The organism is Pseudomonas sp. S04 (assembly GCF_009834545.1).
Lineage (GTDB): Bacteria > Pseudomonadota > Gammaproteobacteria > Pseudomonadales > Pseudomonadaceae > Aquipseudomonas.
Genome location: NZ_CP019427.1, coordinates 3018938 through 3076608 on the forward strand (window position 1 = coordinate 3018938; position 57671 = coordinate 3076608).

The 57671-nt window shown below is 62.3% G+C and carries 42 protein-coding genes (2 of these 42 running past the window's edge); 14 read left to right on the forward strand and 28 right to left on the reverse strand.

Annotated elements, in window-relative coordinates; all coding sequences use genetic code 11:
• The 8 genes from PspS04_RS13420 to PspS04_RS13455 all read right to left on the reverse strand — a co-directional run.
• Nucleotides 1-223 carry the beginning of a vWA domain-containing protein gene (locus PspS04_RS13420; protein ID WP_159995815.1) on the reverse strand. Its footprint begins 854 nt before the window's first position, so 223 of the gene's 1077 nt are visible here — the first part of the coding sequence; it begins with the start codon at nucleotides 221-223; the stop codon falls past the left edge of the window.
• The gene (locus tag PspS04_RS13425; RefSeq protein WP_095168802.1) at nucleotides 216-710 is read right to left on the reverse strand and encodes a DUF4381 domain-containing protein; all 495 of its coding nucleotides are present in this window, start codon (nucleotides 708-710) and stop codon (nucleotides 216-218) included. The genes PspS04_RS13420 and PspS04_RS13425 overlap by 8 nt, the downstream gene beginning before the upstream one ends.
• Nucleotides 707-1651: a DUF58 domain-containing protein gene (locus PspS04_RS13430; RefSeq protein ID WP_095168801.1), complete on the reverse strand. Its 945-nt coding sequence runs from the start codon at nucleotides 1649-1651 to the stop codon at nucleotides 707-709. The genes PspS04_RS13425 and PspS04_RS13430 overlap by 4 nt, the downstream gene beginning before the upstream one ends.
• A 5-nt stretch (nucleotides 1652-1656) precedes the next feature.
• The gene (locus tag PspS04_RS13435; protein ID WP_020800601.1) at nucleotides 1657-2616 is read right to left on the reverse strand and encodes an AAA family ATPase; all 960 of its coding nucleotides are present in this window, start codon (nucleotides 2614-2616) and stop codon (nucleotides 1657-1659) included.
• Nucleotides 2617-3136: 520 nt separating this feature from the next.
• Nucleotides 3137-4465 (reverse strand): MFS transporter, encoded by a 1329-nt coding sequence (locus PspS04_RS13440; RefSeq protein WP_159995817.1) that lies wholly within the window; start codon nucleotides 4463-4465, stop codon nucleotides 3137-3139.
• 65 nt (nucleotides 4466-4530) lie between these two features.
• Nucleotides 4531-5724 (reverse strand): L-2-hydroxyglutarate oxidase, encoded by a 1194-nt coding sequence (lhgO, locus tag PspS04_RS13445; protein ID WP_095168799.1) that lies wholly within the window; start codon nucleotides 5722-5724, stop codon nucleotides 4531-4533.
• 106 nt (nucleotides 5725-5830) lie between these two features.
• On the reverse strand, nucleotides 5831-6541 hold the full coding sequence (locus PspS04_RS13450) for a FadR/GntR family transcriptional regulator (RefSeq protein WP_095168798.1): 711 nt from the start codon (nucleotides 6539-6541) through the stop codon (nucleotides 5831-5833).
• Between the two features lie 75 nt (nucleotides 6542-6616).
• Complete coding sequence (locus PspS04_RS13455) at nucleotides 6617-6970, reverse strand: hypothetical protein (protein WP_095168797.1); 354 nt, start codon at nucleotides 6968-6970, stop codon at nucleotides 6617-6619.
• 328 nt (nucleotides 6971-7298) lie between these two features.
• Here PspS04_RS13455 and PspS04_RS13460 point away from each other — a divergent pair, with 328 nt between their 5' ends.
• A complete protein-coding gene (locus PspS04_RS13460) occupies nucleotides 7299-8690 on the forward strand; it encodes a hypothetical protein (protein WP_159995819.1) in 1392 nt (463 codons plus the stop codon).
• Between the two features lie 439 nt (nucleotides 8691-9129).
• Nucleotides 9130-14001, forward strand: a complete 4872-nt coding sequence (locus tag PspS04_RS13465; protein WP_159995821.1) for an NAD-glutamate dehydrogenase — start codon at nucleotides 9130-9132, stop codon at nucleotides 13999-14001.
• Between the two features lie 118 nt (nucleotides 14002-14119).
• On the opposite strand, the gene PspS04_RS13470 is transcribed toward PspS04_RS13465, so the two are convergent.
• Complete coding sequence (locus tag PspS04_RS13470; protein WP_159995823.1) at nucleotides 14120-14401, reverse strand: antibiotic biosynthesis monooxygenase family protein; 282 nt, start codon at nucleotides 14399-14401, stop codon at nucleotides 14120-14122.
• A 181-nt stretch (nucleotides 14402-14582) separates the two neighbouring features.
• Here PspS04_RS13470 and PspS04_RS13475 point away from each other — a divergent pair, with 181 nt between their 5' ends.
• Nucleotides 14583-15104 carry a GNAT family N-acetyltransferase gene (locus PspS04_RS13475; protein ID WP_159995825.1) on the forward strand — a complete coding sequence of 174 codons (522 nt, stop codon included), beginning with the start codon at nucleotides 14583-14585 and terminating at the stop codon, nucleotides 15102-15104.
• 1 nt (nucleotide 15105) lies between these two features.
• On the opposite strand, the gene PspS04_RS13480 is transcribed toward PspS04_RS13475, so the two are convergent.
• A complete protein-coding gene (locus PspS04_RS13480) occupies nucleotides 15106-15798 on the reverse strand; it encodes an aspartate/glutamate racemase family protein (RefSeq protein ID WP_159995827.1) in 693 nt (230 codons plus the stop codon).
• Between the two features lie 153 nt (nucleotides 15799-15951).
• Between PspS04_RS13480 and PspS04_RS13485 the strand changes: the two genes are divergently transcribed.
• The gene (locus PspS04_RS13485) at nucleotides 15952-16446 is read left to right on the forward strand and encodes a hypothetical protein (RefSeq protein ID WP_159995829.1); all 495 of its coding nucleotides are present in this window, start codon (nucleotides 15952-15954) and stop codon (nucleotides 16444-16446) included.
• Nucleotides 16447-16558: 112 nt separating this feature from the next.
• On the opposite strand, the gene PspS04_RS13490 is transcribed toward PspS04_RS13485, so the two are convergent.
• Together PspS04_RS13490 and ccoN are read right to left on the reverse strand one after the other, a co-directional pair.
• Nucleotides 16559-16780 carry a cbb3-type cytochrome c oxidase subunit 3 gene (locus PspS04_RS13490; protein WP_159995831.1) on the reverse strand — a complete coding sequence of 74 codons (222 nt, stop codon included), beginning with the start codon at nucleotides 16778-16780 and terminating at the stop codon, nucleotides 16559-16561.
• Nucleotides 16781-16789: 9 nt separating this feature from the next.
• On the reverse strand, nucleotides 16790-18217 hold the full coding sequence (gene ccoN, locus PspS04_RS13495) for a cytochrome-c oxidase, cbb3-type subunit I (RefSeq protein ID WP_095168790.1): 1428 nt from the start codon (nucleotides 18215-18217) through the stop codon (nucleotides 16790-16792).
• A 274-nt stretch (nucleotides 18218-18491) separates the two neighbouring features.
• Between ccoN and PspS04_RS13500 the strand changes: the two genes are divergently transcribed.
• Both PspS04_RS13500 and PspS04_RS13505 read left to right on the forward strand, forming a co-directional pair.
• Entirely contained in the window at nucleotides 18492-20162 is a 1671-nt protein-coding gene (locus PspS04_RS13500) for a nitrite/sulfite reductase (protein WP_159995833.1), read from the forward strand.
• Complete coding sequence (locus PspS04_RS13505) at nucleotides 20159-20668, forward strand: DUF934 domain-containing protein (protein ID WP_159995835.1); 510 nt, start codon at nucleotides 20159-20161, stop codon at nucleotides 20666-20668. The genes PspS04_RS13500 and PspS04_RS13505 overlap by 4 nt, the downstream gene beginning before the upstream one ends.
• A gap of 293 nt (nucleotides 20669-20961) precedes the next feature.
• On the opposite strand, the gene PspS04_RS13510 is transcribed toward PspS04_RS13505, so the two are convergent.
• Entirely contained in the window at nucleotides 20962-23310 is a 2349-nt protein-coding gene (locus PspS04_RS13510) for a tetratricopeptide repeat protein (RefSeq protein WP_159995837.1), read from the reverse strand.
• Nucleotides 23311-23530: 220 nt separating this feature from the next.
• On the opposite strand from PspS04_RS13510, the gene PspS04_RS13515 reads away from it, so the two are divergent.
• Nucleotides 23531-24202 (forward strand): DUF3313 domain-containing protein, encoded by a 672-nt coding sequence (locus PspS04_RS13515; protein ID WP_095168785.1) that lies wholly within the window; start codon nucleotides 23531-23533, stop codon nucleotides 24200-24202.
• 35 nt (nucleotides 24203-24237) lie between these two features.
• Here the strand turns inward: PspS04_RS13515 and PspS04_RS13520 are convergent, their stop codons facing one another.
• The 13 genes from PspS04_RS13520 to PspS04_RS13580 form a co-directional block, all read right to left on the reverse strand.
• Entirely contained in the window at nucleotides 24238-26754 is a 2517-nt protein-coding gene (locus PspS04_RS13520; protein ID WP_159995839.1) for a fused MFS/spermidine synthase, read from the reverse strand.
• A gap of 165 nt (nucleotides 26755-26919) precedes the next feature.
• Nucleotides 26920-28500: an arylsulfatase gene (locus tag PspS04_RS13525; RefSeq protein WP_095168783.1), complete on the reverse strand. Its 1581-nt coding sequence runs from the start codon at nucleotides 28498-28500 to the stop codon at nucleotides 26920-26922.
• Between the two features lie 74 nt (nucleotides 28501-28574).
• The gene (locus PspS04_RS13530; RefSeq protein WP_159995841.1) at nucleotides 28575-29603 is read right to left on the reverse strand and encodes an HAD family hydrolase; all 1029 of its coding nucleotides are present in this window, start codon (nucleotides 29601-29603) and stop codon (nucleotides 28575-28577) included.
• A complete protein-coding gene (locus PspS04_RS13535; protein ID WP_159995843.1) occupies nucleotides 29600-30931 on the reverse strand; it encodes a BatD family protein in 1332 nt (443 codons plus the stop codon). The genes PspS04_RS13530 and PspS04_RS13535 overlap by 4 nt, the downstream gene beginning before the upstream one ends.
• A complete protein-coding gene (locus PspS04_RS13540; protein WP_159995845.1) occupies nucleotides 30928-32505 on the reverse strand; it encodes a VWA domain-containing protein in 1578 nt (525 codons plus the stop codon). Before PspS04_RS13540 ends, PspS04_RS13535 begins: the two co-directional genes overlap by 4 nt.
• A 1-nt stretch (nucleotide 32506) precedes the next feature.
• Nucleotides 32507-33499 carry a vWA domain-containing protein gene (locus tag PspS04_RS13545; RefSeq protein WP_159995847.1) on the reverse strand — a complete coding sequence of 331 codons (993 nt, stop codon included), beginning with the start codon at nucleotides 33497-33499 and terminating at the stop codon, nucleotides 32507-32509.
• Nucleotides 33486-34088, reverse strand: a complete 603-nt coding sequence (locus PspS04_RS13550) for a DUF4381 domain-containing protein (protein ID WP_159995849.1) — start codon at nucleotides 34086-34088, stop codon at nucleotides 33486-33488. Before PspS04_RS13550 ends, PspS04_RS13545 begins: the two co-directional genes overlap by 14 nt.
• Nucleotides 34085-35026 (reverse strand): DUF58 domain-containing protein, encoded by a 942-nt coding sequence (locus tag PspS04_RS13555; RefSeq protein WP_159995851.1) that lies wholly within the window; start codon nucleotides 35024-35026, stop codon nucleotides 34085-34087. Before PspS04_RS13555 ends, PspS04_RS13550 begins: the two co-directional genes overlap by 4 nt.
• A gap of 10 nt (nucleotides 35027-35036) precedes the next feature.
• On the reverse strand, nucleotides 35037-36017 hold the full coding sequence (locus PspS04_RS13560; protein ID WP_159995853.1) for an AAA family ATPase: 981 nt from the start codon (nucleotides 36015-36017) through the stop codon (nucleotides 35037-35039).
• 159 nt (nucleotides 36018-36176) lie between these two features.
• Nucleotides 36177-37082 (reverse strand): transporter, encoded by a 906-nt coding sequence (locus PspS04_RS13565; RefSeq protein WP_159995855.1) that lies wholly within the window; start codon nucleotides 37080-37082, stop codon nucleotides 36177-36179.
• A gap of 43 nt (nucleotides 37083-37125) precedes the next feature.
• On the reverse strand, nucleotides 37126-38529 hold the full coding sequence (locus tag PspS04_RS13570; protein ID WP_159995857.1) for a DUF1254 domain-containing protein: 1404 nt from the start codon (nucleotides 38527-38529) through the stop codon (nucleotides 37126-37128).
• A gap of 24 nt (nucleotides 38530-38553) precedes the next feature.
• The gene (locus tag PspS04_RS13575) at nucleotides 38554-39345 is read right to left on the reverse strand and encodes a hypothetical protein (protein WP_095168773.1); all 792 of its coding nucleotides are present in this window, start codon (nucleotides 39343-39345) and stop codon (nucleotides 38554-38556) included.
• Nucleotides 39346-39809: 464 nt separating this feature from the next.
• A complete protein-coding gene (locus PspS04_RS13580; protein ID WP_159995859.1) occupies nucleotides 39810-40919 on the reverse strand; it encodes an RHS repeat-associated core domain-containing protein in 1110 nt (369 codons plus the stop codon).
• 294 nt (nucleotides 40920-41213) lie between these two features.
• Here PspS04_RS13580 and tpx point away from each other — a divergent pair, with 294 nt between their 5' ends.
• From tpx to PspS04_RS13610, 6 genes are all read left to right on the forward strand, one after another.
• On the forward strand, nucleotides 41214-41714 hold the full coding sequence (tpx, locus tag PspS04_RS13585; RefSeq protein ID WP_159995861.1) for a thiol peroxidase: 501 nt from the start codon (nucleotides 41214-41216) through the stop codon (nucleotides 41712-41714).
• 176 nt (nucleotides 41715-41890) lie between these two features.
• Nucleotides 41891-43207 carry an MdtA/MuxA family multidrug efflux RND transporter periplasmic adaptor subunit gene (locus tag PspS04_RS13590; protein ID WP_159995863.1) on the forward strand — a complete coding sequence of 439 codons (1317 nt, stop codon included), beginning with the start codon at nucleotides 41891-41893 and terminating at the stop codon, nucleotides 43205-43207.
• Nucleotides 43204-46308 carry an MdtB/MuxB family multidrug efflux RND transporter permease subunit gene (locus tag PspS04_RS13595; protein WP_095168770.1) on the forward strand — a complete coding sequence of 1035 codons (3105 nt, stop codon included), beginning with the start codon at nucleotides 43204-43206 and terminating at the stop codon, nucleotides 46306-46308. The genes PspS04_RS13590 and PspS04_RS13595 overlap by 4 nt, the downstream gene beginning before the upstream one ends.
• Nucleotides 46305-49412 carry an efflux RND transporter permease subunit gene (locus PspS04_RS13600; RefSeq protein WP_159995865.1) on the forward strand — a complete coding sequence of 1036 codons (3108 nt, stop codon included), beginning with the start codon at nucleotides 46305-46307 and terminating at the stop codon, nucleotides 49410-49412. Before PspS04_RS13595 ends, PspS04_RS13600 begins: the two co-directional genes overlap by 4 nt.
• The gene (locus tag PspS04_RS13605; protein ID WP_159995867.1) at nucleotides 49409-50902 is read left to right on the forward strand and encodes an efflux transporter outer membrane subunit; all 1494 of its coding nucleotides are present in this window, start codon (nucleotides 49409-49411) and stop codon (nucleotides 50900-50902) included. Before PspS04_RS13600 ends, PspS04_RS13605 begins: the two co-directional genes overlap by 4 nt.
• Before the next feature lie 161 nt (nucleotides 50903-51063).
• Nucleotides 51064-53139 carry a putative bifunctional diguanylate cyclase/phosphodiesterase gene (locus PspS04_RS13610; RefSeq protein WP_159995869.1) on the forward strand — a complete coding sequence of 692 codons (2076 nt, stop codon included), beginning with the start codon at nucleotides 51064-51066 and terminating at the stop codon, nucleotides 53137-53139.
• An 808-nt stretch (nucleotides 53140-53947) separates the two neighbouring features.
• Here the strand turns inward: PspS04_RS13610 and PspS04_RS13615 are convergent.
• Nucleotides 53948-54643 (reverse strand): pirin family protein, encoded by a 696-nt coding sequence (locus PspS04_RS13615; protein ID WP_159995871.1) that lies wholly within the window; start codon nucleotides 54641-54643, stop codon nucleotides 53948-53950.
• Nucleotides 54644-54896: 253 nt separating this feature from the next.
• On the opposite strand from PspS04_RS13615, the gene PspS04_RS13620 reads away from it, so the two are divergent.
• On the forward strand, nucleotides 54897-57413 hold the full coding sequence (locus PspS04_RS13620; RefSeq protein WP_159995873.1) for a UvrD-helicase domain-containing protein: 2517 nt from the start codon (nucleotides 54897-54899) through the stop codon (nucleotides 57411-57413).
• Here PspS04_RS13620 and PspS04_RS13625 read toward each other — a convergent pair.
• Nucleotides 57404-57671, reverse strand: partial view of a DUF1652 domain-containing protein gene (locus PspS04_RS13625; RefSeq protein WP_095170238.1) — the 3' portion only. The gene runs 8 nt beyond the window's last position; the window shows 268 of its 276 coding nt (coding positions 9-276); its start codon lies beyond the right edge, outside the window; it ends in the stop codon at nucleotides 57404-57406. The genes PspS04_RS13620 and PspS04_RS13625 overlap by 10 nt on opposite strands.

Genomic DNA, 57671 nt, shown 5'->3' on the forward strand with positions numbered 1-57671 from the left:
GGGCAGCGGCTACCAGCAGCAGCAACCACAGGAGTATGAACGGTGCCTGCTGGCGCCAGGCCGGCAGGTTGGCTCGGGCGCGACGGCGCGCCAGGCCTTCAAGGTCGCTGAGGAAGCTGACCTTGAGCGCCGGCTCGCCGCTGTCGGCCACCGGCAGCAGCACGCGCATCAGCCACGGCAGCGGCAGCAAGGCGAAAATCCACGGCCAGGCGAACTCAAACATGTTTGCGGATCCAGGTGTCGATGGCCTGGGTCAGGCCGGCGATGGCCTTGTCATCGAGTTTGCATTCCGGCTTGTAGGCGCCTTCGACCAGGATCATCCAGCGGGTGAGGCCGGCAGCGGGGCAACGGTTATCGAGGAACGCCAGCCATTTGCGGCCGTTGAGGGTGTGGCTCTGGCTGTAGGGATAGTCGTTGCGGCACAGGCGCTTGAGCAACCCGTTGAGTTGTTGCAGCCAGGCCCCGGCCGGTGCGCCGTCGTAGGGCTTGGGCATCTGCGCCAGCTCGGCCAGCGCCGCGACCCGCAGTGGGTCCAGAGGTTGGTCGGCGCGCACCAGGTTGCGCTTGACCGGCAGCAACCGGCGCAACTGCCACAGGCCAAAGCCGAGCGCTGGCAACAGCAGGAGCAGCAGCCACCAGCCCGGGGCAGGTGGCCAGAACGGGATCGGCGGCGGAGTCATCAGCGGCTGCAGTTGCTCGAGGCTGCTCATTGGCTTTTCCCCGGGCGTTGCGGGTTGAGGTATTCGCGCAGTTGCTCGACCATTTCGCTCTGGGTGCTCAGGGGCATCAGCAGCACCCGCAGTTTTTGCGCCAGCAACTCCCAGCGGGCGATCCGCGCTTCGGCCTGGGCGCGATAGCTCTGGCGCAGTTCGACGTTCAGGGTGTCGAGCTCCAGTTGCGCGCCGCGCTCGGCAAAGCGCAACAGGCCGGCGGCGGGGAGGGCGTGGTCCAAGGGGTCGGACAGCGGCAGCAGCAACAGGTCGCAGTGGCGTGACAGCAGGCTCAGCTGCTGCTCGGCGCCCTCGGTCAGGGCGCGCTCGTCGCAGATCACGATCACCAGACTGCCGGGGCGCAACACTTCCCGGGCGCGACGCAGGGCCATGCCGAGGTCGTCGCTGGGCGGTTCACCTTCGGTGCTCAGGCTCTGATTGACTCGCACCAGGCGGTTGAGCAATTGCAGCAGGCTCTGTTTGCTGCGTCGTGGCTTGATCTCGTAGTGTTCGTTGTCGCCATAGACCAGTCCGCCCACCCGGTCGTTGTGGCCGAGCGCGGCCCAGCCGATCAGGCTCGCGGCCTGGGCGGCGAGGACTGACTTGAACATCAGCCCGGAACCGAAGAACAAGCGGCGGCTTTGCTCGACCATGATGAAGATCGGGCGTTCGCGTTCTTCGTGAAACAGCTTGGTGTGGGGTTCCTGGGTGCGTGCGGTGACGCGCCAGTCGATGGTGCGCACGTCGTCGCCAGCCTGGTAGACCCGCACCTGGTCGAAGTCGACGCCACGCCCGCGTAGCTTGGAGTGGTGCAGGCCGATCAGCGGGCTGCGCTGGCTTGGCGTGGAAAACAGCTGGACTTCGCGCACGCGATGGCGCATCTCGATCAGCTCCGAGAGGCTGACACGGATGCCCGGCTCGGGCGCTGCGGGGGTGCTCATCGGGGTCAAGCGACGGCTACGACGTCGAGAATCCGCTGGACCACGCGGTCCTGGTCGATACCGGCGGCTTCGGCTTCGAAGGACAGAATGATGCGGTGGCGCAACACGTCGAACAGTACCGCCTGGATGTCCTCGGGGCTGACGAAGTCGCGACCGGCCAGCCAGGCGTGGGCCCGGGCGCAGCGGTCGAGGGCAATTGAGCCCCGCGGGCTGGCGCCGTAGGCAATCCATTCGGCCATTTCCGGGTCGAACTTGCCCGGTGTGCGGGTGGCCATCACCAGTTGGACCAGGTACTCCTCCACGGCGTCGGCCATGTACAAGCCGAGGATTTCCTTGCGCGCGGCAAAAATCGCTTGCTGGCTGACTCGACGTTCGGGTTTGGTTTCGCCATTGAGCGCTTCACCGCGTGCCTGTTGCAGGATCCGTCGCTCGACGGCGGCGTCCGGGAAGCCGATTTTTACGTGCATCAGGAAGCGGTCGAGCTGGGCTTCGGGCAGCGGGTAGGTACCTTCCTGCTCGATCGGGTTCTGCGTGGCCATCACCAGGAACAGCGGTGACAGCTCGTAAGTGCTGCGCCCGACACTGACCTGGCGCTCAGCCATGGCCTCCAACAGCGCCGACTGCACCTTGGCTGGAGCCCGATTGATTTCGTCGGCCAGCACCAGGTTGTGGAAGATCGGCCCTTGCTGGAACACGAAGCTGCCGGTTTCCGGGCGATAGATTTCGGTGCCAGTGATGTCGGCGGGCAACAGGTCGGGGGTGAACTGGATGCGATGGAACTGGGCTTCGATTCCTTCGGCTAGCTCTTTGATGGCCTTGGTCTTGGCCAGGCCCGGTGCGCCCTCGACCAGCATATGGCCGTCGGCGAGCAAGGCGATGAGCAAACGCTCGATGAGTTTTTCCTGGCCGAGAATCTGCGTGGAAAGAAAGGTTCGCAGCGCCAGCAGCGCTTCACGGTGTTCCATCGTCGAGTGTTCCTGGAAGAGGCCCGGGGTACACAGCATCAAGAGCGCCCGGGCGGGGGCTGCTACTTTAATCTATCCGGGCCCCTGGCGACTAACGGCACCGGGGAAAAATCTGCAAATAAGTAGGTGGGCGCAAGTAACCTAGCGTTCTTGCCCCTGACGTTCGGGCTGTGCATCAAGATCAAAAGCACGGCGGCCAGGTTTTTCCAGTGGGCACATCCATTGTAGGAGCGGGCGCCCGCTTGCGGCTTGCTCGCGATGGTCGTCAACGAGAACGCAGGCATCCAGGATGAACCCGGCGCTCTCGAGATCATCGCGAGCAAGCTCGCTCCTACAATGGATGTGCTCACAACACAAAATGCGTGACCGACTCCACCCCCTGTAGGAGCGGGCGCCCGCTCCTACAATGGTGTTGGGGGCTGAGGATGTTGCATACACCCACCAAGCCTATGGGAGCTGGCCTGATCAGCCCTCACCGCAGAAGCGGATATACCCCCATACGCGCGACCCCAACCCGTAATCAGTTCTTGAAGCTGGAATGCTTACGCCCCTGGTCAAACAGCGCAAACACCACCACCAGTACCCCGGAAATCAGCAAAATCACCGCCACGCCATCGGTAGAGTGGGTCGCCGAGTTAGCCACCAACGCCAGCCCACCCAAAGGCGCCAGGCCACCGGCGATCGCGGTACCGATTTCACGGCCGGTGCCAAACCCCGAAGAACGAGTCTGGGTCGGGAACTGCCGGCTGAGGAACGAGCCCTGGGGCGCGAACATCATGGGCGCGAGGATCCCGGTGCCGATAGCAATGGCCAGGTAGATCATCAGCGGCTCGCCAGTGTTGAGCAGGGTCAGGAACGGATAGGCGAACAGCGCCGAGAGCACACCGCCGAGCATCAGCACTTTTTTGCTGCTCCACTTGTCGCAGAGCCAGCCGAAGCACGGCACGGCAACGATCGCCACCAGGCTGGCAATGGTCACCGACAACGAGGTGACGTGGGCTTCGACACCCTTGAACTGGGTCAGGTAAGCCAGGGAGAAAGTCTTGAAGATGTAGCTCAGGGCGTTGTAGCCAATCGCTACGAACAGCACCACCACCAGGCCCTTCATGTCATTTCTGAACAGCAACTTGAGCGGCGAAACCTGTTCCTTGGCAACGGTGGCGTCGAGTTCCTTGAACTGCGGGGTTTCCGGAATGCTGCGACGCACCCACAGGCCTACACCCACCAGGACGATGCTGCAGATGAACGGAATGCGCCAGCCGCCGGACAGCAGGAATTCGTTGCCATTCATGGTCAGCACGTAGACGGTCAGCGACGACAGGAGCAAGCCCAGGTTCAGGCCCAGGGCCGGCCAGGCGCCTTGGCTGCCGCGCTTGCCTTCGCTGGCGTGTTCGTAGGAAGTGACCGCGGCGCCAGACAGTTCGGCACCCGCGCCCAGGCCCTGGATGATCCGCACCAGCACCAGGATGATCGGCGCCCAGATGCCAATCGCGGCATAGCTGGGAATCAGCCCGATCAGGGTGGTGCACACGCCCATCATGCAGAAGGTGATGACCAGTACTTGCTTGCGGCCGAAACGGTCGCCCAGGTAGCCAAACAGAATGCCGCCGAACGGACGGGCGATAAAGCCAATGGCAAAGGTCGAGAAGGCCAGCAGCGAGGCGACTGCGGGGTTGCTCGGATCAAAGAAGATTTTCGAGAAGACGATCGCCGCCATGGTGGCGTACAGGTAGAAGTCGTACCACTCCAGCATCGAGCCGAAGATTGTCGCGGCAGCCACCTTGCGCAGGCGTTTTTGCTTTTGCAGCGGAGTTTCCGGGGCGGTCGGGGCCGCTTGATGTACCGACATCGGTGATTTCCTTGTGGGTCTTTGTAGTTATTTTTTAGTGGGTGAAGCCACCCGTGCAGCGGGGTTCAGCGATTCTTGAGGATTTTCTCTGCGATCATCTGGCCGATGGGAATGGCCGAGGTCGCGGCCGGCGAAGGGGCGTTGCACACGTGGACCATGCGCGGCGTCTCGGCGAACAGGAAGTCATGCACCAGGGTGCCGTCGCGCATGACCGCCTGGGCGCGGATCCCGGCTTCATAGGGCAGCAAGTCGTCGACTTCCAGCGACGGGCAGTATTTGCGGCACTGTTCCAGGTAGCCGCGCTTGAACAACGAGTTCTTCATTTCCGTGGTGCCGGAGCCGAGGTTGTTCCAGATGGTTTTCCAGAAGCCCGGAAAGCTCGCGTACTCGGCGACGTCGCGCCAGTTGATCGAGAACTTGCGATAGTTCTCCCGGCCCAGGCCCAGTACGGCGTTGGGGCCGACCGTGACACTGCCATCGATCATCCGCGTCAGGTGCACGCCGAGGAACGGCAGCTCCGGGTCGGGAATCGGGTAGATCAGGTGGTTGACGATCTCATTCCTGGACGCTGGCAGGCGGTAGTACTCGCCACGGAACGGAATGATCTGATGGTCAATCTTGACCCCGGCCAGCTTTGCCAGGCGGTCGGATTGCAAGCCGGCGCACGCCACCAGTTGCCGGGCCTGCCAGACCTGGTCGAGGCTGCTGACGGTGACGCTGTCGGCGCTTTCGCTAATCGCGGTAACGCTGGTCTGCAGGCGGATTTCGCCGCCTGCGGCCTCGATGACCCGAGCCATGGCCTGGCATACCTGGCGGTAGTCGACAATCCCGGTGGCATCGAGAAACAGTCCGCCCAGGCCGACGATGTTTGGCTCGCGGCGGCGCAGTTCGGCCGCATCCAGTTGCTCGACTTTCAGGCCGTTCTGTTTCGAGCGCTCATACAGGGCATGCATGCGGCTGACTTCCAGCGGCGTCGAGGCCACCAACAACTTGCCGCAGACGTCGAACTTGATCTGGTGCTCGATGCAGAACGCCTTGGTCGCCTCGGCGCCACGCTTGCACAGGTCGGCCTTGAGGCTGCCGGGGGCGTAGTAGATGCCGGCGTGGATCACGCCACTGTTGTGCCCGGTCTGGTGTTGCGCCAGCACCGCTTCCTTTTCCAGGATCAGCAACGAGGCGCCGGGCTGGCGTTCGAGCAGCGCCATGGCGGTGGCGAGGCCGACGATGCCGCCGCCGATGATGCAATAGTCATAAATCATGCAGGTGTCACCTTGGATTGCTGGCAGAGAGTCTGCTTATCAGGTTGTCAGACAAAGTATTCGGTAAAAAAGACGCCAGTCGTGGCGTCCTCGGTGTTGCCGGTATTCAGTCGATGCTGGGCAGGTCGATCTTCAGGCGCTTGGCCGCTGCGCGCAGGTGCGCTTCGGCACAGGCGGCCGCCTGGGTGCGGTCGCCAGCGGCGATGGCTTCGTATAGGGCTTGGTGTTCGCGTCCGGCATCGGCCGAGCCGCCTACCGAGTGTGCTGCAGAGTTTTCCCACGCCCTGCGTCGGGCTTCGGCCAGTTGGCCACGCAGGAAATCGTGGAAGGCCACGAAGTAGTCGTTCTTGCTGGCATCGGCGATAGCCCGGTGGAACTCGACGTCGGCCAGGGCCGCTGCAGCAAAGTCGCTGCGCTTGTCGTGCATTTCCTCCAAGGCGCTGCGCATGCGCAACAGGTCTGCGTCGTCGCGGCGCTGGGCGGCGATGGAGGCGGCCTGGGTTTCGGTCCACAGGCGCATTTCGAACAGTTGCACCAGGTCGGGCTTGCGGCCTTTCTGGCTAGGAAAACGGAACACTGTGCCGTTGGGGTTCTGGGAAATGTACGAGCCCAGCCCGCGGCGACTGATCAGGATGCCATCGGCCTTGAGCTGGGCCACGGCCTCACGCACCACCGAGCGACTGACATTCAGTTGTTCGGTCAGTTGCTGTTCGGTCGGCAGGCGCGATTCGGCGGTCAGGCGACCGGATTCGATTTCTTCGCGGATCGCATTGACCACTCGTTCAACCAGAGAGTCGGGGCGCTGTAGCTGAAGCATGAGGAGTGTGGCTCGCAGGTCAGGTTGTCAGACAATGCCCGTGCGCTGATTTCTTGTCAAGAAATCAGCTGGCCATTAGAGCTCGCTCAAGTAGGTGCCGGTGCCCTTGAGGATGTTCTGCAGGGTTTCTTCAACTTCGGCCAGGTCAGATGCGGCGGTGCTGTGGAGGATTTCCAGGTGATCGTCACCGTTCAGGGCATCGGCGTCGGCCGCGGCGATTTCGATCAGCAGGCGGGTAGGGCTGAGGGTGACTTTGACGCCGTCCAGGGTCGAGGGCTCGCCATCGAGGGTGATTTCCAGCTCGTCTTCGTCCGGGTAGCGGGTCATCAGGAACATGTCGCCCTGATCGCTGTGGCAGCACAGCATGGCCAGGTTGTCTTCTTCGTCATCGCACGGGTTGGCGATCAGGTGGGCGGTGGTCAGTTGCATGTGAGCAGTCCTGGCGCGGGGCGCGGTGTTGGCAGGCAAAGGGTGATTTTGCCAGTACCGGGCATTTTTTGCTTCGCTAGTTTTGTGTTGGTGATGCTTGAAGTCCGACGCTGGCTGGGTCGCCCAAGTGCAGCCTGTAGGCGTTTTCCTTAAGTTAAATATCTATTGTGTGATTGAACTTTCCGCTGTTGTTGTAGGGGTAAAGGAGGGCGTAGGAATAATAACAAGTTGCGCAGTTATTGCTTGTTTGCAGCACGCTATGTCCCTTACGTTTGTGCCTTCAGAGCAAGGGAGTGCAGGGTAAATTGATTGAAGGGGAAAGCTTTGAATGAAACCGTATTTCGAGTTGTTGGGCGAGGTAAAGCATCTGTCCGAAGAGGAAATAGAGCAGCTTTACCAACGATATCTGGCCGGAGAGAAAACCAGCGAGCTGATTGCCGAGTACAGAATCCCGGTGGCGGTCAGAAGTTTACTGACGGTATTGCCGCCGCTGCTCGATAAACAACTGAAGTGCCCCTACTGCGACCTGCCAATGTGGGCGAAGAGATACGCCAAGGGCACCCCGGCGTCTCTCAGGCCAGCGTTCAAGTGTGTCAGTTGTGAACACCGTCTAGTCCCGGCTGGCCAGTACCGGCGTCATAGCCATTGCACCTGTACTGCTTGCTACGAAGTCCGGCAGCAGGAGATCGCCACCGAGGCTGCGCGCAACCGCGAGGAATTGCTCATCCGTTATACGCCGGGCGTTGCACCGCTGGCCTATGCCAGCCTGGGCTTCATGCAGAAACTCACCCTGCTGGCGTTGCTCGAAGGACTCAAGCCAGGCAACGACAGCATCGCTCCGCTGGAAGGGGCGAACCGCAACGAGAGCCTGGCCCCTAGTGCAGCGACCGCTGAAGAGTTGTTGAAAAACCTTTATCAGACAGGTGTGCTGCGAGTAGACGCCGACTCGGACATCCAGGCATTCGATCCTATGGCCGGCTACCAGATCCGGCGGTTCTGTGCAGTGCGCTGGTTGCCCAATGTCGCCCTTGAAACCGGTGTGCGTTGCCCGTGTGACGAACTGTATGGAGCGCTGTACCAGGAGTTGTCCGGTTTTATTCCAATCGCATGGAAGAGTGAGTTGTATAGCCTGATGTTCAGTCTGGCCCGAGAAGAGTCGTTAAGTTATATCCGGGTGTTGGCCGAGGAAGTTGACCTGGTGTTTTCCGCCGCCAGTCGTGGTGAAGCGGTAATAGGTCAGCTCTTGCAGGACTTCTCCGTGAGCGAGATTTACTACTTCGCCAAACTGGCAGTCAAAAATGCCGCGCACTTTTTTGCCACGGGCAACTCCAAAGGCCGCACCCACGCCGCCAATACCATTCCCGGCTATATGCTGGGCACCGCCCAACATGCCCTGGCCGAAGGCTGGCGGCGACCCTCCTATCGTGATTCGCGCGTAGCCAAATCGGCACTGCATCGCTTGTTTTACGACGTGGTCCTCAAGGACAGCGGCGCCGGTTTTGCCACGTCCCCCGGTGTGTACTGGCGCGAACAATTGCTCCCGCGATTTTTTGCCAGCCAAACCGGCTACGAAGCAGGGCAACCATCCGCACAACTGTTCTGCCGCGAGTGTGACTCCTGCAACATCGATGTCTGGATGGACAAGGTGATTCTGCAGACCACCTGCTATGACTGCGCGACGGTCAGCCGGTTTCAGGCGGTTTATGAGGTGCAAGATTGATCGCCGCCCTGACTCAAATGTCAGGAAACCTGCCGTGAACAAATCTCAAGATCCAGTCATTTCCAATACGCAAACCCCGTAATTCCTGGGATAAAACCGCCATTTTCCGCCACGCCTGCTAGTGTTGTTCGAGGCCCCGCCGCGGGGCTGCGTACCGATGACCGAATATGTCGCAGCATCGCAAGCACGGGCCTTGCCGCACTCGTTAAGCTGCGCAACGGATGGACACCTGTAAAGACATTGCCGGGTTGCCCGGCAGTCGTTTTTGCAGATGCCCATCCTTGGAAGGTGAATGTGACCTGAGTGTCTCGTCCAGCTTCACCCACCTGTCGCCCTGTTTCCTCTGCCCGAGAATCAGGAACCGGGTGACAGGTTGCCCCGAACAGGGGTTTTGCACGCGACGCTTCCATCAATAACAAGCCCAAGCGGAGTACCACAGATGGCGTTCTTCACCGCAGCCAGCAAAGCCGACTTCCAGCACCAACTGCAAGCGGCACTGGCGCAGCACATCAGTGAACAGGCACTGCCACAAGTGGCGCTGTTCGCTGAACAATTCTTCGGCATTATTTCTCTTGATGAACTGACCCAGCGCCGGTTGTCCGACCTCGCCGGCTGCACACTTTCCGCCTGGCGCCTGCTTGAGCGCTTTGATCACGCGCAGCCGCAAGTGCGCGTCTACAACCCAGATTACGAACGCCATGGCTGGCAGTCGACCCACACCGCGGTCGAAGTGCTGCACCACGACCTGCCATTCCTGGTGGACTCGGTGCGTACCGAGCTGAACCGTCGCGGCTACAGCATCCATACCCTGCAGACCACCGTGCTGAGCGTGCGTCGCGGGGCCAAGGGCGAGTTGCTGGAAATCCTGCCCAAAGGCACCCAGGGCGAAGGCATCCAGCAAGAATCGCTGATGTACCTGGAAATCGACCGTTGCGCCAACGCCGCCGAGCTCAATGTCCTGAGCAAGGAATTGGAGCAGGTGCTCGGCGAGGTCCGCGTGGCGGTCGCCGATTTCGAGCCGATGAAAGCCAAGGTCCAGGAGCTGATCGACGGCGTCGACACCAGCCAGTTCACCATCGCCGCTGACGAGAAGGGCGAGATCAAGAGCTTCCTCGAATGGCTGGTGGGCAACCACTTCACCTTCCTCGGCTACGAAGAGTTCGTGGTTCGCGAAGACCAGGACGGCGGTCACATCGAATATGACCAGGACTCCTTCCTCGGTCTGACCAAGCTGCTGCGCGCCGGCCTCACCGCCGAAGACCTGCGCATCGAAGACTACGCCGTGAACTACCTCCGCGAAGCGACCCCGCTGTCGTTCGCCAAGGCCGCCCACCCAAGCCGGGTGCACCGTCCTGCGTACCCTGACTACGTGTCGATCCGCCAGATCGATGCCGATGGCAACGTCATCAAGGAATGCCGCTTCATGGGCCTGTACACCTCCTCGGTGTATGGCGAAAGCGTACGGGTGATCCCTTACATCCGCCGCAAGGTCGAGATCATCGAGCAGCGCTCTGGCTTCCAGGCCAAGGCCCACCTGGGCAAGGAACTGGCCCAGGTGCTGGAAGTACTGCCTCGCGACGACCTGTTCCAGACCCCGGTGGACGAGCTGTTCAGCACCGTGATGTCGATCGTGCAGATCCAGGAACGCAACAAGATCCGCGTATTCCTGCGCAAAGACCCTTACGGTCGTTTCTGCTACTGCCTGGCCTACGTGCCGCGCGACATCTACTCCACTGAAGTGCGGCAGAAGATCCAGCAAGTGCTGATGGATCGCCTGAAAGCCAGCGATTGCGAGTTCTGGACCTTCTTCTCCGAGTCCGTGCTGGCCCGTGTGCAACTGATTCTGCGGGTTGACCCGAAGAACCGCCTGGACATCGACCCGCTGCTGCTGGAAAAAGAAGTGGTGCAGGCCTGCCGCAGCTGGCAGGACGACTACGCCAGCCTGGTCGTCGAAAGCTTCGGCGAAGCTCACGGCACCAACGTGCTGGCCGACTTCCCGAAAGGCTTCCCGGCCGGCTACCGTGAGCGTTTTGCCGCGCACTCGGCCGTGGTCGACATGCAGCACCTGCTCAGCCTGAACGAAAAAAATCCGCTGGTGATGAGCTTCTACCAGCCGCTGGGCCAGGTCTCCGGCCAGCGCGAGCTGCACTGCAAGCTGTATCACGCCGACACCCCGCTGGCCCTGTCCGACGTCCTGCCGATCCTGGAAAACCTCGGCCTGCGCGTGCTGGGTGAGTTCCCGTACCGCCTGCGCCACAACGGTGGTCGCGAGTTCTGGATCCACGACTTCGCCTTCACCGCTGCCGAAGGCCTGGAACTGGACATCCAGCAGCTCAACGACACGTTGCAGGACGCGTTCGTGCACATCGTGCGTGGCGATGCCGAGAACGATGCCTTCAACCGCCTGGTGCTGACGGCCGGCCTGCCGTGGCGCGACGTGGCGCTGCTGCGTGCCTATGCGCGTTACATGAAGCAGATCCGCCTGGGCTTCGACCTGGGTTACATCGCCAGCACCCTGAACAACCACACCGACATCGCTCGTGAGCTGACCCGGTTGTTCAAGACCCGTTTCTACCTGGCGCGCAAGCTCTCGGGCGACGATCTGGAAGACAAGCAGCAACGCCTGGAACACGCGATCCTCAGCGCCCTGGACGACGTCCAGGTGCTCAACGAAGACCGTATCCTGCGGCGCTACCTGGACCTGATCAAGGCCACCCTGCGTACCAACTTCTACCAGACTGACGCCAACGGCCATAACAAGTCGTACTTCAGCTTCAAGTTCAACCCGCACCAGATTCCAGAGCTGCCAAAGCCGGTACCGAAGTTCGAAATCTTCGTGTACTCGCCGCGCGTCGAAGGCGTGCACCTGCGCTTCGGTACTGTGGCGCGTGGCGGCCTGCGCTGGTCGGACCGTGAAGAAGACTTCCGCACCGAAGTCCTGGGCCTGGTAAAAGCCCAGCAAGTGAAGAACTCGGTCATCGTGCCCGTCGGCGCCAAGGGCGGCTTCCTGCCGCGTCGCCTGCCACTGGGTGGCAGCCGTGACGAAATTGCGGCCGAGGGCATCGCCTGCTACCGCATCTTCATTTCGGGCCTGTTGGACATCACCGACAACCTGAAGGACGGCGCCCTGGTGCCGCCGGCCAACGTCGTGCGTCATGACGACGATGACCCGTACCTGGTGGTGGCTGCGGACAAGGGCACTGCGACCTTCTCCGACATCGCCAACGGTATCGCCATCGACTACGGCTTCTGGCTGGGTGATGCGTTCGCTTCCGGCGGCTCCGCCGGTTACGACCACAAGAAAATGGGGATTACCGCCAAGGGCGCGTGGGTTGGCGTGCAGCGTCACTTCCGCGAGCGCGGCATCAATGTACAGAAAGACAGCATCACCGTGGTCGGTGTCGGCGACATGGCCGGCGACGTGTTCGGTAACGGCCTGTTGATGTCCGAGACCCTGCAACTGGTGGCGGCGTTCAACCACCTGCACATCTTCATCGACCCGAACCCTACGCCTGCCAACAGCTTCGCTGAACGTCAGCGTCTGTTCGACCTGCCGCGTTCGGCCTGGTCGGACTACGACACCAGCATCATGTCCGAAGGCGGCGGGATCTTCTCCCGTAGCGCAAAAAGCATCGCGATTTCCCCGCAGATGAAAGAGCGCTTCGACATTCAAGCCGACAAGCTGACCCCGACCGAACTGCTCAATGCCTTGCTCAAGGCACCGGTGGATCTGTTGTGGAACGGCGGCATCGGGACTTACGTCAAGGCCAGCAGCGAAAGCCACGCCGATGTCGGCGACAAGGCCAACGATGCACTGCGGGTCAACGGTAACGAACTGCGCTGCAAGGTCGTGGGCGAGGGCGGTAACCTGGGCATGACCCAACTGGGTCGTGTCGAGTTCGGCCTCAATGGCGGCGGCTCCAACACCGACTTCATCGACAACGCCGGTGGCGTGGACTGCTCCGACCACGAAGTGAACATCAAGATCCTGCTCAACGAAGTGGTGCAGGCCGGCGACATGACCGACAAGCAACGCAACCAGTTGCTGGCGAGCATGACCGACGAAGTCGGTGGCCTGGTGTTGGGCAACAACTACAAGCAGACCCAGGCCCTGTCCCTGGCAGCCCGTCGCGCCTTGCCGCGGATTGCCGAATACAAGCGCCTGATGAACGATCTGGAAGGCCGTGGCAAGCTGGATCGCGCCATCGAGTTCCTGCCGTCGGAAGACGCCATCAACGAGCGCGTTGCGGCAGGCCATGGCCTGACCCGTGCCGAGCTGTCGGTGCTGATCTCCTACAGCAAGATCGACCTCAAGGAGCAGCTGTTGGGCTCCCTGGTGCCGGATGACGACTACCTGACCCGCGACATGGAAACCGCTTTCCCGCCGACCCTGGTGAGCAAGTTCTCCGAAGCCATGCGTCGTCACCGTCTGAAGCGCGAAATTGTCAGCACCCAGATCGCCAACGACCTGGTCAACCACATGGGCATCACCTTCGTGCAGCGACTCAAAGAGTCGACCGGCATGAGCCCGGCGAACGTGGCCGGCGCCTATGTGATCGTGCGCGACATTTTCCACCTCCCGCACTGGTTCCGCCAGATTGAAGCGCTGGACTACCAAGTCAGCGCCGACGTGCAACTGGAACTGATGGATGAACTGATGCGCCTGGGCCGTCGTGCCACACGCTGGTTCCTGCGTACCCGTCGCAACGAGCAGAACGCGGCGCGTGACGTCGCGCATTTCGGTCCGCACCTGGCAGCCCTGGGCCTCAAGCTCGACGAACTGCTGGAAGGCCCGACCCGCGAAGGCTGGCAGACCCGCTACACCGCGTACGTCGATGCTGGCGTGCCGGAGTTGCTGGCGCGCATGGTTGCAGGCACTACCCACCTGTACACCCTGCTGCCGATCATCGAGGCCTCGGATGTCACCGGGCAGAACGCAGCGGACGTGGCCAAGGCCTACTTCGCCGTGGGCAGTGCACTGGACATCACCTGGTACCTGCAACAGATCAGCGCCCTGCCGGTGGAAAACAACTGGCAGGCACTGGCCCGTGAAGCTTTCCGTGATGATGTCGACTGGCAACAGCGGGCGATCACCATCTCCGTCCTGCAGCAGGGCGACGGTAGCCTGGACGTGGAAACACGCCTGGCCCTGTGGATGGAGCAACACGAAGGGATGATCGACCGCTGGCGTGCCATGCTGGTGGAAATCCGTGCCGCCAGCGGCACCGACTACGCCATGTACGCGGTAGCCAACCGTGAACTGCTGGACCTGGCGTTGAGCGGTCAAGCGGCAGTGCCTGCCACTGCCTGATTGAGCGCCAAATAAGAAAGCCCCGTCTCGCAAGAGCCGGGGCTTTTTTTTATGCCTTGTCTTTGTAGCAGCTACCGAGCCCGCGAGGCGGCGTTCGGCTGCGCAGCAGCCGCAAAACTCAAACCAGAGCAAACCCACTAAAGTCCAGGGAATTGGCCAGGCGGCTATCCAACTGCCCGATGATTCCCTGCACCTGAGGCCCGTCGAAGTGCGCCTGCATGGCCGCCTCGGATTGCCAGTGGGCACTCTGGCTCCAGCGACTGTCGTCATCGGGGCAGCGGTCTGCCAGGTAGCGGTCGTTGCCGGGGGCCAGGCGCAGGGTGTCGACGATCTGCTGCAACTGTCGACCCCGTTCATCGCTGCAGCACGGCGCAAACTTTTCGAGCATTGGCTTGGACATGTCACAGACCCTCGTTCCAATCCCATGGACACCCATGCAGGATAGGCCGCTCGCCGGCACCGGCCAACGACCAATTGGCTGTAAAAACCCAGGCCTCTTAGACCCCAGGTGAAATGCCGGTCGTCAGCAAGGCGCTGGCCGGTTTAGACTCGACGGCCTGCCACTTTCAAGGAAGATAACCGTGTCCAGTAGCGATCCCAGCGTCACCATCGAGCGTTTTTGCGAAGCCCACATTCAAGGTATCACCGCGCTGTACAACGACCCGGCGGTTGCCCGTCAGGTCCTGCAGATGCCGTTTCAATCGACCGAGGTCTGGCGCAAGCGCCTGGCTCCCGACAACGAGCGGGTGGTGCAACTGGTGGCCCTGCATCAGGGACAGGTGATCGGCAATATCGGCCTGGAGCAGTTTTCCCGAATCCGCCGCAGCCACTGCGCCAACATTGGCATGGGCGTCGCGCAAGCCTGGCAAGGCCAGGGCCTGGGCAGCCGCTTGCTGGCGACGGTGCTGGACCTGGCGGATAACTGGATGAATGTGCAGCGCGTGGAATTGACGGTGTATGCCGATAACCAGGCGGCGATCGGCTTGTACCGCAAGTTCGGCTTTGAGACCGAAGGGCTGCTGCGCCAGTATGCGGTGCGCGATGGCGTGCTGGTGGACGCCCTGGCCATGGCGCGCTTGCGCCATGGCCCCGAGTCGGCGTGAGTCAGTCGCCGAGGGCGAAGGCCACCGCTGCACGGGCGTGCAACTCGGTGGTGTCGAGCAAGGGCAGGGCGCTGTGCTCGGGTTTGATCAGCAGGCTGATTTCCGTGCAACCGAGGATGATCGCCTGGGCGCCGCGCTCGGCCAGGGTCTGGATCACCCGCTGGTAGGTGGCGCGGGACTCCTCGCTAATGACCCCCACGCACAGTTCGTCGTAGATGATCCGGTGCACCGCCTGGCGGTCCGCCGCGTCCGGCACCAGCACCTGCAGCCCGCGGGCCGTGAGCCGCTCCTTGAGAAAGTCCTGTTCCATGGTGAAGGCGGTACCCAGCAGGCCGACGCTCAGGTGACCGGCAGCCTCTGCCGCTTGCCCGGCCGGGTCGGCAATGTGCAGGAAGGGCACGCTGATTGCGTCCTGGATCTGCCCGGCCACCTTGTGCATGGTGTTGGTACAGAGCACCACACACTCGGCACCGCCGGCTTGCAAGCGGCGGGCGGCGTCCACCAGTATCTGCGCCGCGTCGTCCCAGCGTCCAGCATGCTGGGCCTGTTCGACCGGCCCGAAGTCGACGCTGTACATCAGCAGGCGGGCGGAGCGCAGTGGGCCGAGGCGGTCACGCACCTGCTGGTTGATCAGACGATAATATTCGGCGCTGGACTCCCAGCTCATGCCGCCGATCAGGCCTATGGTACGCATGCGGTGCTCCCCTGGATGGTTGATGTGCTGGCGCCTACAGTGCCCGCGATTGGCTGGCGCTGCAATCGCTCGTCCGGCGGTTAGTCGTACGCCCGCCGCGCACATCTGCCATGCTCAATGTCCGTAACACCGGTTTATCCAAGGAACAGCGCAATGGACGACGTACAGCAACTGGGTGAGATGCTTCGCCACTACGCAGAAAGCGAAGCGCACAAGAAGCAGCTGTTTGAAAACCAGTCGGCCGTGTGGACCACGCGCATTGCTGAGTTGTTCGACCAGATCGAGCAGTGGCTGGCGCCGGTCAAGGCACCGGACCTGTTGGAGGTCAGTCGTGAGGCCTATGTGGCGTTTGGCGCGAGCGTGCCGGTGGAAAGCTCGACCTTCAACACCGAGAAGCTGAGCATCCTGATTGCCGGCAAGCCAGTGGAGTTCGTGCCCGAGGTGATGGGCGCGGCAGGCCTGATCTCCCTGGCGGTGATGGGCTTGACCGCGGCCCGCTACGGCAGCGTGTCACTGGTGTGCCAGCCGCCCTCGAGCGGCTGGCAGTGGCGCAAGACCAATGGCCTGAAAGACCCCGACACCTTCACCTTTGACGCAAACTTCCTGGCCCAGCAGTTGCAGAGCCTGATCCCCCGCGAACGCGGCTAACGACCTGTTCCTGTGGGAGCGGGCTTGCCCGCGAAGGCGTCGGTACAGCCACTATCATCATCGACTGACACACTGCTTTCGCGGGCAAGCCCGCTCCCACATGGCCCAGGGCTTAGAGGTCGATGTTGCCCCAGCCCGGTTTCGCTATCTCAGGCGCCACGGCGTTGACTTTCTTGCCGGTGGCCAGTTCGACCCGCCGTGCCACTTCAGGGTCGTCGGCAAAGGGGATCAAGCTGGCTTCGTCCAGGCTCCTGGCGGTCTGGTGGCGCAGGCAGTATTCGATGGCGAACCACAGGAACGCCACGCCCAGGCTGTTGAGCAGTAGTTCGGTCATGGTGACCTCCTAGGCAATCTGCGCTTCGCGTTCGGCCATCCGCACGTCGGCCACCCGCACGGTACGCCAGGTGTTGTAGGCCATCAGCAACATGCCGCTCAAGAAGAACACCCCGCCGACAAACCGCACGATGAAGCCCGGATGGCTGGCCTGCAGCGCCTCGACGAAGGAGTAGGTGAGGGTGCCGTCGTCGTTGATCGCGCGCCACATCAGGCCCTGGGTGATGCCGTTGACCCACATCGAGGCGATGTACAGCACGGTGCCGATGGTCGCCAGCCAGAAGTGCGCGTTGATCAGGCCAATGCTGTGCATCTGCTCACGGCCGAAGATTTTCGGGATCATGTGATAGGTGGCGCCGAAGGTGATCATCGCTACCCAGCCCAGAGCGCCGGCATGCACGTGGCCGATGGTCCAGTCGGTGTAGTGGGACAGGGCATTGACCGTCTTGATCGCCATCATCGGGCCTTCGAAGGTCGACATCCCGTAGAACGCCAGCGACAACACCAGAAAGCGCAGGATCGGGTCGGTGCGTAGCTTATGCCAGGCGCCGGAGAGGGTCATCATGCCGTTGATCATGCCGCCCCAGCTCGGTGCCAGCAGGATCAGCGACATGGCCATGCCCAGCGATTGCGCCCAGTCGGGCAGCGCGGTGTAGTGCAGGTGGTGCGGGCCGGCCCAGATGTACAGGGTGATCAAGGCCCAGAAGTGCACGATCGACAGCCGATAGGAATACACCGGGCGACCGACCTGTTTCGGCACGAAGTAATACATCATGCCCAGGAAGCCGGTGGTCAGGAAGAAGCCCACCGCGTTGTGCCCGTACCACCACTGGACCATGGCATCGGTCGCACCGGAATACACCGGGTAGGACTTGAACCAGTCCACCGGGATCGACAGGTGATTGACTACGTGCAGCATGGCGATCACCACGATAAAGGCGCCGAAGAACCAGTTGCCGACGTAGATGTGCTTGGTCTTGCGCTGCACCACGGTGGTGAAGAACACGATGGCGTAGGCCACCCACACCACGGTCATCCATACCGCGCCGGTAAACTCGATCTCGGCGTATTCCTTGGTGGTGGTATAGCCCAGCGGCAGGGTCACCAGCATGCTGACGATCACCGATTGCCAGCCCCAGAAGGTGAAGGCTGCGAGCTTGTCGCTGTACAGTCGCACCTGGCAGGTGCGCTGCACCGCGTAGTAGCTGGCGGCGAATTGCGCGCTGCCGGCAAAGCCGAAAATCACCAGGCTGGTGTGCAGCGGACGCAAGCGCCCGAAGGTGGTCCAGGGCAAATCGAGGTTCGCCTCCGGCCACACCAGTTGCGAGGCGATCCATACGCCCATCGCCATCCCGATAACGCCCCATACGACGGTTGCCACGACGAATTGGCGGACGACCTTGTAGTTATAGGCCTGTCCGATTGTAGCTGTGCTCATGGTCATTGCTTCCACGGTTGCAAAGTCTTGCCAGGCCACCCGGTCTGGCATGGTGCGAACTGTAGGAAACCGTGAAGAAACAAAACAGGCTCAGAAAAACTGCATTAATGCGGAGCAGATTTTCCCCGTGTCTGCGGTGATCTGCCGCGAGCTGATATGGTTTTTTAGTTTTTAGCTGAATCTGTAACGCGCTGAGCTGTTGTCCCATAGTCCTCCTCACACAAGAACCCCGCCAAACCCCCGGGGCGAGGGTCAATCCTGATGAGGTAGCGACATGTATCAATACGATGACTACGACCGGGCCTTGGTGTTAGAGCGGGTCGCGCAGTTTCGCGATCAGGTGCAGCGGTTCATGGCCGGTGCCTTGAGCGAGGAAGAGTTCCTGCCATTGCGCCTGCAAAACGGCCTGTACCTGCAAAAGCATGCCTACATGCTGCGCGTCGCCATTCCCTACGGCACCTTGAGTGCCCGGCAGATGCGTACGCTGGCCAGCATTGCCCGGGATTACGACCGCGGCTACGGGCACTTCACCACCCGGCAGAACCTGCAGTTCAACTGGATCGAACTGGCCCAGGTGCCGGACATCCTCCAGCGCCTGGCCGAGGTCGAGATGCACGCGATCCAGACCTCCGGTAACTGTGTGCGCAACATCACCACCGAAGCCTTTGCCGGCGTGGCGGCCGACGAGTTGATCGACCCTCGACCGCTGGCCGAAATCCTGCGGCAGTGGTCGACCATCAACCCGGAATTCCTGTTCCTGCCACGCAAGTTCAAGATCGCCATCTGCTCCGCCGAGGAGGATCGCGCAGCGATCATGATGCACGACATCGGCCTCTATCTTTACCCTGACGAGTCGGGGCAGATGCTGCTGCGGGTGATCGTCGGCGGCGGCCTGGGGCGTACGCCGATCCTCGGCCTGCCGATTCGCGAGGGCTTGCCTTGGCAGCACCTGTTGTCCTATGTCGAAGCGGTGTTGCGGGTCTACAACCGTCACGGCCGGCGCGACAACAAGTACAAGGCGCGGATCAAGATCCTGGTCAAGGCCCTGGGAATCGAGGCCTTTGCCCGGGAAGTGGAAGAGGAGTGGCAGTACCTCAGGGACGGTCCGGCACAACTCACCGAGGCAGAGTACCAGCGTGTCGCCAGCGCGTTCGTCGCACCGAACTACGTTCGACTGGCCGACACCGATCTGGATTTCGGCACGCGCCTGGCCGAAAATCCGGCCTTCGCCCGCTGGGTCTCGCGCAACGTGCAGCCGCATAAAATCGCCGGCTACGCCAGCGTGGTGCTGTCGACCAAACCGGGGATCAGCGCGCCGCCGGGTGATGTCAGCGACCAGCAGATGGACGCTGTCGCCGAGTGGTCCGAGCGGTTTGGCTTCGCCGAGATCCGCATTGCCCACGAACAGAACATCGTCCTGCCGGATGTGCCCAAGCGTGATCTCTACGCCTTGTGGTGCCTGGCCAGCGAGGCCGGGCTGGGCACTGCCAATGTCGGGCTGCTGAGCGACATCATCGCCTGCCCGGGCGGCGACTTCTGTGCGCTGGCCAATGCCAAGTCGATCCCCATCGCCCAAGGGATTCAAGTGCGCTTCGAGGATCTGGATTACCTGCATGACCTGGGGAATATCAGCCTGAACATTTCCGGGTGCATGAATGCCTGCGGCCATCACCATATCGGCAACATTGGCATCCTGGGGGTCGATAAGAGCGGCAGCGAGTGGTACCAGGTCACCCTCGGTGGCTCCCAGGGCAAGCACAGTGCACTGGGCAAAGTCATGGGGCCTTCGTTCAGCGCTGCCGAGGTGCCCGGGGTGATCGAGCAGATCGTTGCCACCTTCGTCCGTTATCGCGAACCAGAGGAGCAGTTTGTCGACACTGTGCAGCGCATCGGCCTGGAGCCGTTCAAGGAACAGGTGTATGCACAGCAGGAGGGGGCGGCATGAACAACCTGCTGCGGCTGCGGGACGGGTTGGCAACGCACGAGCCAGGCGATCGCTGGACCTTGATCAAGGACCCGAGCGGTGATTTGCCCTGTGGCCCACTGATATTGCCCCTGGCGCTGTGGCTCAAACGCCGCATCGAGCATCACCCGGTGTTCGACGCGGTGTGGCTGGGCCCGGACGACGAAGTCGAAAGCCTCGCGCCCTGGCTCAATCGGTTGCCGATGATTGCCCTGGAGTTCCCCAACTTTCGCGACGGGCGCGCCTACAGCCAGGCCTACCTGCTGCGCACACGCCTGGGCTGGGCCGGGGAGCTGCGGGCGATTGGCGATGTGCTGCGTGACCAGTTAAGCCACATGCGCCAGTGCGGATTTGATGCGTTTGCCGTGCGCGAAGACAAATGCGCCGAGGACGCCCTCAAGGGACTGGCGGGCATGAGCGTGACGTATGGCCGCTCGGCAATCGAGCCGCGGCCCTTGTTTCGCCGACGCCTGGCGGGTGAGGCCTGAGCTCACCTCAATGATCCAGGGTTGACACCTGTAGGAGCGAGCTTGCTCGCGATGGCGGTATGTCAGGCGCCATGGATATTGAATGTACCGGCCTCATCGCGGGCAAGCCCGCTCCCACAGGTTTGATGTGGTGTATACAGAATCTGTGAACAGCCAAAATCACTGTGGGAGCGGGCGCCCGCTTGCGGCTTGCCCGCGATAGCGATGGGTCAGGCACTATAGATGTCGAATGAACCGGCCCCATCACTAGCAGGCTCCCACAGCGTGCTATGGATACACGCAGATTCTGCAGGTCATTTCAGCGCCGGGTCTCCCGGATTGAGCTTCTTCCAGCCTTGCAGCAAGACCTGGGCCTTGGGCTCCTGGCCGTTGTCCAGGTAGTACTGGATCAGTGACAACCGGGCGTTGCGGTTGGCCGGTTGTTGTTTGATCAGTTGCTCCAGTTGCGCGCAGGCTTCGTCGATCTTGCCACCGTCGTACAAGGCCACGGCCAGCACATAGCCGTACTGTGCGTTCAGCGGCTCCAGGCGGGCGGCGTTGCGCAAGGCTGACATGGCTTGCGCGGTGTTGCCGGCTCGGATCAGGGCCAGGCCCTGGGTGTGCTGGAGCAGCGCCGAGTCCGGATGCGCCTTCAGGCCTTGGGCCAACAGTGCCTGGGCTTCCTGCGCCCGACCACGCGATTCCAGCCATTGCACCAGGGTCACCAGCGCCGGGAAGAAATCGCCGTCGCGCTGGATCGCCGCACGTAACATCGGCTCGACTTCGGCAGTCCGTCCACTGGCCTGATAGAGCATGGCCAGATTGAGGTTGGCTTCGGCGCGTTCGAGCAGGCTCAATTGGACCTTTTCGTACTCGTCGATGGCGGCCTTCCAGCGCGGCTGGGCGGCCCCCAATTGGTTGCCGGCCGCCAGCAGGTCACGGGCGGCGGCGATACGCACGGCCTTGACCGGGTCACTGAGCAGTGGCGTATACAGCGGCACGCGCTCAGGGGCCGGAAGGAAACCGCTGACCGCGCGTATCGCGCTTTCACGCACCTGTGGATCGCTGTTGCCCAGGTCTTTGGTCGCCAGCTTCAGCGCCTGTTCGCTTGGGTACAGCACCAGTTCGGCCAACAGGGTGGCGCGCTGGATGGCGGGCAGGTTGCTGCGCTGCAATTGCTCGTACAGCGCTTGGGCGGCGCCCGGCTGGCCGTTGCGGATCAGCCACAGGCTTTCGTCATAACGCGCAGCCTGGGCCGCCGGGTTGGCGTTCCACAGTTTGAATTGCTCTGTGACCTTGTCCCCGGCCTTGCCCTGATGGCAGGTCAGGCAGGCATCCGGGGTGCCGAGTTTTTTTGCGCGCTCGGGATTGGGGATGCTGAAGCTGTGGTCATGGCGAAAGTCGTTGCCCATGTAGAACTTGCCCGGCATGTGGCAATCCACGCACTGCGAGCCTGGCTGGCCTGCGGCATGGCGATGGTGTTCGGGGGAGTCATAGTTCTTGGCTTGCAGGCCCTTGCCGTCGACGCCTGGGAGCGTGGTCTTGCCGGCCGTGTTGTGGCATTGCAGGCAGACGCCATTGCCCGGCGCCTTGAGCTCGTTGCTGTGGGGGTTGTGGCAGTTGCTGCAGCGCACGCCCTTGTCGAACATCTTGCTCTGCAGGAACGAGCCGTGTTCGAACACTTCATCCTTGATCTTGCCATCCAGCGCGTACAGTTCGCGGGTCAGTACGCTGGGCAGGTAGTCGTCCATCAACCGTTTGCCGACGGTGAAGCCATCGCCCAGGGGCGCACGCCGGGAGTGACAGCGGGCGCAGGTCTCGATCTCGGTGGTGGCGTTTTTGTCCTTGAGGTCGACGGCAAAGCCTGCGTGGATCAGGTCGCCCTTTTTCGCCGCCCATTCAAGGTGATTGGAGGCCGGACCGTGGCACGCCTGGCAACCGACACCCAGGCTGTTCCACTGGCTGGCAAAGGAATTGCTCGCGGCGTCGAAATTGCGTTGGTACCCGGTGGTGTGGCACTCCACACACATAAAGTTGGCGTTCTGGCTGGGTTTACTCCAGTGCAGCGGATTCTTGAAGCTCACGCCTTGGCCCGGATACAGGTGAAACCAGCGGTTCTTCTCGGTATCCCAGGCCACGCCCAAGGCTTGCAGGCGGCCTTCACCGACTTCGATCAGGTACTGCTGCAGCGGCGCGATACCGAAGGTGTAGGCCACCTTGAAGTCGGCGTTCTTGCCGTCGGCGCCCGGGGTATTGACCCAGAAGCCAGCGTCCTTGCGAAAGAACCGGGTCGTCTCGTTCTCGCCCTTGAAGGTGCTGTCCTTGAAGTTGGCCAGCACGGTCTGCTCGTCGGCGACCTGCATCGCCAATTGGTGATGGGAGCCTTGCCAGTCCTTGACCTGCTCGGTGTGGCAAGCCTGGCATTGCTGCTCGTCGACCATGCGGGCCGGCGGCAGAGGGGTCGCGACCGGGGAGGGCGGGGTCGCGGCCACGCTCGGTGCTACATAGGGCGCTGGCGTCGGTTTGCTGGCGAACAGGAACCAGCCGAGGCCCGCCATGACCAGCAGCAACAGGCCGGCAGTGACGGGAAACAGGTAGCGGGAAATCAGGGTCGGTGGCGAATCAGGGTCAGGTGTAATCGAATTTTTCTTATGCTTGGGCATTACGACTTCCGTAGTCCAGAGGCGCTGGCCATAAAGGCAGGCTTTTAGTGCTGTCGTGCAGCTTTGCTGCATGGGGTGCGTCTGTCAAATAGCGCTTGTGATCGATCCTACAGTTGTTTGTGAATTTTCAGAGCCTGTCACAGCAATCGTCTTAACTTTTGGCTATACCTGTAAGTCCGTTTGCCAGTACCGTTGTCGTCCTTTTGACAGGAGTTACCGAATGAAGCTTGCCCTCATGATGAGTACGCTGTGCATTGCCTCCCTTGGGGTAGTGGGCTGTTCCAGCACGATCACCAAGCCGGAAGACTATTCCGGGTTTCTCAAGGACTACAGCCAGCTCAAGGAGGCCAAGTCGCCGTCGGGCGTAGACGTGTTGCGTTGGGTCGACCCCAAGCTCGATATCAATAAGTACACCAGTGTCTATGTCGAACCCACCCAGTTCTATCCGCAGCCCAAGCCGACGGTGAAAATCCCGCAAAGCACGCTGTCAGGCATTACCAGCTACTACGACCAGGCGCTCAAGCGCGAGCTGGGTAAAAACCTGCCATTGGCCAACGGCCCGGGCCCGGGTGTGGTGGTGGTACGTGCGGCGATCACCGCTGTCAGCAGCCAGACCGAAGGCCTGAAAGCCTACGAGGTGATCCCGATTGCCCTGGTGGCAGCGGCGGTCAGCACCGCGACCGGTATTCGCGATCAGGAAACCGACCTGGCCACCGAAGCGGTGTTCCTCGACGGCAGCACCAACAAGGTGATCGCCCAGGTAGTCCGCAAGGGCACCGGCAGACCGCTGGAAAACGACTCGCAAGTGATGACCGCCAACGACGTGAAGAACGTGGTCGATGGCTGGGCCCACGACCTGGGCCAGTCGTACATCAAACTCAAGGCCAAGTAAGCGCCTGGATGGGAGCGAGCCGGCTCGCTCCCATATCACTGGCCGACAAACCAGCGCAAATACGGGTTGGCGGCATCCCCTTGCATCACCTCACGAATATCCCTGGCCCAGGCATCACGATCGCCATCGTAGGCGTGCAGGCTGGCGCGGTAGAACTGCATCAGGCGCTGCTGGTGGGCATTCATGCGTTCGATGAACGTGGCGTCGGCATTGCGCAGTTCCGGCGGGCGCCGCAGGTCGAGCAAGGCGGGGAGTACCCGGCTGATTTCCTTGGCGCGCACCCACGGTGCGTACTCGATGCGCGGCTGGTCGTCGGTGACGGGCAGGGCCTGGCCGGCGAACTGCTGCAGGCCCTGGCGATCGGTGACCCAGGTGGCCAACAGCGCCGCGGCCGAACTCACCCCGACATCCTGCAAGGTGCTGCGCACGGTTGCCTGGGCATAGCGTTGGGTGATCCGCGCCGCATCCAGCTCGATGGGGTCGAGCGAGCCCACCAGGAGCATTTCATGGAACTCGCTGGTCCACACGTTGGCGTACGGGAACACGTCAAGGAAGCTCTGTACCAACGCCCGTGAGTCGTCGATGTTCTGGGTTGGCAATGGCAGCCACTGGGCCACCAGGCCGTTCTTTTCCAGGCGGCTGGCAGCCAGTTGATAGAAGTCCCGCGAGTACAGGTTGACTACACCGGCCGCAGAGGGCGGTGGCGGCTCCAGGGTGATCAGGTCATAGGTCTGTTCGCTGCGCAGCAGTTCCTGGCGACCGTCGCGCAGGCGCACCTGCAGCGCCGGGTCGGCGGCGGCGTTGAAGTTGCCTTTGAACAACGGCGCGGCCTTGACCACCGATGGCAGCAGCTCGGCGACCACCCGCCGTTCCAGGCCCGGGTACTGCAGCAAGGCGCCGGCGGTGATGCCGGTGCCAAAGCCGATGACCAGGGCCGAACGTGGCTCGCCCTTGTGGATCAGCAGCGGCAGCAGGGCCTGGATCCGCATGTAGCGCAGCGACGGCATGGCATCGCCGGTGTTCGATACGCCTTGAATGTACAGGCGCTGGAACGCGCGCTGGCCCTTGCCCTGGGTGACCACGGCGACGGTGCCGCCACGACCTTCCTCATAGAACACCAATTCGCCGTTGCGCGCTCCTGGCAGCAGGCTCGCAAGCTTGTCCACCGGGGTCAGCAGCGCGACCCCCAGCGCCAGCACTCCGACAGCCACCACACCCTGGCGGGTGCCTTTGTGTACTGCGCTGCCACGGCTGACAGCCAGGTAACCGACGGCCGCAGCGACCAGTGCCAGCAGGCCCAGGGTGTGCACCAGGCCGAGCAGCGGTATCAGCACAAAACCGCAGAGCATCACCCCGACGATGCCACCCAGGGTATTGAACGCCACCACAGCACCGACATCCCGGCCCACCCGGTCATGGCCCACGCACAGGCGCAAGGCCAGGGGGAACGCGGCACCCAGGAGCAAGGTCGGGAGGAATACGATACTCAGGGCCGCCACGGCAAAACGGCTACTCATGGCCACCAACTCACTGGCGCCCAGGGCCAGCACCGCTGATTCGGCCTGGGTTTGCGCCAGCACCAGCCAACGTCCCAGCAGGGCTACTTCGAGCAGTGCCAACAGCCCCGCACCGGCAATCAACAAGCCGAACAGGCCCCATGGATCGCGTACCCGCGCCACGCGCCGGGCCATCCACACGCTGCCCAGGAACAACCCGCACAGGTAGGTCGCCAGGACCACGGCGAAGGCATAGGTGCGGGTACTCATGAATTGCACGATCGCTTGCGACCAGACCACCTCGTAGCCCAGCGCCACGCCACCGGCGATCGAGTACAGCCACAGTGCCAGGCGCGCGGGTGCGGCCTGGGGTGGGCGTTCCACGGGCGCCGCGATGGCCGTCAGCGGTTGGCGTTGAAACCACAACAGCGCGCCGGCGGCGACCAGCAGGTTGAGCATGGCCGCGGCAATGGCGCTGCCGCGCACGCCGAGGGCCGCGATCAGGACGAAGGCGGTCAGCAGGGTCCCGACGATGGCCCCGGCGGTATTCGCTGCATACAACTGGCCGCCGGCCTTGCCCAGTTGCTGTGGGTCGGCGGCCAGCGCGCGCACCAGCACCGGCAGGGTGCCGCCCATCAACACGGCGGGAATCCCCACCAGGGCAAACGGCAGCACCCAGGCTGCCAGTCCGATGTGCTCGGCCAGCCAACTGAATGGGCTGGCCGCCAGGCTCATGCCCACCGTGGCACCGACACCCAGCAGCGCCACCAGCACCTCCAGCCCGGCGTACAGCAGCACCGGCCGTTGCAGGCGGTCGGCCAGGCGCCCGAACAGCCAGCCGCCCAGGGCCAGTCCGGCGAAAAATGCGCTGATGCCGGTGGTGATGGCGTAGACCTCGACCCCGACCACCAGCGACAACTGCTTGATCCACAGCACCTGGTATACCAGCGCGGCAGCGCCCGAGACCAATAGCAGCAGGGCCGGGATCAACAACGCCGGGGCACTGGCGTGTGGGGCGGGAATGGCCGTCGACTTGCTGGCGACTCGTGAGGACATTGTTGGTTGCCTTGTACAGAACTTGAAAAATGTGGTGGACCCAGAGCACTGGCACCAAGGATGGTGAAGGCCATCGCGAGCAAGCCGCAAGCGGGCGCTCGCTCCCACAGGGGAAAAAGAAAAAACGCCGTTCACCGGTGAGGGTGAACGGCGGTGTAGCGGCTATTACTGTGCAGCTTTCATTTTTTCAGCGATTTTTGCATCTACCGCAGCGCGGATCTGGTCGACGCTGAAGCTCGCCGGTTTCTGGCTAGGTGGGTACTCGATGAACGTCTGCAGGAAGTGCGCAGACTTGGTCACCGCCTGGGCTACCAGGTAGACGTTTTTGGTGGTCCAGTCGTAGTACTGATCGGAAACCACGTCAGCACGCTCGTACGGGTCCATGCGCAGGTTGAAGATTTTTGGTACGCGCAGGCACACGAACGGCTCGCTCCAGACCTTGAAGCCGCCGGGTGCACGTTGTTCACAGAACACTGCTTTCCAGTTGCCGAAACGCATCGACACCAGCACGCCGTCGTCGTTGAAGTAGTAGAACTCCTTACGCTCGCCCTTGGGTTGCTGGCCGGTTACGTACGGCAGTTGGTTGAAACCGTCCAGGTGCACCTTGAAGCTGTTGCCACCGGCGACTGGCGCCCAGCCCTTGAGCAGCTTGTCCTTGACCCCGGTATCGCCAGCGGCAGCCAGCAGGGTTGGGAACCAGTCCAGGCCCGAGAACATCTCGTTGGACACTTCGCCAGCCTTGACCTTGCCCGGCCAGCGGATCATCGCCGGTACGCGATAAGCGCCTTCCCAGTTGGAGTTCTTCTCGTTGCGGAACGGCGTGGTCGCCGCGTCCGGCCAGGAGAACTGGTTCGGGCCGTTGTCGGTGGTGTAGACGACGATGGTGTTGTCGGTGATTTTCAGGTCATCGAGGGTTTTCAGCAGTTTGCCGACGTCGCCGTCGTGCTCGATCATGCCATCGGCATAGTCGTTGCCGGGCATGCCGCTCTGGCCCTTCATCGACTCACGCACGTGGGTGAACAAGTGCATGCGGGTGGTGTTCATCCAGACGAAGAACGGTTTGTCCGCCTTGGCCTGTTTCTCGATGAACGCCTGGGCGGCGGCGGTGGTTTCGTCGTCGATGGTTTCCATGCGCTTGGTGGTCAGCGCGCCGGTGTCCTCGATCTTGCCGTCGGCGAAGCTGTGGATCACGCCACGCGGGGAGTTGGCCTTGACGAACTCGGCATCATCCTTGGGCCAGTAAGGGCGCTCTGGCTCCTCTTCGGCGTTGAGGTGATACAGGTTGCCGAAGAACTCGTCGAAACCGTGGTTGGTCGGCAGGTACTCGTCCTTGTCGCCCAGGTGGTTCTTGCCGAACTGGCCGGTGGCATAACCCTGGGATTTCAGCGCCTGGGCGATGGTGATATCGCGGGCCTGCAGGCCAACGCTGGCGCCCGGGGCACCGACTTTCGACAGGCCGGTACGCAATGGCGTCTGGCCGGTGATGAACGATGAGCGCCCGGCGGTGCAGCTGTTCTCCGCATAGTAGTCGGTGAACATCATGCCTTCTTTGGCAATCCGGTCGATGTTCGGCGTCTTGTAACCCACCACGCCCATGGAATAGGCGCTGATGTTGGTCTGGCCGATGTCATCGCCGAAAATCACCAGAATGTTGGGTTTTTCTGCCGCCACGGCGGTCGCCGAGATGGCCATGACCGAAGTCGCCACCAGGGCGAATTTCGGCAGCCACTTTTGTATGCGAGTCATCTGACTTGCTCCTTGTGCTTACTGGAGTCGTGTTGGAGTACGACGAACGTTTACTGCGATCCTGCCTACGTCTTTTACTTCTTTTGCTCAGTTGTGCCGGTGTCGAACGGATAGATCCGGTTCCATTCGGTGCTCATGTCGACGACACTCCAGCCGCGTTTGTTGGCTTCATCCAGGGCCTTGTCCAGGCGACCGATGTTCGACTGCCGGTCGTAGGCCCATTCACGCTTTGCATCGGTATGGTGGACCAGGCCCATGAACCTTTTACCGGGGCCGGCAGCCGTCCACTGGAGCATTTGCAGGTCACCGTCGGAGTTGCCGAAGGCGAGAATCGGCTGGCGCCCGATGACCTGCTGGATGCTTTCCGGTTTACCCGGGCCATCGTCGTTGTGGGCCAGTTTGGGCAGGCGCAGGATCGAGGCGTCGTTGCCATTGAGCTGGAACTGCGTGGCAAAGGTGGTGCCGATCACTTGCTCCGGTGGAATGCCGTAGACCTGCTCGGCGAAGGCGCGCATGAACTCGACTTCACCGCCGGACACGATGTAAGTCTTGAAGTCCTGGCTGCGCAGGTAGTCGAGCATCTCCAGCATCGGCTGGAAAATCATCTCGGTGTAGGGCTTGCCGGTCTTCGGATGGCGGGCCTGGCTCAGCCAGGTCTTGGCGTTATCCATGAAGGCGGCGGTGGTGATGCCGGTATGGGTCGCGCCGATGATCTTCATCAGGCCATCCATGCCGCTGGCGGCCAGGGCCTGGTGGTCGTTCTCGAGGACCGCCTTGAACGGCTGCTCGGTTTTCCATTGCGGATGCTGGGGCGCCATGCGCTTGACTTCCTCCAGGGCGAACAGCACCTGGAAGTACATCGGCTGTTCGCTCCACAGCGTACCGTCGTTGTCGAACACGGCGATGCGCTCGGCCGGCTTGACGTAGTCCTTGGAGCCTTCGGTGGTCACGGCCTGGACAAATTCGATGATGCTTTTTTTCGACGGGCCATCGTTCCAGGAGGGCAGCGGCTCGGCCGCCAGTGCCAAGAGCGGCAGGCTCAGGGCCAGGCTCAGCAGGAGCTTGAAGGCGTGACGTTGGCGGGGGGCAGCGTGGTTCGTCATGAAAAGTCCTTATCGTGACCGGGGTTCAAGGGGCGCAAGGCCGAGGAGTGCGTCGCGTTGGCAGTTACCGCCTGATCATGCAGCGTAGCCAAGGATTGCTTGAATTGCGGCAATGCCTGGTTTTCCGCCGGCTGGCGCCCATACCGCCCACGCAACAGCGCCTGCACGTTGTTGCCCAGGCCGCCGATCCCCAGGCCCAGGCGGCTGCGCCGGGCCCAGAGGTACAGCGCGCTCAAATGCGGCGGCTGGCCGTCGAGTTGTTCGGGGATCTGCTTCCAGGCGTAGTCGGCAGAGGCCTGCCAGGCGGCATGGCGTGCGTTGCGACGCTCTTGGAGGGCGCGCCAGGCCCGCAGGCACCAGGGCTGCAACAGGTAGCCGGCGGTGGCCAGTATTGCCAGCAGCACTACCAGCATCAGCCAGTGCCGCGAGAGGTGGAAGCGGCCCTGTTGCCCCAGTTGCTTGAGGTCCTGAGTAATCGAAAACACCGGCCGATAGCTGGCGTTGGCCGCAGCCTCGAAGGTCACTGCCGGAACTTCGGCGCTACGTGCCTGTTGGGTGCTGGCGTCCCACCAGTGCATCTGGATGGCCGGCAGGCTGTAGTGTCCCGGGCGTTGCACCTGGTAGACGACGCTATCGATCCGCTGGCCGCCGCTGATGTGGCCGCGGCCATCGTCGAGGTTGCTGACTTGCGCAGTCTTGGGATAGCGCTTGAGGCCGTCGACCTCGCCCAGGGGCGGCGCTGGCAGGGCCATCGCCAATGCACCGTCGGCCTGCAGGGTCAGTTGGCGGGTGAGGGTGTCACCGACCTTGAGTGCCGGCGATGACTGCTGGAGTACCTGGGTCAAGCGCACGCCCTGGGCCACCAACACCGCTTCGCCGGGCTTGAACCCGGGAGGCTGCTGGGCGATGAAGTGCAGGGGTTGGCTTTGCGCGCTCAGTGGCTGGCTGGCCTGGCCGGGCGTGGCCTGTACGGTCAATGCCGGGATGTCGAAGCCCTGGGCCTGGTTCGGGGTGATCAGGTAGAGGTAGCGCATGCCGAAGAAGGTTTTGCCCTCCAGGGTCTGCGTGGTGTGCTGGGCTTCGCCGTTGGGCGGCATCACCAACGCGCCCGGCAGCTTCAGCTCCGGCAGGGTCGGGGCGCTGGTGAACCAGCTGTCGGTCAGCACATCGACCTGCAATTGCACGACGCCGCCCACCATCACCGCAGCGCCAGGCTGCAGTTGGGCCTGCACCCGCAGTTCGGGTTCAGCCGCCAGCACACGGCCGGTCAACAGGCACAGCAGCAGGGCGCCGCTGGCGGTGAAACACTTCGCGAGTCTGCTGCTCATGGCTTGCCCGCCTGATCCTGGAGGCTGAACTTTTGCTTGAGGAACTTGGCCGGCGAGGTGGTCAGGTTCTGCAGCCACAGCTCATCGGAAGTCGCCTGCTGGGTCTCTAGCGATTTGCTCTGGCCCTTGCCCTTGGGCTTGTCGTATTTGACTTCGTCGGGCTTGACCTCCGGGGTGTTCTGCTGCGCGCTGTCGGTGTCTTTTTCCAGGGCGATGGCCAGCGCCAGGTTGGCCGTGGCCTCGGGGAACTGTGGCTGTAGCTTCAATGCCTGGGTGTAGGCGGCAATCGCCTGGTCGAACTTGAAGCGCCGCACATAGATGTTGCCCAGGTAAAAGTACGCCTGGGGCGTGTCGAGACGGGCGAAACTGGCCAGTGCCAGGTCATAGTCGGCGGCGTTGTAGGCGGCGATTCCCTTCCAGTACGGGTCCTGGAACAACTGGGCGGCAGCGGGAAAGTGCTGGTGCTCGAAGGCCCAGCGGCCTTGCTGGTCGCGGGTGAAAAACGCGTCGGTGAGGGCGTTGGCCTGGCTCTCTGGCGCCTGCAAACCCAAGCCCAGGCCCAGCAGCAGCGCCGCCGCCCAGTTCAGGCTCCAGCCCCGGCGCACGCTGAAAAAGGCCAGCAGCAACAGCGGCCAGCACAACCAGTAGCCGGCGTCTTTCCAGTGCAGTTCACGCTGTTCGGCGCTGGCATTCTGGAAATGTTGCTGGGCATGCAACTCGATCCAGTCCAGGTCGTCGTCGTTGAGGGTCAGGCTGCCCAACGGGGCGTCGGTGGCAGCGGCCAGTTGCTTGAGGGCGGCCTGATCGAAACTGCCCAGGGTCGGGCGGCCATTGCTGTCGGTGCGGGGCTGGCCGTTGGCGTCGGTGATGATCCCGCCATCGCTACTGCCCACGGCCAGCACCAGTACCTGCAACTGACTGTTGTCCAGCAGCTTGTCGAGATTGCCCAGTTGGCTGGTGTCGGCGCCGTCAGTGATCAGCAGTAGGGTGCCTGGGGCTTTTTCCGCCACCAGCAAGCGCTTGGCCTGTTCGATCACGCCGGCGACATCCTTGCCCGGTTTGTTCAGCAACTCGCTGCCCAGGGCCTGGATGAAGCTGTCGAGCAACGCCGGGTCATCGGTCGGTGGGAGCACCAGGTGGGCGCTGCCGGCGTAGGCAATCAGCCCGGTGCGTGCGCCGCTGCGGCGCTGGACCAGGTCATGCAGCTTGTGTTTGGCCGCTTCCAGGCGAGTCGGCTGGACATCGCTGGCGTCCATCGAGGGCGACAGGTCGAGGGCGATGATCAGCGGCGCGCGGTTTTCCAGGAAGTCCGGGCGATCGCGCTCCCAGGTCGGGCCCGCTGCGGCGATGGCACCCAGCACCAAGGTGGCGCAGACCAGATGGACCGGGCGCAGGCGATGGCTGTCCTCGGGGGTGATCAGCAGGTGCGGCAGCAGGTGCGGGGCAATGTTGCTGCCCAGGCGCCGCCGCAGGTCGCGGCTGCGGCGCCAGAGCAGCGGTAGCAGGGCGCCGAACAGCGCCAGCAAGAGCCAGAGTGGGCGCAGGAAGTGCAAGTCGCTGAGGTTGATTTCCATCTCAAGCCTCCTGGCGCGATGGGGCGCTGCGAAGGCGAGGCCAGAGCAGGGCGAGCAGGTGATAGACGGCCAGCAGCGCGATAGCGGCCCCCAGGGGGATCCAGAACAGGTCGCGCTTGGGCTGGTGACTGAAGTGCTGCTCCTGATGGGGGGTGATCTGGTCGAGGGTGCTGTAGACCTGATCCAGGGCTTGGCGGTCTTCGGCGCGGAAGAACCGCCCGCCGGTGGCCGTGGCGATCTGCTGCAGGCCTTGCAGGTTGACCTTGGCTTCGCCGTCGGCATTGGGGTCGCCGATGCCGATGGTGTGAATCACCACGCCCTTGGCCGCGGCCATGCTGGCGGCGTGGTCCGGGGTGATCGCACTGCTGGTGTCATTGCCATCGGTCAGCAGGATCAGGACTTTTTCCTGTTCGTGGGCCTGGTCGAGCATCTTCAACGCCAGGCCAATGGCATCGCCGATCGCGGTATTGGGCCCGGCCATGCCGATGCCGGTGTCATCGAGCAACAGCGCCAGGCTGGCATGGTCCAGGGTCAGCGGTGCTTGCGGGTAGGCGCCGCTGCCGAACACGATCAGGCCCAGGCGATCGTCCTTGCGGCGGTCGATGAAGCCGTGGACCACTTCCTTGACGGCTGCCAGGCGATCGATTTTCTGGCCATTGGTATCGCTGTAGTCGGTGGTTTCCATGGACTGGGAAATGTCGATGGCGAGCATCAGGTCGCGCACCGGTTGCTGGCGTTCGATAGGTTTTTCCACCAGCACCGGGCGCGCCACGGCCACCACCAGCAGGGTCCAGACCAGCAGGTTCAGGGCCAGTTGCCAGCGATTGCTGCGGCTGCCGGTCTGGCTCGGCGCCTGGCCGACGGCGCGGCTCATGGCGGCGAAAAACGGCACCCGCACGGCACTGCGCGCTTCGCGGTAGTCGGGCAGGAAGTGATAACCCAGCCAGCAGAGCGGGAGCAGCAGCAACAACCAGGGGTAATCAAGCTGCCACATGATGATGCTCCAGCCAGTGTTTGCAGGTGCTGAACAGCTGAATTCGCTGCGCTGCCGGCAACGCCAGCAGGACTGTATCCGGGGCGTAGGCCAGGGTTGCCAGTTGCTGGCTGAAATCGGCGGGTAACGGCTGCGCGCTGTGTCGCACCAGAAATGCTTGCCAATCCTCACCGCCCAGAGCCGCAACCTGTAGGAGCGAGCTTGCTCGCGAAGGCGCCCGACTATTCACCCTGGATGTCGACTGAGCGGCCGCTTTCGCGAGCAAGCTCGCTCCCACATTAGTATTTGCATTGCAGTCGTTGGAGCCCCGGGAAGGCATCGACAGCGCTACGCGCTTGAGCAGCTCCGGCAATTCGCGCAGGGCGGCCAGTGGGTCACTGCTGCGTTGCAGTTCCGCCAGGCGTGCGAGGGCTTCACGTCGATAGCGGTCCCGGCGCCATAACCAGTAGCGCCGGCCGGCCCACGCCAGCAATCCCACCAGCAGCAGGCCGAGCAGTAGCCACCAACCCCAGGTTTGCGGCAGATAGCTGACCGGCGCTGGCAGGCCCAATTCAGTGAGTTGCTCGATGCTGGGGACGTGCGCAGTCATGGCCGGCCTCCGAGCTTGCCCAGCTCGGCGCGCAATTGTTCATGGGCTGCCTGGGCGGTGCTGAACATCATCAAGGGCACCTGGCTGCGGCGCAGCAGGCTGGCGACATCCTTGAGCCGGCCGCTGAGGAAGTCCCCCAGGGGCTGATGGACCTGCCGCTGGGCCACCGCCAGCTCCACCTGCAATTGACCCTGGGTCACCAGCAGGTGGCCGTTTTTTGGCAGATTCAGTGCCAGTGGGTCATAGACCTGCATGGCGATCACATCGTTGTGGGCGCTGAGCTGGCGCATCAGTTGCAGGGTGCGCGGACCGGCGCCGGCAAAGTCACTGATGATGCAGATCAGGTGATCGTGTCCGGCCACGGCCAGGCAGTGCTGCAAGACCTTGTCCAGTTGGTCCTCGCCTTCGCGATCGGGGTTGTGGGCGCTGAGTTCCTGGTTCTGCTGGGCGATGCGATTGCACAGCGCCTCGATCCGTTTGCGGCTGCGCAACGGGCCAATGCTGTCGATCCGCTGATCGTTGAACACCAGACCGCCGACCCGGTCGCCGGCATTGAAGACCATCCAGGCCGCCAGCGCGCCGAGCTCGGCGGCCAGGGCCGACTTGAAGCTGCGCTGGGAGCCAAAGAACATCGACATGCGCTGGTCGACCAGGATCAGCGCCGGGCGATCACGCTCTTCGGTGAAGGTGCGCACTACCGGTTTGCCGGTCCGCAGGGAGGCGCGCCAGTCCAGGTGCCGCAGGTCATCGCCGGGCTGGTAGCGGCGCAGTTCGTCGAAGTTCAGGCCACGCCCGCGCAGACGCGAGGCGTGGTTGCCCGCCAGGATGCTGCCCTGGGGCTGGCGCGCGAGGAAACTCAAGTCGGCGGCCTGGTACTGCAGCGCCATCAATTGCGCCAGCGACACGTACACCAGGCCATCCAGTTCCTGAGTGTTCATGGGCATCACCTCAAGCCGGGACCGCGACTTTGTCGAGCAGGCGGTCGAGCACCTGATCGGCCGTCACGCCATCGGCCACGGCGTCGTAGCTCAATTGCAGGCGATGGCGCAGCACCGGATGGACCACGGCGCGCACATTGTCCGGGGTGACGAAGTCCTGGCCTTGCAGCCAGGCATCCGCGCGTGCGCAGCGATCCAGGCCAATGCCGCCACGCGGGCTGGCGCCGATGGCGATCCAGCGGCCGAGGTCGGCGTCGTAGTCGGCCGGGTGGCGGGTGGCATTGATCAAATCGATCAGGTAGCGATCGATGGCCGGCGCCACGCTGATGGCACTGACTTCACGGCGTGCAGCAAAGATCACTTCCTGGCTCAGGGTAAATCCTGCTGGCGCCGCGGTCTTGGCGCCCAGGGCCTGCTCCTCTTCACGCAGCAGGCGCAGGACCTGGCTTTCGTTGTCCGCGCTCGGGTAATCCAGCAGGACCTTCATCAGGAAGCGGTCCATCTGCGCTTCGGGCAGCGGGTAGGTGCCTTCCTGTTCGATCGGATTCTGGGTCGCGACCACAATAAACAGCTCGGGCAGCACGTGGCTGTTGCCGGCCACGGTGATCTGGCGTTCCTCCATGGCTTCGAGCAGCGCCGCCTGGACCTTGGCCGGGGCCCGGTTGATTTCGTCCGCCAGGATCAGGTTGCCGAACAACGGGCCTGGCTGGAACTGGATCTGGTTCTGCCCGTCGACCTGGTGCAGCACCTCGGCGCCGGTGATGTCGGAGGGCAGCAGGTCAGGGGTGAACTGGATCCGGCTCATCTTCGCATCCAGGTGCTTGGCCAGCGCCTTGACGGTGCGGGTCTTGGCCAGTCCAGGCAAGCTTTCGAGCAGCAGGTGGCCGTTGGCCAAGAGACCGAGCATGATCTGGCGGATGACCTGATCCTGGCCAAGTACCGCTTCGGCAATGCTGGCTTGCAGGGCGTTGATGTCATTAAGCGCTGTCATGGGACGGTCCTTTGCGTAGACGGGTTAAAACATGAACGTTGGCATAACCGGGATAAACGATAGACCCAAGTTTCAACTACCACTAATAAGATCATCCCGGTGAATGGCCAAAGACTGGACCCGGACGTATCCTTGAAGATCCCATCGCTCAGCTCTCTCTTACCAGGCGTACTGAAGACGCAAGGTCCAGGTGTTGACGTCCGGCGAACCGCTGCGTTCGGCGACGGTGTCGGAATAGGCGATCAGGCCGCCGAACTGCGGCGAGAGCATAAAGCCCAGGCTGGCGCCGAGGATGCCGTTCTCTTGCTTGTTGTCCTGCCAGTCACCGTTGATCCGGGTTTCGCCGCCGCGGTTGTAGGTGGCATCCAGCGATGCCCACAGCGCACGGTTGAAGGTGTAGCTGTAGTGTCCTTCAATGGCGTATAGGGCCTTTTGTTCGAGCGTGCCGTCGCCGTGGTAGTCATCGTTGTCGCCGTACAGCGAGACGTAGGTGTTGAGCTCCAGCCAGGTCGGGCCGATTGGCGTGCCAAAGGCAATTTCCGGCTTGAAGGCCCAGCGGTTGGCGCCGATGTTGATCACCCGGTTCTTGTCATAGTCGCCCGTGGGGGCGGTGACCCAGAGTGCGCCGGTGAGGAAGGTTTCCGGGGTCCAGTTGGCAAACTCCTCCTGGGTCAGCGCCGGGCCGCCGAAGATATTGTGCACCAGCACTACCTGGGTGTCGGCCATGCCGCCGTTGCGCTTGGTGCCCTTGAAGAACTCGGCGTTGTCGAACGAGGCGCAGATGTCGGCGTAAGGCTGCAGGACCTGGATCGCGCTGTTGCGCCCGTCAATGGCGAACGAGCGGGCAAATCGGGCGATGTACAGGTCGGCATTGACCGACAGGCCGTCTAGCGGCAACGCGGTGTCGATCGGGGTGTTGCTGTCGATCCGGTTGTAATAGCCGAAGACCATGTTCAGGTCGGTCGGCAGGTTCTGCCAGTCCCGGGCGTTGTCGGCAGCGGCGAGAACAGGTGTCAACGCCAGGGTGAAGACGCCCAAGCGACCCAGTTTGGAGGTAAAACCCATCGCTGTGCTCCTTGCAGAAGGTAATTCGGCTGGGCCGGCTTGATCAGTTGATCGGTGTCAGTGCTGGCTGTTTCCACTGGCCATTGGCGACTTCGGGCTTGGGCAGGTACAAGCGCAATACCGCATAGAACGGGCCGTGGGGTGCTGGCAACCAGTTGCTGCGCTGCTCCTTGAGTGGCACCGAGTGCTGCACGTAGAGGGTCAAGCCGCCATCGGCATCGCGCTTGAGGTTGGGCAGCATGCGTGAATTGATCAGGTAGCGTTGCTGGTGGTTGGCTACCAGCAGCTTGCTCTTGCCGTCGTACATGGTCAGCGACCAGAAGGCATCCGCCGGCGGCAATTGGTCCTTGGCAAAGTGCAGGGTGTAGCTGTGCTTGGCGCCGTTGGCCGGTTTGCCGCTGCTGTCGACGAAGTAACCGATATACGCCGCTTCATCGGCGGAGTTGCCGAAGATGCCCATGTTGGCGCCCGCGTAGCGGTACAGGTAGTTGTTGTTCAGGTGATCACGGGTGCCGAAGAAGTCGCCGCTGACGACCTGATGGGTGTCCACCTGGTCTTTCTTGAAGGCGGCGAACTCGGCCTTGGCGTCACTGATGCCATCGTCCAGGGCCTTGCGTTGTTCGACACTGAGGGTCTTGAGGTCGAACGGCTGGCCGGCAACGATGCCGATCCTGGCGAAACGCGCGAGCAGGTCTTTCTCGGAGTCCTGGGCCGGGGCGAAGGCCAGCATGAAATTCAGGTAGCGGAACAGCTCCGGGCTGTCGGTCATGCTGGCGGTCGGTTTCGGCCAACTGATCTTCGCCGGGGTCGCCGGTGCCGGTTGCTTGAGGTATTGGCTCAGGGTCTGGACCTTGTAGTTGCCCTGGATTTTCCGGACCTTTTCCAGGTCTTTGTCATCGAACAGTTGGGTGCGATAGAGGGCGTAGGCGATGTTGCTTTCGCTGCGCACCACGCGATCGATGTTGACCGGTTGCTGGCCTTTCCAATCCGGCCCGACCACCATGAAGTGTCCGCCTTTGTTACCGGTGCTGCGGGTGCCCAGGTACGCGAAGTTGTGCGTGAAGAGGTCGATCAGTTGCACCGAGTAATAACGCTCCTCGGCTATCTGCGGCAAAGTCAGGACCAGCGGTTCGGCGCGCAGGTCCATCCACACGAAGGAGTAGGGGGTGTCCGAGTTGGGCGTGACAAACGCAGTGTCCTTGGGCGTGAACACCTTGGCGGTGTTGCCGATACGGTTGAACGGTGCCTTGAAATTCGCCCCTGTCTTGTCCACGGCCTGGGTGTACAGGGTCTTGTACATCTCCACCACCGGGAAGCCGTAGAGGTAGGCCTCCTTGGCGATCCCGCGGGCCTCTTCGGGGCTGGCCGTGAAATCGGCCCAGGCGCTGGCGCTGAGCAGCAGCGAGACGCCAGCGAGCAACAGACGGGTCGGTTTTGCAAAAGTCATGGCACTGTCCTGTGGGTCGCGCGGTTATTTGCCGAAGGTCACGTTGATGCCGGCAAACAGCGTGAACTGCGGCAGGCCATCGCCCTTGCGCTCGACCGTCCATTGCGGTTCAACGAAGGCGTTGATGATGTTGCTGCCGGATTTCCAGGCCTTGCCCGCACCAAAACCGATGGGGATGTAATGGGTGTTGTTCTTCAGGTCGAAGGTCCAGGTGCCCGTGGAGCGCAGGTACCAGCCTTTTTCCAGGTTGTGCATGAGAAAAGGCTGCAAGGTGGCGGTTTCGACGTGTGCCCGGTCGTGGTCACCAGCGAACGAGCTTTGATACTGCACCAGTGCGCCCAGCAGGCCACGGGGCGTCGCATCGATGGCCACGGCGGCCAGGCCAGCCTGCCATTTGCCGGTGCCCAACTCATCCTGTTCGGCGGTCGGCGCGGTGATCTGCGGGCCGATGCCCAACTGCACGCCTTCGGTCTTGAGCAGGAAAATGTCGAACAGGTTCAGATCACCGATGCCGGTGCTGTAGCCACTGTGTGGATCGGGGCGGGTACTGATGGGCAGGGTCGCGCGCAGCAACTGCGGGACTGCGATGAAGTCATTGGCGGCCATCGGCAAGGTGCCGCGCAACAAGGCATCGTTGGTGTGGGCGTTGCTGTCGAAGAGTTGCGGGGTGTAGTAGTCCTGAAGGTTGGCGCCGGGCGCCAGGCTCAGCGGGTTGTTGCTCTTGTTGGCGGTCTCGGCGTTGTCGGCCAGCGCACCAGCAGCAGGCAGCAGTGTGACGGCCAGCAGCAGGACGCTGCTTGAAATTCCCTTTGACATCGTTCCTTCATATCCCTGTTGGCTCGATTGATGGTCGATTGCTTTGTAGTATTTATTCTGGAGGGCCGTAGGACGAGTCAGGCTTGGTTAGCATTAAACACGGTAACGACCGCTCGTCGTCATTAAATATTTCGATATGTGTCGCAGTTCACCTAAATTTCTCGGGCGAAAGTCATTTGAATCATTGGCTTAGGTGATGAGATTACGGTAATGCCCTGATGGTTGGGACGGCCCTTGGGCGCGGTTTCGATGGAAGGTTGGCGCTGATGCCGGTAGATGGAAATCACGATCAAGGACAAAGCGCGTACATCCGACTACGTCCGGGATTTCTGCCTTGAAGGTCGCCATTTTTTGAAGGTTACCCCGGGGCGCATCATCCTTTAGTTTGAGTTTCGATGGGATGGGGAGCTATACCGATCCGGCAACTTTTGCGGCCAACGATGAAGCGGAAGTACTGATCAGTATCAAATGGGCGATCTGGCTCTTGGGCGGCGGATACTTGAAGTATTCAGTCGTTTCGTGTGTTTTGTGATGTACTTTGCTCGATTAAGTACACTCTGATGAAGCTTGATAATGTTGGTTATTTTAATGGTTTGATCTGTCGCTGATAGCATCTGATGGGTGTATTTGCTTATTGCGCTGTCGAAGTGTCCGGTGTAAAGGTAAGTGTCTCCACCATTAGGTAGCAAAATGGCATCCCCTGCTTGGGGGATGCCTCCTTTGAATTGAAATGTCTCTGCATTGTCATTGAAGTAATTGAAGCGGTTGTGTGCGTGTTCTACGCTTTGCACCCGGCCAGGGGTCAGCGAATATGTGAGATCTTTACTGTTAAACAGATTTTCAGCATCGCTTATCAATTTTGTTGATTGTGCTGGAAATTTTGGGTTGCTCACAAGCTGGATGGTTTTTTTAAACATTTGTATGGCGTGATCTGGTTGAGCACTTTTTACCAGTGCCGGTAGCCCGGTGTTGCTGTTTATCGCGGGTGCTGATGTGTGTGGCATGGGCAGATACTTGAAGTAGTACGCAAGTAAAGATCCCGGGGCATGCCCTGAGGGGTCTTGTAAATTTATAGGGTTGTGTGAGCAGTATGAATAAGCATTAAATCCACCGTCTCCAAATGGACTCCAACTGTCTGGGCTGTTAAATCGCATCAACACCGGATTAAACGCCCGATAACCATTGCCCAACAGATAGTGCCCGGTCACTGGATCCCGCCGCTCACCATTGAACCCCAGCAGGCTCAGCAATCCGCTGTCGGCGGGGTGATGACCATAAGGTGAGTAGGCGATGGGATGACGTACACCGCCACCAAGTGTATGCAGCACCGAACGCTGCTGGTCTGTGGCCAGTAATGTGGCCGTCATTTGATCCCCGTTACGTTGCAGCTGCGCCAGCAACTGGTCGTCGTGCTGAATAATCGTGTGCCGCAACAGCCCTTGGATTTCCGTGGCCAGTCTGCTCTTGCAGTAAAAACGTTGCAGCGGTGACTGCCCGGACGGTGAGGTAGCGACGAGCCGGTCCAGCGGATCGTAGCGGTAGTAGCAGAGTACGAAGGCACGGTCTGCAGGCATGGCGCGAGGTCCTCTGTGCTCATGATTGCGGGCCTTCAGGTTGGGCGTCGGCGCCAGCGTTGTCTACTGGCAGAACTGCTAGGGAATGCTGTGCGTAAGGGGTGGGGGCGGATTGTCAATGCCGAAGGGGAGGCCGCAGGTCGCGCCAATTTCAGGGGGCATACTTCGCGGTCAGTACAAGGAATTGTCTGACAGCTTGCTGGGGTAGGCTCACTGGCACATTCGTGGTTAACTTTGGCTCCTCGCAACACCAGACGATTGTTCATAACCACTGCATTAATAAGGATACTGTTCATGGCTCAAGTCACTCTCAAAGGCAACCCAGTCCAGGTCAACGGCCAACTGCCACAAGCCGGTGCCAAGGCACCAGCCTTTTCCCTGGTTGCCGGCAATCTGTCGGACGTGACCCTGGCGGACTTCGCCGGCAAACGTAAAGTGCTGAACATTTTCCCAAGCGTCGACACCCCGACCTGCGCGACCTCGGTGCGTACCTTCAACGCCCAGGCCAATGACGTGGCCAACACCGTGGTGCTGTGCATCTCGGCTGACCTGCCGTTCGCCCAGGCCCGCTTCTGCGGCACCGAAGGCCTGGAAAACGTGCAGAACCTGTCCACCCTGCGGGGTGCCGAGTTCATCGAAAACTACGGCGTAGCGATTGCCGACGGTCCACTCAAGGGCCTGACTGCCCGTGCCGTGGTAGTGCTGGACGAAAACGACAACGTGCTGCACAGCGAGCTGGTGAAAGAAATCGCCGAAGAGCCTAACTACGCAGCAGCGTTGGCCGTTCTCAAGTAATAGGCTTTACAATTATTCACGGCCTGGCTCTGTCCAGGCCGTTTTCATTTGTGCTTCAGTAATTTAGCAAACACTCGCAAAAGTCAGCTGAAGGTAAATTGCCGGTAAAGGCGCTTTGCTAAAAGGCCTCTAGTGCTTATCTTTCAGCCTCCCGTATAAAGATGCCCACGCGCCCAATGGTTAATCACTCCATGCAATCCTCCGCTTCCCGTAATTCTCGTCGCTGGCTGTTCGGCCTGCTGGTCCTGCTGCTGGTTGGCGGCCTGTGCTGGAAATTCTGGCCCAGCAGCTCCGCCAGCAAGGATGCCCCGGCATCCAAGGCGGCGGCCGGCCATACCGGCAGGGCAGGTGGCATGCGCCCGGGTTTCGGTGGCGCGGCGGGGGCGGTTCCGGTGCGGGTGGCTCCAGCGGTACTCGGCGATTTCCCGCTGTACTACAAGGCCCTGGGCACTGTTACCGCGCTCAACACCATCAATGTGCGCAGCCGGGTCGGCGGCGAACTGGTGAAGATCGCCTTCGAAGAAGGGCAGATGGTCAAGGCCGGCGACCTGCTCGCCGAGATCGATCCGCGCCCGTACCAGAACGCCTTGCTCCAGGCCGAAGGGACCCTGTTGCAAAACCAGGCCCAACTGAAAAACGCCCTGGTGGACCTGGAACGCTACCGCGGCCTGTACGCCGAGGACAGCATCGCCAAGCAGACTCTGGATACCGCCGCGGCGCTGGTGGGCCAGTACCAGGGGACGGTCAAGACCAATCAGGCGGCGGTCAACGACGCCAAGCTCAACCTTGAATTCACCCGCATCCGCGCGCCGATTACCGGGCGTGTCGGCCTGCGCCAGCTGGACGTCGGCAACCTGGTGGCGGCCAACGACACCACGGCCCTGGCGATCATCACCCAGACCCAACCGATCAGCGTGGCCTTCACCTTGCCGGAGAACAGCCTCGACGTCGTGCTGGCCCGCTACCGCTCCGGGGCCAAGCTGCCGGTCGAAGCCTGGGACCGTGGCGACACCCAGTTGCAAGCCACCGGCGTACTGCAGAGCCTGGACAACCAGATCGACACCACCACCGGCACTTTGAAATTCAAGGCGCGCTACGACAACCGTGACCAGGCGCTGTTCCCCAATCAGTTCGTCAACGTGCGTTTGCTCGCTGACACCCTCAAGGGGGTGATCCTGGCACCCTCGGCGGCAATTCAATTCGGCACCAACGGCACGTTTGTCTACGCCCTGGATGGCGACAAGAAAGTCACCATTCGCCCACTGAAAATCGGCGCCACCGACGGCGACAACACCGTGATCAAGGAAGGCCTCAAGCCGGGTGATCGGGTGGTGCTGGAAGGCACCGATCGCCTGAAAGAGGGCAGCGAGGTGGAGGTGGTCAACGACAGCAACCAGGTCCCGGCCGCGCCGACCGATAACCTCCACAGCCAGGCGAGCGATGCCGCGCCCGCACCAGAGGCCAATGGCAAGGCGCATAAGGGCGGCGCATGAACATCTCCCGCCTGTTCATCCTGCGTCCGGTCGCGACTACCCTGAGCATGCTGGCCATCGTTCTGGCCGGCCTGATCGCCTATCGCCTGCTGCCGGTCTCGGCACTGCCCCAGGTGGACTATCCGACCATTCGGGTCATGACCCTGTACCCCGGCGCCAGTCCGGACGTAATGACCAGTGCGGTCACCGCGCCCCTGGAGCGGCAGTTCGGGCAGATGCCCGGCCTGACCCAGATGGCCTCGACCAGCTCCGGCGGCGCTTCAGTGCTGACCCTGCGCTTCAACCTCGACATCAACATGGACGTCGCCGAGCAACAGGTGCAGGCCGCGATCAACGCCGCCAGCAACCTATTGCCCAACGATTTGCCGGCGCCGCCGGTGTACAACAAGGTCAACCCGGCGGACACCCCGGTGCTGACCCTGGCGATCACCTCCAAAACCATGCTGCTGCCCAAACTCAACGACCTGGTCGATACGCGCATGGCGCAGAAAATCGCCCAGATCAGCGGCGTCGGCATGGTCAGCATCGCCGGCGGACAACGCCAGGCGGTGCGGATCAAGGTCAACCCCGAGGCCCTGGCGGCCAATGGCCTGAACCTGTCGGATGTGCGCACCCTGATTGCCGCTTCCAACGTCAACCAGCCCAAGGGCAACTTCGACGGCCCGACCCGGGTGTCGATGCTCGACGCCAACGACCAGTTGACCTCGCCCAAGGACTACGCCGAACTGATCCTTGCCTACAACAATGGCGCGCCATTGCGGCTCAAGGATGTCGCGCAGATCGTCGATGGCGCCGAGAACGAGCGCCTCGCGGCCTGGGCCAACGAAAACCAGGCGGTGCTGCTCAATATCCAGCGCCAGCCGGGGGCCAACGTGATCGAGGTGGTTGACCGGATCAAGGCGCTGCTGCCGAGCATCACCGACAACCTGCCAGCCGGGCTGGATGTCACGGTGCTGACCGACCGCACCCAGACCATCCGCGCCTCGGTCACCGACGTGCAGCACGAATTGCTGATCGCCATCGCCCTGGTGGTGATGGTGACCTTCCTGTTCCTGCGCCGCGTCAGCGCCACCATCATCCCTTCGATTGCCGTGCCGCTGTCGTTGATCGGCACCTTCGGGGTGATGTACCTGGCCGGTTTTTCGGTCAACAACCTGACCCTGATGGCCCTGACCATCGCCACGGGGTTTGTGGTCGACGACGCGATCGTCATGCTGGAGAACATTTCGCGCTACATCGAGGAGGGCGACAGCCCGCTGCAGGCGGCACTCAAGGGCGCGAAGCAGATCGGTTTCACCTTGATCTCCCTGACCTTGTCGCTGATCGCGGTGCTGATTCCGCTGCTGTTCATGGCCGACGTGGTCGGGCGGCTGTTCCGCGAGTTCGCCATCACCCTGGCGGTGGCGATCCTGATTTCCCTGGTGGTGTCCCTGACCCTGACGCCGATGATGTGTGCACGCTTGCTCAAGCCTGAGCCCAAGCCTGAAGAGCAGGGCCGTTTCTATCGTGCCAGCGGCGCGTGCATCGACTGGATGATCGCTGCCTACGGACGCAAGTTGCAGTGGGTGCTCAAGCACCAGCCGCTGACCCTGATGGTGGCCATCGGCACCCTGGCTCTCACTGTGTTCCTCTACATGATCGTGCCCAAGGGCTTCTTTCCGGTGCAGGACACCGGGGTGATCCAGGGGATTTCCGAAGCGCCGCAGTCCATCTCTTTCGCCGCCATGAGCCAGCGCCAACAGGAACTGGCCAAGATCATCCTGCAAGACCCGGCGGTGCAAAGCCTGTCGTCCTATATAGGCGTGGACGGCGACAACGCCACGCTCAACAGCGGCCGCCTGCTGATCAACCTCAAGCCGCACAAGGATCGCGACCTCAGCGCAGCCCAGGTGATCACCCGCTTGCAGCCACAACTGGACAAGCTGGTGGGCATTCGCCTGTTCATGCAGCCGGTGCAGGACCTGACCATCGAAGACCGGGTCAGTCGCACCCAATACCAGTTCAGCATGTCGTCACCGGATGCCGAGTTGCTCAGCCTGTGGAGCGGCCGCCTGGTCGAAGCCCTGGGCCACCAGCCGGAGCTGACCGACGTCGCCAGTGACCTGCAGGACAAGGGCCTGCAGGTGTACCTGGTAATCGACCGCGACGCGGCTTCGCGCATCGGCGTGTCGGTGGCCAACATCACCGATGCCCTGTACGACGCCTTCGGCCAGCGGCAGATCTCCACCATCTACACCCAGGCCAGTCAGTACCGCGTGGTGCTGCAGGCCAAGGATGGCGAGAAGATCGGCCCGCAGGCGCTGGAGCAGATCCACGTCAAGACCACCGACGGCGGCCAGGTTCGATTGTCCAGCCTGGCGCGCATCGAGGAACGCCAGGCCCAACTGTCGATCGCCCATATCGGCCAGTTCCCGGCGGTGATGATGTCGTTCAACCTGGCGCCCGGCGTGGCGTTGGGGCAGGCGGTGGAACTGATCGAACAGGTGCAGAAGGACATAGGCATGCCACTGGGCGTGCAGAGCCAGTTCCAGGGGGCGGCCCAGGCGTTCCAGGCCTCGTTGTCGAGTACCTTGCTGCTGATCCTGGCGGCCGTGGTGACCATGTACATCGTGCTCGGGGTTCTCTACGAGAGTTACATCCACCCGATCACCATTCTGTCGACCTTGCCCTCGGCGGCAGTCGGCGCCTTGCTGGCGTTGCTCTTGAGTGGCAATGACCTGGGGATGATCGCGATCATCGGCATCATCCTGCTGATCGGTATCGTCAAGAAAAACGCGATCATGATGATCGACTTTGCCCTCGAGGCCGAGCGCAACCAGGGCATGGACCCGGCGACGGCGATCTATCAGGCGGCGCTGCTGCGCTTCCGGCCGATCCTGATGACCACCCTTGCAGCGCTGTTCGGTGCGGTGCCGCTGATGCTGGCCACCGGTTCCGGCGCGGAACTGCGCCAGCCCCTGGGCCTGGTGATGGTCGGCGGGCTGTTGGTCAGCCAGGTGCTGACGCTGTTCACCACGCCGGTGATCTACCTGTACTTCGACCGCCTTGGCCGGCGCTGGCGACCCGCGCCTGAGCGCCTGGAGTCGGTAGAACAGCCATGAACCTGTCCGGACCTTTCATCAAGCGCCCGGTCGCGACCATGCTGCTGAGCCTGGCGATCATGCTCCTGGGCGGCGTCAGCTTCGGCCTGTTGCCGGTATCGCCACTGCCGCAAATGGACTTCCCGGTGATCGTGGTCCAGGCCAGCCTGCCGGGTGCCAGCCCCGAGGTGATGGCCTCCACCGTGGCCACCCCGCTGGAGCGCTCCTTCGGCGCCATCGCCGGGGTCAACACCATGAGCAGCCGCTCCAGCCAGGGCTCGACGCGGGTGATCCTGCAATTTGACCTGGACCGCGACATCAATGGCGCGGCGCGGGAAGTGCAGGCGGCAATCAACGCCTCGCGCAACCTGTTGCCCAGCGGCATGCGCAGCATGCCCACCTACAAGAAGGTCAACCCGTCCCAGGCGCCGATCATGGTGCTGTCGCTGACCTCGGACGTGCTGGAAAAAGGCCAGCTGTATGACCTGGCCTCGACCATCCTCTCGCAAAGCCTGTCCCAGGTGCCGGGCGTGGGCGAAGTGCAGATCGGCGGCAGCTCCTTGCCGGCGGTGCGCATCGAGCTCGAGCCGCAGTTGCTCAACCAGTACGGCGTGGCCCTGGATGACGTGCGCAACACCATTGCCAACGCCAACGTGCGCCGGCCCAAAGGCTCGATCGAAGACGATCAGCGGATGTGGCAGGTGCAGGCCAACGACCAGTTGGAGAAGGCCAAGGACTACGAACCACTGATCATCCGCTACCAGAACGGCTCGGCGTTGCGCCTCAGTGACGTGGCCAAGGTCAGCGACGGCGTCGAGGACCGCTACAACAGCGGCTTCTTCAACGACGACTCGGCAGTGCTGCTGGTGATCAACCGCCAGGCCGGCGCCAACATCATCGAGACGGTCGACGAGATCAAGGCGCAATTGCCGGCCTTGCAGGCGGTGCTGCCGGCCAGCGTCAAGCTGAACCTGGCGATGGACCGTTCGCCGGTGATCAAAGCCACCCTGCACGAAGCGGAAATGACCCTGCTGATTGCCGTGGGGCTGGTGATCCTGGTGGTGTTCCTGTTCCTCGGCAACTTCCGCGCCTCGCTGATCCCGACGCTGGCGGTCCCGGTGTCGCTGGTCGGCACCTTTGCGGTGATGTACCTCTATGGTTTTTCCCTGAACAACCTGTCGCTGATGGCGTTGATCCTGGCCACCGGGCTGGTGGTGGACGATGCCATCGTGGTGCTGGAGAACATTTCCCGGCACATCGACGATGGCATCGCCCCGATGAAAGCGGCGTACCTGGGGGCCCAGGAAGTCGGCTTCACCCTGTTGTCGATGAACGTCTCGCTGGTGGCGGTGTTCCTCTCGATCCTGTTCATGGGCGGGATTATCGAGAGCCTGTTCCGCGAATTCTCCATCACCCTGGCCGCCTCGATCGTGGTCTCGCTGGTGGTGTCCTTGACCCTGACCCCGATGCTCTGCGCCCGCTGGTTGAAACCCCATACCCCAGGCCAGGAAAACCGCCTGCAGCGCGGCAGCCGCAAGGCCAACGACTGGATGGTCAAGTACTACGCCAGCAGCCTGGACTGGGTACTGCGCCATCCGCGCCTGACCCTGTTCAGCCTGTTCATCACTATCGGCGTCAACGTGGCGCTGTACGTGGTGGTACCCAAGACCTTCCTGCCACAGCAGGACACCGGCCAACTGATCGGCTTTGTGCGCGGTGACGATGGGCTGTCGTTCAGCGTGATGCAGCCGAAAATGGAGATCTTCCGCCGCGCGGTGCTCAAGGACGATGGGGTGGAAAGCGTCGCTGGGTTCATCGGCGGCAGCAACGGTACCAACAACGCCTTCATGCTGGTGCGCCTCAAGCCGATCAAGGAACGTAACCTGTCGGCGCAGAAAGTCATCGAGCGCCTGCGCAAGGAAATGCCCAAGGTGCCCGGCGCGCAACTGATGCTGATGGCCGACCAGGACCTGCAGTTTGGCGGTGGCCGCGAGCAGCAGTCGTCGCAATACAGCTACATCCTGCAAAGCGGTGACCTGTCGGCGCTGCGTGAGTGGTACCCGAAAGTGGTGACGGCGCTCAAGGCCCTGCCGGAGCTCACCGCCATCGACGCCCGCGAGGGCAGTGGTGCGGCGCAAGTGACACTGGTGGTCGACCGGGACCAGGCCAAGCGCCTGGGCATCGACATGGCCATGGTCACCTCGGTGCTCAACAACGCCTACAGCCAGCGGCAGATCTCCACCATCTACGACAGCCTCAACCAGTACCAGGTGGTGATGGAGGTCAATCCCAAATATGCCCAGGACCCGATCACCCTCAACCAGGTGCAAGTGATCACCTCGACCGGCGCGCGGATTCCGCTGTCGGCCATTGCCCACTACGAAAACAGCCTGGAAAACGACCGCGTCAGCCACGAAGGGCAGTTTGCTTCCGAGAGCATCGCCTTTGACATGGCTGAAGGCGTGACGGTGGAGCAGGGCGGGGCCGCGATCGAGCGGGCGATCGCCAAGCTCGGTTTGCCAGAGGAAGTGATCGCCAAGATGGCCGGCACCGCCGACGCCTTTGCCGCGACCCAGAAGAGCCAGCCGTGGATGATCCTCGGCGCCTTGCTGGCGGTCTACCTGGTGCTTGGGGTGCTGTATGAAAGCTACGTGCACCCGCTGACCATTCTCTCCACGCTACCGTCCGCCGGGGTCGGCGCCTTGCTGTCGATCTATGTACTGGGCGGCGAGTTCAGCCTGATCTCATTGCTGGGGTTGTTCCTGCTGATCGGCGTGGTGAAGAAAAACGCCATCCTGATGATCGACCTGGCGCTGCAACTCGAGCGCCATCAGGGCCTGGCGCCGCTGGAATCGATTCGCAGCGCCTGCCTGTTGCGCTTGCGTCCGATCCTGATGACCACCCTGGCCGCCATCCTCGGCGCCTTGCCCTTGCTGCTCGGCAGTGCCGAGGGCGCGGAAATGCGCCAGCCGCTGGGCCTGACCATCATTGGCGGGCTGATCTTCAGCCAGGTGCTGACGCTCTACACCACCCCGGTGGTCTACCTCTATCTCGACCGTTTGCGCCACCGGGTCAACCGCTGGCGTGGGGTTCGTACCGATGCTGCTCTGGAAACCGCGCTATGACTGACCGTTACCCACTCAACCGCGACTGCCTGTCGCCCCAGCGCCTGGTGACGGCCCGTGGCTCGCGATTGCTGAGCCTTTCCCTCAGCGCCCTGATGCTCAGTGCCTGCGCCGTCGGCCCGGACTATCAGCGCCCCAGCGTCGCAGAACCGGCCCAGTACAAGCAGGCACAGGGCTGGCGCCAGGCTAATCCGAGCGATTCCCTGGCCCGTGGCGCCTGGTGGGAGCTGTATGGCGATCAGCAGCTCAATGGCCTGGTGGAAAAACTCAACAGCTCCAACCAGACCGTCGCCCAGGCCGAGGCCCAGTACCGTCAGGCCCAGGCCCTGGTCGCCAGCGCGCGGGGCGCGTTTTACCCCACGGTCGACCTGAGCGCCGGGAAAACCCGCTCCAGCCAGGGCACGGGGAGCAGCAGTTCATCCTTGAGCAGTTCCAGCAGTGGCATCCGCAACACCTACAACACGCAGTTGGGGGTGAGTTGGGAAGCGGATATCTGGGGCAAGCTGCGCCGCGGCCTGGAGGCCAACGAGGCCAGCGCCGAGGCGAGCTTTGCGGACCTGGCGGCCATGCGCCTGAGCCAGCAATCGGAACTGGTACAGAATTACCTGCAACTGCGGGTCATCGATCAGCAACGGCGCCTGCTGCAGGCCACCGTGGAAAACTACCAGCGCTCGCTGAAAATGACCGAAAACCAGTACCGCGCCGGGGTGTCTGGCAAGGACGCGGTGGCCCAGGCCCAGACCCAGCTCAAAAGCACCCAGGCCGACATGATCGACCTGATCTGGCAGCGCGCGCAGTTCGAGAACGCCATTGCGGTGTTGATGGGCCAGGCGCCCGCCGAATTCACCCTGGCCGAAACCCAGGACATCCCGGACTTGCCCGAAGTGCCGTTGGGCCTGCCTTCGCAATTGCTCGAACGGCGTCCGGATATTGCCTCGGCCGAGCGCTCGGTGATTGCCGCCAACGCCAATATCGGCGTGGCCAAGGCCGCCTACTACCCGGACCTGACCCTGAGCCTGTCCGGTGGTTACAGCAGCAGTACCTCGACCGACCTGATCAGCTTGCCCAACCGTTTCTGGTCGGTGGGGCCGCAACTCAACCTGCCATTGTTCGACGGCGGCCAGCGCTCGGCGGAAGTCGATCGCAACGAGGCGCTGTATGACCAGACTGTGGCCAAGTACCGGCAGACCGTCCTCGACGGGTTTCGCGAGGTAGAAAACTACCTGGTCCAGCTCAGGGTCCTGGGCGACGAAGCCGTGGTGCGCCAGCAGGCGCTGGATGCCGCCCGGGAGTCGTTGCGCCTGATCCAGAACCAATACAAGGCCGGCTTGATCGCCTACCTCGACGTGGTGGTGGTGCAGGCCACGGCCTTGAGCAACGAGCGCAGTGTGCTGACCTTGCAGCAGAGCCGACTGATCGCCAGCGTGCAGTTGATTGCGGCGTTGGGCGGCGGTTGGGACGGGCAATTGATACCCGCTGAAAGCCAATGACCTAGGCTCCGTAGGGGCTTGTCGAGCTTGTTACAGTCTTTCTGTCGCGCTGGTGGCCTTTTGATTACTTTGCAGGTGCTTTCGCCCTTGGAATCAGTACAATCGGCAACTTTCGCCCAGGGTGCACGGACGCTTCAGCCAGGGCATAGTCGAGAAGTCTGATGCTCATCGGTAACTATTCCCCTGCGCTGGTCCTGATTTCGCTCTGCGTGGCTGTTTTGGCGTCCTACACTGCCCTCGACATGACCGGGCGTATCGCTACGGCCAAGGGTCGGGCTGCTCACCTGTGGACCGTCGGCGGTGCACTGGCCATGGGCGTCGGAGTCTGGTCCATGCACTTTATCGGCATGCTGGCCTTCAGTTTGCCGATCGACCTGGGCTATGACTTCGGCATCACGGCCTTGTCGCTGCTGATCGCCATTCTCTCCTGCGGTTTCGCCCTGTGGCTGGTCAGCCAACCCCAGTTACCTGCCTGGCAGTTGGGGTTTGGTGCCTTGATCATGGGGGCGGGCATCAGCGCCATGCACTACATGGGCATGGCAGCCATGCGCATGACCCCAGGCATCGATTATGACCCGAGCCTGTTCGGCGCCTCCCTGTTGATCGCGGTGGGGGCTTCGGCTGCAGCGCTATGGATCGCCTTCCGCCTGCGCCAGAACACGCCTTATGTGCGCTTCGCCCGTGGCGGTGCGGCGGTGATCATGGGCCTGGCCATTGTCGGCATGCATTACACCGGGATGGCAGCGGCACGCTTTGCCGATGGCAGCTTCTGCGGTGCGGCGGTCGATGGTTTGAGCGGCAAGGGCCTGGACAATCTGGTGCTGGTGACCACGTTGGCGGTGCTGAGCATTGCCTTGCTGACCTCGATTCTCGACGCGCGCCTTGAGGCGCGCACCTCGGAGCTGGCCAATTCCCTGACCCTGGCCAACCGCGAACTGACCCAACTGGCGCTGCATGACACCCTGACCGGGCTGCCCAACCGGGTGTTGCTGGCCGACCGCATCGACCAGGCCATGCTCATGGTGCAGGAACAAAGCGGCTGTTTTGCCCTGATGTTCATCGACCTGGACGGTTTTAAACCGGTCAACGATGCCTTCGGACATCACATGGGCGATCAGTTGCTGCGTGAGGTCAGCGTGCGCCTGCGCGAGGACTTGCGTAGCCAGGACACCCTGGCGCGGATCGGCGGTGACGAGTTCGTGTTGCTGGTGCAACTGCACGAGCCGGACGATGCGCTGCGCTTGGCAGCGCGCCAGGTGGGCCTGCTTTCCCGGGTATTCCGGGTCGGTGAGCACGATCTACAGATCTCGGCCAGCATCGGCATTGCGGTCTATCCCGGCAACGGCCACACCGCGCAAGAGCTGTTGATGAACGCCGATGCGGCGATGTACCACGCCAAGGGTACTGGCAAGAACGGCTATCGCTTCTTCGATGTGTCGATGAACAACAACGCGCGGCGCCAGTTGCAGTTGCTGCAGGACCTGCGCAACGCGCTCGAACAGGATCAGTTCCGGTTGTATTACCAGCCCAAGTTCGATGCCAGCAACGGTCATCCGGTGGGGGCCGAAGCGCTGTTGCGCTGGGAGCACCCGACCCAGGGCATGCTGCTGCCGGACAAGTTCATCGAGCTGGCGGAAAAAACCGGCTTGATCATCCCGATTGGCGATTGGGTGCTCAATGAAGCCTGCCGGCAGATGCGCCTCTGGCATCTGCAGGGCTACACCAACTGGCGCATCGCGGTGAACCTCTCGGCGCTGCAGTTCTGTCACACCGAGTTGGTCCACAGCGTCGCCAAGGCCCTGGCTACCCACGGCCTGCCTGCCAACAGCCTGACCCTGGAAATCACCGAGACCACGGCCATGAGCGACGCGGACGCGAGCATGACGGTGCTCAATCAGCTATCGGAAATGGGTGTCGACCTGTCCATTGATGACTTTGGCACCGGTTACTCGAGCCTGATGTACCTCAAGCGCCTGCCCGCCAACGAGCTGAAAATCGATCGCGGCTTCGTGCGCGACCTGGAGCGCGACAGCGATGACGCCGCGATCGTCTCGGCCATCGTTGCCTTGGGCCAGGCATTGGGGCTGCGGATCGTTGCCGAGGGCGTGGAAACCGACATGCAGCAGGATTTCCTGACCCAGTTGGGCTGCGATTCGCTGCAAGGCTACCTGCTGGGCCACCCGTTGCCGGCGGAACGCTTCATGCGCGACATTCTTCGGGCGGAGCAGGTGGTGTAGGAGCAAGGCTTGCCCGCGTGGCGGCCTCTGGGGTGTTGGATTAGGCGGAGTACATATCCATTCTTGCGGTAACGGCCACTTATGGTTCCGCCTGACGGCGGCTCACTTTTGAACAGCGCAAAAGTAAGCAAAACGCTCTTTCCCCACCACTCGGTGCCTCGCTTAGGCTCGGCATGCCCGTACTCCGACATTGATTTGGGGGGCCGCCGCAATGGGCCCTCCCTGGCCCAGTGCGGCTAAACCGGCGTCCTGCCGGTTTACCCCCCAAATCAATATCGGACTCCGGCCAGCGTGGTTAACGGGGCGCCCAGGATCAAAAACAAAGCGAGGCGGCCTTAGAGCCGACCTGATCGCTGGGGCATGCGCGGTGTAGCTTCTACTTCCTAAGACGCTGACGAAGTCAGCAATCTTTTGATCTGGCTCTGGCTCTGGCTCTGGCTCTGGCTCTGGCTCTGGCTCTGGCTCTGGCTCTGGCTCTGGCTCTGGCTTTTGATCCTGGGCGCCCCGTTAACCACGCTGGCCGAACGCAGGCTTGAAGCCGTGGGTAACCCGGCAGGACGCCGGGTTAGCCGCCCCGCGCCATGGATGGCGCGTGGCGGCGGCCCACGGATTCAAGCCGGAGTGAGGGAACACCGAGCCTAAGCGAGGTGCCGAGTGGTGGGGCAAGAGCCTTTTGCTTACTTTTGGGCTCCTCCAAAAGTGAGCCGCTGTAAAAGCGGAACCATAGGAGGCCGTTACCGCAAAAATGGATATGTACTCGGTCTAATCCAACACCCCGGTCGGCCCAGAGGCCGCCCCGGGGAAGATGTCAGGCCAGATCCACCAGGACGATCTCACTGTCCTCGATCGCGGTGACCCGCAACACCCGCTCATCGGCAACCGCCACACCGTCCCGCGCCTCGGCGCGCAAGCCATTGACTTCAATGACCCCCGTGGCCGGCACCAGATACGCCCGGCGGCCGTTATCCAGGGCGTATTCGGCGCTTTCCCCGGCTTTCAGGTTGGCCGCCACCAAACGTGCATCGGCGCGAATCCGCAGGCTCTGGTCGTCGCCGGCCTTGCCGCTGGCCAGGGTCACGAAACCTTCGCGCTGGCCCTTTGGAAAAGGCTTGGCGCCCCAGGACGGAGCCGAACCAGCCTCGTTGGGGATGATCCAGATCTGGAAGATCCGGGTCGCCGTCGACTCCAGGTTGTACTCGCTATGGGTGATCCCGGTCCCGGCGCTCATGACCTGGACGTCTCCGGCCTCGGTACGGCCCTTGTTGCCCAGGTTGTCCTCATGGCTGATGGCGCCTTCGCGAACGTAGGTGATGATCTCCATGTCGCGGTGCGGGTGCTTGGGGAAGCCGGTGCCCGGGGCGATCACATCGTCGTTCCATACTCGCAGGTTGCCCCAGTGCATACGCTTGGGATCGTGGTACTCGGCGAACGAGAAGTGATGGTGGGCGTCGAGCCAGCCGTGGTTGGCGCCGCCCAGGGAGGTGAAGGGTCTGAGTTCAAGCATGATCGTCTCCTGAAAGGTTCGTCATACAACGAGAACCGGTGGTTGATGGCGTGCATCTTCCATCAGGTATGAATCGATAAAAAGCGTAAAAACCCCTTCAAAACGATCTATAAATTAGATATTTATTTACGAGGCCTGCTTCGGCAACACCTTCACTTCATCACTTAAACCAATGATGGATAAGCATTTGACTAGAACTCCCGGGCAAATGCAGACACCATAGCCCGCAACAGCCTCACACCCTGGAGTCAGCGTGCCGCAACACACCCCCGATCTTCCCCCCGAGCTTTTGCCCCTGGCCGAGATGCCCTTGTTCAAGCGCCTGGCCGCGCGTTTCTTTGGCCATGGTCTGACCCGTTTGCGCGCCCAGCATCGGGCTTCCTGGCTGCACGGCCAGGCGGACGGCTTTCGCAGCGGACATACCGCCGGGGTGGATTACGGTTATCAGGAAGGCAGGGCCGAAGGGTTGGAGGAAGGGCGCCAGGTCCTGCTGATTCGCGATAGCCGCTGCACCGAGCACCCGGCACCACGGGTCGACGAGCACTTGTTCGACGACTGGCGACTGCCCCTGAGTGCTGACCTGAAGAAGCGCGTCAAGGCTGATGTCGCGCGCCTGCTGCCGGGGGCAGCGCAACCCAGCGCCGCGCAGTGGAAGATGATCTTCAGCGATACGCCGTCTACCTCGGTGATTGCCGGGGCGGGCGCCGGCAAGTCGACCACCCTGGCGTTGCGCATCGTATTGCTGACCCAGTACCTGGGCTTTGAACTGGACTCCCTGACCGTGGTGACCTTCACCCGGGAGTCGCGCAAGGACTTCATCAACAAGCTGATTGCTCTCTACGCCTTGTGGGGCCGGGCGCTGTCGCCAAAGGACGCGCGCGACCTGGTGCGCACTTTTCATTCGCGGATTTTACCGATGGTCCGCAGCCTGCCTGGCTTCGAGCGCCTGCAAGCCTTCGAGAACCTTAGCGAGCGGACACTGCTGGATGACACGCAGGTCGACAGCAACCCCTTCGACCTGCGGATCAACGACACTCAGCGCCAACAGCTCAACGCCTGTTTTCACCGATTGTTTACCGACAACCTGCGTTTTCGCGAGTTGATCACGCCATTGTCGCGGCACGCCTTGCAACTCAAGGAACTGGAACGCGACCACCCGGATGTACAAAAACGCATGGCAGTGACGGAGCTGGCGGCCAAGCGCGACGAAGAGCTGTGCGATGTCGTCGAGGATCTGTGGTTGCGTGCCGGCGCCTGGCCGATCAAGGGCATCGAGCCTAGCCGGCAGACGTTCGAGATCAATGGCGCGACCTTCCATTGCCACGGTTACATCCCGAGCCTGGACGCCTGGGTGGTGCTGGGCTTCGACCCCCAGGAAAATCCCCAGGTAAGCCGCCCCAACGCCAAGCTCACGGTGCGCGCAGAATGGGCAGTAAAGCGCACCCTATTTCAAGCTTTCTGTCGTAAGCCTTTGATTTGGCTAGATAGTTATCAGTCGTCAAAACGGGTCTTGGCGACGCTGGCAGGGGATGCCAGCGCCGGTCCCGGGTTCGACTACAAGGTCAAGGGCGAGCTGGCCAGCGCGCCGTTGCTCGACTGTTTTGTCGGTGCCGCCAGCTTCATCGAGAACCTCGGCCTCGACGTGCCCACCGCCGTGGGCCAGATGTCCTTTGCCAAGGATGATCCAGACCGGTTTTTCTTTGAGGCATTGAGCCTGTTCTGGCGCACGTTCGAGGATCATCTACTGGACCAGAAGCCACCAGTGATGACCTACAACCGGATGTTCGCCTTGTTCAGCGAGCACTCGCCGGAAAACCTCAGGCTGCTCAGCGATGAACTGCTGCGACCGATGTCGCACCTGATGATCGACGAATTCCAGGACGTATCGCCGCAGATCGTCTCCTGGTTGCGGGCAACTCTTCGCGAAATCCGTCGCCGCGGGCCGGCCATGCATGTCGGCCGTGGGGCCCAGCGTTCTTCACTGCTGTGCGTGGGTGATGACTGGCAATCGATCTACGGCTGGCGTGGCAGTTCGCCCAAGTACTTCATGGAGTTCAACCAGCAGTTCTCGTCACCCAGCACTACCCGGGTAATGCTCAGCGATAACTACCGTAGCCACCAGTACATCATTGATGCGGCCGAACATATCGTGCGTGCCGCCCCGGCGATCCCAGGCAAGAAGGCCAAGGCGTGCGGGCAGGCGACATCTTTGTTGCCGGTGCAGATCCATGAGCGGGATGAGGCTGCGCTGGGCAAACGCCTGACGGAGCACTACCAGAAGGGTGATTCAATCTTAATGTTGTATCGAAAAAGCAGCGATAAGTTATTGATAGAGAAGCATATTTCATCTGTAGTTAATGTTGATTCTAGCTTGCCGTACGAGGCCAGACGCCTCAAGCAGTTGACCTATCACAGTGCCAAGGGGCTCCAGGCGGACGCGGTGTTCCTGCTGGGGGACTGCCAGCACCTGACCAGTTCGCCCTACAAGAATCAGGTCTATCGGATGGCGGGACTGGGCAAGGACGCAGATGCCGATCCGTACGACAGCGCGCAGAAAGACGAAATCCTGCGCTTGGCGTATGTCGGCATCACCCGTGCGGTCAGTCATTGCTATTGGTACGTCGATGCCCAGGAAGGCCCGATGGTGAACATGCCGCGGGCCTCCGACCGGATCGCCGCCAAGCCGTTTTTCGCCGATCACCGTACAGGTGGTGGGAGCGAGCCCGCTCCCACAGATTTCAAAGCCATCGGGTTGGGGGCTCAGGCGTAACTCTTGAGCGCCTGGGAGGGGATGAAGGCTTCGAGTTCATCCTCCACGGCTTCGATGATGCGCTCCACATCTGCCGCGTTCATCACCGTGGCGCAGGGAATCCCGGCGATGGCCAGCAGCGTCTCGCCGCTGACACGGTCGAACAACCGCGCAATCATGCTCCCCGGGGCATCCATGTTGGCCTCGAAGCCCACGGGATGAAAATGCCAGCGCATCAACTGGCAGGCGTTGGGAAAGGTGACCTTACTCTGCGAAGCC

What these genes read in the sequence shown, in the direction of transcription:
- PspS04_RS13425 (WP_095168802.1), bottom strand. Translation starts at nt 710, where the DNA reads ATGAGCAGCCTCGAGCAACTGCAGCCGCTGATGACTCCGCCGCCGATC.
- PspS04_RS13430 (WP_095168801.1), bottom strand. Translation starts at nt 1,651, where the DNA reads ATGAGCACCCCCGCAGCGCCCGAGCCGGGCATCCGTGTCAGCCTCTCG.
- PspS04_RS13435 (WP_020800601.1), bottom strand. Translation starts at nt 2,616, where the DNA reads ATGGAACACCGTGAAGCGCTGCTGGCGCTGCGAACCTTTCTTTCCACG.
- PspS04_RS13440 (WP_159995817.1), bottom strand. Translation starts at nt 4,465, where the DNA reads ATGTCGGTACATCAAGCGGCCCCGACCGCCCCGGAAACTCCGCTGCAA.
- lhgO (WP_095168799.1), bottom strand. Translation starts at nt 5,724, where the DNA reads ATGATTTATGACTATTGCATCATCGGCGGCGGCATCGTCGGCCTCGCC.
- PspS04_RS13450 (WP_095168798.1), bottom strand. Translation starts at nt 6,541, where the DNA reads ATGCTTCAGCTACAGCGCCCCGACTCTCTGGTTGAACGAGTGGTCAAT.
- PspS04_RS13455 (WP_095168797.1), bottom strand. Translation starts at nt 6,970, where the DNA reads ATGCAACTGACCACCGCCCACCTGATCGCCAACCCGTGCGATGACGAA.
- PspS04_RS13460 (WP_159995819.1), top strand. Translation starts at nt 7,299, where the DNA reads ATGAAACCGTATTTCGAGTTGTTGGGCGAGGTAAAGCATCTGTCCGAA.
- PspS04_RS13465 (WP_159995821.1), top strand. Translation starts at nt 9,130, where the DNA reads ATGGCGTTCTTCACCGCAGCCAGCAAAGCCGACTTCCAGCACCAACTG.
- PspS04_RS13470 (WP_159995823.1), bottom strand. Translation starts at nt 14,401, where the DNA reads ATGTCCAAGCCAATGCTCGAAAAGTTTGCGCCGTGCTGCAGCGATGAA.
- PspS04_RS13480 (WP_159995827.1), bottom strand. Translation starts at nt 15,798, where the DNA reads ATGCGTACCATAGGCCTGATCGGCGGCATGAGCTGGGAGTCCAGCGCC.
- PspS04_RS13485 (WP_159995829.1), top strand. Translation starts at nt 15,952, where the DNA reads ATGGACGACGTACAGCAACTGGGTGAGATGCTTCGCCACTACGCAGAA.
- PspS04_RS13490 (WP_159995831.1), bottom strand. Translation starts at nt 16,780, where the DNA reads ATGACCGAACTACTGCTCAACAGCCTGGGCGTGGCGTTCCTGTGGTTC.
- ccoN (WP_095168790.1), bottom strand. Translation starts at nt 18,217, where the DNA reads ATGAGCACAGCTACAATCGGACAGGCCTATAACTACAAGGTCGTCCGC.
- PspS04_RS13500 (WP_159995833.1), top strand. Translation starts at nt 18,492, where the DNA reads ATGTATCAATACGATGACTACGACCGGGCCTTGGTGTTAGAGCGGGTC.
- PspS04_RS13505 (WP_159995835.1), top strand. Translation starts at nt 20,159, where the DNA reads ATGAACAACCTGCTGCGGCTGCGGGACGGGTTGGCAACGCACGAGCCA.
- PspS04_RS13510 (WP_159995837.1), bottom strand. Translation starts at nt 23,310, where the DNA reads ATGCCCAAGCATAAGAAAAATTCGATTACACCTGACCCTGATTCGCCA.
- PspS04_RS13515 (WP_095168785.1), top strand. Translation starts at nt 23,531, where the DNA reads ATGAAGCTTGCCCTCATGATGAGTACGCTGTGCATTGCCTCCCTTGGG.
- PspS04_RS13520 (WP_159995839.1), bottom strand. Translation starts at nt 26,754, where the DNA reads ATGTCCTCACGAGTCGCCAGCAAGTCGACGGCCATTCCCGCCCCACAC.
- PspS04_RS13525 (WP_095168783.1), bottom strand. Translation starts at nt 28,500, where the DNA reads ATGACTCGCATACAAAAGTGGCTGCCGAAATTCGCCCTGGTGGCGACT.
- PspS04_RS13530 (WP_159995841.1), bottom strand. Translation starts at nt 29,603, where the DNA reads ATGACGAACCACGCTGCCCCCCGCCAACGTCACGCCTTCAAGCTCCTG.
- PspS04_RS13535 (WP_159995843.1), bottom strand. Translation starts at nt 30,931, where the DNA reads ATGAGCAGCAGACTCGCGAAGTGTTTCACCGCCAGCGGCGCCCTGCTG.
- PspS04_RS13540 (WP_159995845.1), bottom strand. Translation starts at nt 32,505, where the DNA reads ATGGAAATCAACCTCAGCGACTTGCACTTCCTGCGCCCACTCTGGCTC.
- PspS04_RS13545 (WP_159995847.1), bottom strand. Translation starts at nt 33,499, where the DNA reads ATGTGGCAGCTTGATTACCCCTGGTTGTTGCTGCTGCTCCCGCTCTGC.
- PspS04_RS13550 (WP_159995849.1), bottom strand. Translation starts at nt 34,088, where the DNA reads ATGACTGCGCACGTCCCCAGCATCGAGCAACTCACTGAATTGGGCCTG.
- PspS04_RS13555 (WP_159995851.1), bottom strand. Translation starts at nt 35,026, where the DNA reads ATGAACACTCAGGAACTGGATGGCCTGGTGTACGTGTCGCTGGCGCAA.
- PspS04_RS13560 (WP_159995853.1), bottom strand. Translation starts at nt 36,017, where the DNA reads ATGACAGCGCTTAATGACATCAACGCCCTGCAAGCCAGCATTGCCGAA.
- PspS04_RS13565 (WP_159995855.1), bottom strand. Translation starts at nt 37,082, where the DNA reads ATGGGTTTTACCTCCAAACTGGGTCGCTTGGGCGTCTTCACCCTGGCG.
- PspS04_RS13570 (WP_159995857.1), bottom strand. Translation starts at nt 38,529, where the DNA reads ATGACTTTTGCAAAACCGACCCGTCTGTTGCTCGCTGGCGTCTCGCTG.
- PspS04_RS13575 (WP_095168773.1), bottom strand. Translation starts at nt 39,345, where the DNA reads ATGTCAAAGGGAATTTCAAGCAGCGTCCTGCTGCTGGCCGTCACACTG.
- PspS04_RS13580 (WP_159995859.1), bottom strand. Translation starts at nt 40,919, where the DNA reads ATGCCTGCAGACCGTGCCTTCGTACTCTGCTACTACCGCTACGATCCG.
- tpx (WP_159995861.1), top strand. Translation starts at nt 41,214, where the DNA reads ATGGCTCAAGTCACTCTCAAAGGCAACCCAGTCCAGGTCAACGGCCAA.
- PspS04_RS13590 (WP_159995863.1), top strand. Translation starts at nt 41,891, where the DNA reads ATGGTTAATCACTCCATGCAATCCTCCGCTTCCCGTAATTCTCGTCGC.
- PspS04_RS13595 (WP_095168770.1), top strand. Translation starts at nt 43,204, where the DNA reads ATGAACATCTCCCGCCTGTTCATCCTGCGTCCGGTCGCGACTACCCTG.
- PspS04_RS13600 (WP_159995865.1), top strand. Translation starts at nt 46,305, where the DNA reads ATGAACCTGTCCGGACCTTTCATCAAGCGCCCGGTCGCGACCATGCTG.
- PspS04_RS13605 (WP_159995867.1), top strand. Translation starts at nt 49,409, where the DNA reads ATGACTGACCGTTACCCACTCAACCGCGACTGCCTGTCGCCCCAGCGC.
- PspS04_RS13610 (WP_159995869.1), top strand. Translation starts at nt 51,064, where the DNA reads ATGCTCATCGGTAACTATTCCCCTGCGCTGGTCCTGATTTCGCTCTGC.
- PspS04_RS13615 (WP_159995871.1), bottom strand. Translation starts at nt 54,643, where the DNA reads ATGCTTGAACTCAGACCCTTCACCTCCCTGGGCGGCGCCAACCACGGC.